This is a genomic window from Micromonospora tarensis (genome assembly GCF_016803395.1).
Classification (GTDB): Bacteria; Actinomycetota; Actinomycetes; order Mycobacteriales; family Micromonosporaceae; genus Micromonospora; species Micromonospora tarensis.
The window spans coordinates 1-57671 of sequence record NZ_JAEVHL010000001.1 but is presented as its reverse complement, the minus strand read 5'-3'; the positions used below and the strand labels follow the sequence as shown (position 1 = coordinate 57671).

Sequence of the window (57671 nt, the reverse complement as noted above, 5' to 3'; positions counted from 1 at the left end):
TCAGCCGGGACGTCGTTAAGGCGATAGCGTTCCAACGCTGCGGAACCAGGACGCCTACGCCCCGCGACCGGAGTTGATACTGCTCCACCTGGGCATGTCCCATGAAGCTTCGGAAGTTCTTCGCGACCATCGAGGCCGACTCATAGCTCCGGACGTCGTGTTCGCGCCTCCTCGCCAAACGGCCGGCGATTTGCCCACGAGTTGCGCCGCGCACGCCAGCGCCTACCTCACCAAGCGAACAACCCAGACGACTTCGAGCACGCCGGAGCACAAGACAACCCCACCCGAGACGTCGCCCCAATTCCGCAGGTTCACCCCGTAAGGCCACGAAGCTGCCGCCTCATCGAAAGGTGCCGGCGAATCTCCAGGGATTGCCCCTGCCTGGAGAGGTGGTGCTCGTCGTTTACGAGGAGGGGTATCGGCCACGAGCAGTCGCTTGTCCCGCCATCTCCAACTGGGTCCAACGAAAAAGGCCACGTCTCTTACTCATCGGGGCCGGCAAGGCGGCGAACCTACCCGAGGCATTTTGATCGGAACCGGCATAATGGGCCCGACAATGGGTGGGCGGGACGCGGTGATACCGGTCCAGCCCACCCATCATCGATGAGTACCTAAATAACACGACCGCAGGTCTACCCAACAGCAGGCGTACGCCGCGAATTGGCACGCGTACAGGCCCCAGTCGTCGGAGGCCCTGGCGCGGGCGCGGCCGTCGCCTGGTACCGCCGATCTACCGAGCTGGTCCGGGGTCAGCGCTTCCAGTGGCACTGTCCCCCGTCGGCACAGTGCCGTCGGTCGGAGTTGCGTCCTTCTCGGGCGGGTCGACTTCAAGGAACCCGAAGAGCCGTTCGATCACCTGCAGCGTCTGGGTGGAGTAGCGGTCGGCGAATCCTCGGCAAATAGCGGGTTTGACACCGGGGCGCCGATAGCCGGGCAGCGTCTCATGGCAGATGACGAAACCCTCGTCACGCCGAGCCTCGGCAACCAGATCACGTAAGCGGCCCTCGGAAAGGTGCATCAGGTTCCCGGGACGGAAGATGCACGTGTCGCACTTTCTGGACAGCAGCCGCGACTTCCGCAGCACCGGATCGCCGATGCTGAGGTCGCCGCCGTCATCCCCCACCTCGTCGCTCTCCTGCGGTGCAGTCGGGCCGGTTCTGGGCTCGTCTCGCGCGTAGGGCTCCTGCGCGTCGATGGCCAACCGACTGAGCCAGTTGAGGACCTGATCGATGTGACCTCGTTGTAGGCCCGTGACGCCGTCGACGGGCACTAGCAGAGTGGCTTTGCCACGCGCGGTGCGGTCAGCGGCCTCAGACCCATCCCGGCCGCCGAACGTGTCGTCGAGAACGGCCACCGGTCGTCCGCCGATCGCTCGGTAAAGACCGGCGAGCTTGAGCTGGCGACCGAACCGTACGCCACTTTGGCCGACGTCGATGACCTGCAGGTCAACCGGCAGGCCGAGTCGAGGTCCGATCCACGTCGCGGCGATCGCGCCCCAGCTCGTGCACCAGACCAGGTCGGCGTTGAGGGCGAGTTCTCTGAGCCAGGTGCCGTGGTCGGGGTGCAGCCACACCTCGCCGGAGACGTGCTGACCGCTGGGCGCGGGACCGTCGTAGCGGTGCGGGTGGTAGCCGAGCTGGCGGGCGGTCCTCGGATCGTCGGGGTTGAGTACCCCGTCGACGTCGATGGCGACCACCGGCCGTGCCCGGTTCGCGGCCAGAGCAGGAGCGGTACGTGGGGTGGTCATCGGACCTCGAATCCGCGGGCTCGGGTTGGGCTGGTTGAGCCTGCCGACTGCTGGGTCGCGCGGGTGAAGGCGACCCGGCCGTCACCAAACAGGCAGGCGACGATGTGCCCTTGACGAATTGCCTCGATCAGCGCGGCGTCGATGGCCAGGCTGCCGTCTCGACTTTCGGAATGGTTCCCCATCACCAGGAGACTTACCGCCTCATCGGCCGCCAGCAGCCGCCCGCCGGGCGGTATGGAGGGCAGGCCTGGCCTGTCGCGCCAATCGGCGTCGGCCTCGGGGCGATGGGCGTGACCAAGACCGTCGGCGTCGTCTGGCTCGTGCGGCGACCATTTCCACCGGTAGGCGCCGATCGCGTAGTGGTCGTCGGCGTCGGCTGGCACCCGGTCGTCCTCGATCCACAGGCTGCCCTCGTCGCTCGCGGTCTCCTCGTACTGCACGCTGACGAAGTCGCGGGCGGTATGCAGGACGGGGTGCTCGCCGGGCATGTCGCCGATCGACAGACTGTGCAGGTGCCTGCTCATGCGTTCGACCTCGTGGCGCGGGAACCGGCACAGCAGGCCACCGCGCAGAGCGGTATATCCGTCGGCGACGAGTGCCCGGTAGTAGCCTCCCCCTACGTTGTGGCAGGTGACGAGTGCCGGCACCCATAGCGCTTTGGCGGGTAGGACATCGCCCCGGCTGTGCGAGATCACGTACCGGTCGGTGCCCTCTTGGCTGGTTCGGACCGGGTTAACGCCGAACCACTGCAGGCCGTGGGCGCGGGCGAAGCGGAGCAATTCGAGCAGCGTTCGGCGCCCGTCGGAGTGTTCCAGGCGCAGAGGAAGGAACCCGTCACCGTCGTCGCCGGGATGGGGGTTACCGGTGGTGCCGGTCGCGGTGTGGGTCCAGGTCTCGGCCCGCACGCGGTACTCGGTCCCATCGGCGCTGTACCAGGTGGGGTCACCATTAGAGGACAACCAGTCGCCGTCGGCGTCGTGGGACCAGATCAGCGCGGGCACAGCAGGCCATCCGGCGCGGTTCTGCTGACGGGCCTGATGGTGATGGGGCGTGGCGGCGGCGTGCTCGGCCAAGGGCAGGATCTTGTCGGTCCGCCACCATAGTCTGCGTGTCATCGTTCGGTGTTCCTTCCGTTGGTCAGGCGAGTGGCCCGGTCCACGTGGCGGGAACCGGGCGAGATGAAGAGCGTGTGAATCGCGGGCGTCGCGGTTAGATGACCGCCCGGACGCGCCCCCGACGCGGGTACCGAAGGCGAGGGCGCGTTGCCGTAGCGGGGGCAACCGCGGGCGCTAGGCCGAGGGCCTACGGGCGGTAGGCCCGGCAGGGCCTGCATTGCTCAGCTAGCGCGGCGGCGACTGATCAGGGCTCACCGGCCGAGGACGGATACCAGTTCACCGTGCAGGAGCGGGGCTCCGTCCGGTCCCTTGATGTGGGTGTGGATCCAGATCCGGTACCGGGTGCCGTCCTTGGCGGTGAGGTGTCGCCAGTGGCCACGGACGAAAAACCGCACCCGGTAGTGCCACTTCGCGTCACCGTCAACGCCTGCCCCGACGGGGCTGGTTCGACGGAGCATGACCACGCGGGTGTTGTGCACGATCGATGACCGTGCCGCGCGGCGGCTCGTTGCGCGCGGCAGCGGTGACTCGCTGACGGTGGCGAGGGGTTGGGCTTGGATGCGCCAGAACGCGTACGTGATAGCGGCGCAGACTCTGGATGCTGTGCGATCGTCGATCACCGTGCGGCCGTCCGGCGCGCTCCGCCAGTCGATGGGCGGGGCATCGGTCTCAGGTAGTTCAAGCGCGGGCACTGGTCTGCCGACTGGCAGGGTCGTCAGGTCAGTGAGGATGTAGGGCCCGAAGGTGGCCCGGTTGCGCTGGTACTCCGCTGAGGCGAGCAGCGCCGCGATGTGAGGATCATCGGTGTCCTCGTGATCCGCCCAGCCGCAGATCAACCAGGACCTGCCGGCAGGCGTGATCATCGTGGTCCAGGTGATCGCGGCTATGCCTCGGATGGTGCCGGCGGCAGAGCGGATGAAGATTGGCTCGGGGAGGAACAGCACGCCGCTGTCAGTCGGCGCGGTGTCGGCGGTGAGTAGGTCATCGGTCAGGTCTAGGGCCTGCGCGGCGGCGGCGATGATCGCCGTCATCGCTGGGGCGACGACGAATGGCTCCCCGATGCGCCAGGCAGTTTCGAGTTGCCGTGTAAGGGTGCGGCCAGCGCTCTGCGCGGTCGCCGTCTGTGCCTGCCACTGGTGATTGTTGACTTTGACAGTCAGGGCATCCGCCATGATCACCGAGACAAGCTCGTCGGCGCCTTGTCGGGCGCAGTGCTCCGCCATGAGGGTCTTCGCGTTTACGGCGGCCCGGGCGTACCCGGCGTAGGTTGTTTCCCGTCTCAGGCCCACAGTAATTGATCCTTTCTTTGCGGTCTTCGGGAGCAGCAGGCGCAGGTATGCACCCACGAATTAGAGACGCGTGGCGGTAACGAGCTGAAGAAGGATTCGGTGGGTTGGCGTCTCCGCGTAAACTGAGCCATCGGCGTCGTACTCGTTCTCTGGAGCCGCGCCCCGCAGCCGTGCTATCCGATACAGGCCGCCATGCTCGTCCGCCGCATCAACGACCCGGGCTTCCTTGCCATCCGCAGATTGCTTGATGTAGACGAAGGCCCAGCCCACATTGCGGGTGTACGGATTGTCGTGGGAAGTAAGTACCGCCACCGCTTGGGAGGCAGGTGACCGGAACTGCGCGAGGAGCGCGTCTAGGACCTCGATCGGGCCGGCGTCGTGCCAGATCCGCCGCGGTACATCTACTGATCTCGCGGCAAGCCGCCACTCGTCGGCCGTTCCCGGCGCAGGTTCGTTCGTGATGGCGAGGAGTACCGGCGAATGATTCCAGCCGGAAGATTCGCCGAACGCCTCGATCCCAATCAGGTGCTTCAGGAGATGCTCTCGGTTTAGGTCGGGTATGCCGTTGCCAGGGCTGTTCATTGAAAGTCCGCCTTTCCTCATTGTGCTTACTTGCCGTCTCGGGCTGAGCAATAATTGTTTATTCCGGCTGGATCGCGTTCTCGGCTTGTCGTTGGTACCCCTCCAGCGTTAGTGACGGGTCGCGGGGCGGTTCGGGGATGGCGGCCAGCAGTCGCTGGACGCCCTCGTAGCACCTCTCGCACACAGGACGCCGCCGTCGAAGAAAACGGTGACTGTGCGAAGCAGTAAGGCGAGAGATAGATAGGCCCCCAGGAAAGCTCGGTGTAGGCAGGTCGCAGCGATCGACAAAGATCACATCTGACATCGACGGGATGACGGGCATAGCTATTACTTAGGCTGACCGTGAGCGCCTTACATCAGGCGGATTACTTGGCGAATCGCGTTAGAATTGACGCTCGCTTGAATAAAGACAGCAAGTCGTGTCCCGCTGAGACGTCGTCGTTTCGCTGTGATAGGACGCCCGAATGCGGGAACTGCCCCGACGCGGGTCGGGGCCGTTCCGGTTTTCTCGGAGGGGCGGGCCGGAGGCGAACGTGCGGTTCGGTCAGAGTGGACGTTGACAACTACCGGCGACGCTCACCTCGTAGGCGGTGCCGGTCACGGTGAGTTGCAGCCAGCGGTAACCCTCGGCGTGAGCCGCGCGTAGCTCTCTGATCAGTGGCGCGGCCGGGTCAGTGAGGTGTAAATGTTCGGCGAAGTCGTCGCCGCCGAGGTCAACGTCGCGGCGATAGCCGTCGGTGTTCGGGTTCCAGCCGTCGGCGTAGACCAGGAGGTTGGAGTCGGGACGGTCCGGGTCGTGGAGGCGCGGCAGGCCGCTGGACATGAGGTAGACGCCCTCGTCGTGGATCCAGACCAGCGCGCCAGGGCAGGCGATGCCGTCCTCGGTTTCTGTGTAGGACTGGGCCTGCTCGGTGCTGGAGACGGCGTGTTCAGCCAGCCGCAGCGTCTCGGTCAGGTTGAATTGAAGGTGCAGGGCCATCAGGGTGCTCATTTCTGGTCGGTTGATGGCGGGTTCTCGGCAGAGGTTGTCGGGGTGGCTTGGCTGTCAAGGGCGGCGGGTGGAATGCCGGCGCGCAGGGCGTGGTCGATCAGATGGGCGAGAGGGTCGTTGGGGTCGGCGTCCAATGCCCGGTCGATAGCGACGGAGGCGAGGGCGCCGAGTCCTGTCCGCCAGGCGATGACGGCGAGTAGGACGGCTGGTGGTGCGGCGAGGGCTGGGTCGACGCGGCGGGTGATGTCGGTCCATAAGGCGAGGTCCGATGAGTTGGCGTCGTTGGTTCGCCAGGCGGCGTCACGGACCTTGTAGTCGAGGAGGAGCACGGACAGCCAGGCCACCTCGTCGTCGGTGAGGACCCGGTCGTCGGCGTAGCGGGCGACCGCCGCTCGGAGCGCCTTCTTTCCGGCGCGGATGACTGCCGCCCGCCGGCCCGCAGCGAACAGGGTGTCGCGTCGCTCATGTGCCCGCTGGGTGGCTGTCGTGACGGCGTCGCGGGCGGCGCCGGTCGTGGGGGCGATGCTGGCCACGAGAGCAGCCCGGTCGGGCAGCGCCATCTGGCCCGCGACGATCGCGTTCACGGCGACGACGCTGCCGACGGCGTCGAACGGGACCCCGTCGACGGGGCAGCACGCTGGATCGTCGCAGAGGTAGGAGTAGTAGCGGCCGTCGGTGACCCGCAACGCGTCGCGAACGGTAATTCCGGCCTGGTCGAAGTGTGGGGTGAGGATGTCGACGATCGGGGTGACCGTGTCAGCGGGCCCGTAGCCGATGATGGTCGCGGCGGTGGCGCCGACGTTGCGCAGCATGGCGAGAGACTGTGATGTGGTGGCGTCGACCCATGAGGGGACTTCGTCACGCTTGGGCAGGTCAGCGCGGGTGGCCGCGGTGAGCATGGACTCGGTGTATCCGGCGATGACGACGCTGTGGTCAACATGAAAGCCGAACAGGTACGGCACGGCGGCAAGCAGGTCAGCAACGGAAGCCAGAGAAATATGGGGTCGGTGATCGTGGGCCATAGGAAACTCCTCGTGGGCGTGGGGAGGCACACCGGTAGGCCCCGCGGCGGAGATTGAGCCGAGGGGCCTACCGGTGTGCGGATGTGGACGCGCGCCATTCATGCGCTGGGCGCGGGTGCGGCCTCGCCGATGTGCTCGGTTGCCGTCCCCGCTGTGCCCCAGGGTTGACGCGGTTTGCGTGCAGTGGGCCACGACTCGGGCTCTGGCAGGCCCGTCAGTGGCTTGGAATTGGTGAGGGGCTGTCAGAGGTTGGAGCCATCGGGGTATGTGAGGGTCATCATCTGCCGCAGCAGGTCAATGACCGGGTTGTCGCCCGGGTCGTCGATGGTCGCGAGGAGACCCGTGTCGGTGTCCGGCATGCGGGTGAGCACATAGATCGTGCCGTCGGTGGCGACCGCGTCGATGCACCGCACTTCGGTGGGTGCGTCGCTCTCGTGCTCGACAATCCTCGGGTACATGAACAGGTAGGCCAGAACGCGTTGCTGGTAGTCGCGGGTGCCGGCCTGTAAGGCGATGGCTGCCTGGTGGTCGGGGTGGTGCGCCTCGGTGGCGACCTCGCGCAGGGCCGCGACCGGCCCGTCCGGTTCGTTGTGCCATCGCTGCGGGTCGACAAGCAGCGGGACGACATCGACGGCGCGGGCGCTCGGGTCGGGTCGGGGTGATCGGGCAGTGAGGTCTCTCGGAGCCAGCCGAACACGACTGGCCCGGGCCACGGGTGCGTTGTCGCTGCGAGCCTGTCTATGCCGTGCAAGCAGTGCACGACGGCTTCGTGTTGAATCGGTGACAGCATCGGGATCCGTTCTCTAGGTGTTGCCAGGGCGTTCCGCCGTTTGGCGCGCCGCCACGGTGACGAGTCAGGCGTGACGTCAGGTCTGACTGGCTGGTGTGCCGGGCCTGTGTGGCGATGGGTCGGCACCGCCCCGTGGTGAACAGGGGCGTGGCGGTGCCGACTCAGGTGGCTGTCATTTGGCGCAGCGAAGAGCACCGGCCTGAGGAGTCAGGCCGGTGCGGGGTTGAGCGGATGCGGCCAATCGTCGAGTTGCGGCCTTCTACGGTGAGTCCGTCTCTGACGCAGGTGGGTGCAGGCCGACGACGACGCGGTCCACAGGCGGCCATCCGTCGGTGGCGGGTTGCCATGCCTGCGCGTCCGCGGGGGTGGAGAAGGGGCCGACGACAACCATCTGGGCGCGGTCGCGATCGAGCAGCACCAAGCCGACGCTTGTGGTGTCGAGCGCTCCGGTGTGGGCGGCTGCCGCGATGTCGGGTGGGATGGTCAGCCACTCGCTCGTCCCGATTGTCATGCTGTCGGGGTGGTGCAGGGCGGCTGGCGTCGTGGCGGCGATGTCCGCGTTGTGCATGGCGAGGTGGGGGGCGTAGTCAGCCGCTGCCGTCCGTCCGGCGATGGGTCCGTGCAGGGACATCGCCGCGTCGGTGGTGACAGCGAGCAGCGCGTGCGCCTGGTGGTCGTCGGCGGTGTCGATCAGGGCGAGGCTGACCGCGTCGTGGCTGGCGACGTCGACCAGGGTGAGCATGGTGGGTCGGCCAGTGGCGTTCTCCCAGGTGACAACTTCGAAGTGTTCGCCGGCGAGGGTGAGCAACCGCTGGTAGGCGCGATTGTTGGTGTCGAAGGGGTAGTCGGTGTGCAACATGATGTCGCTCTCTCTGTTCTCGTAGCGGGCACGGCTGCAAGGCGAGGCGGCGTGGTCGCCGCACGGCGTGGCAGCGGTACGTCGATCAGTTCGAGTGGGGGTCAGCGGGCGAGGACGGCGACGGTTTCGCCGAGAAGCAGGGGCGCGCCGTCGGGGCCCTTGATGTGGGAGTGGATCCAGATGCGGTAGGGCTGGTCGTTGGCGTCGGTCAGGCGTCGCCAGTGCCCACGTACGATGAACCGGACGCGGTAGTGCCATTTGGCCTCGCCGGTGGCTTCGGCGGTGGCCTGGGTGCGTCGAAGCATGACCACGCGGGTGTCGTGGCGCAGGCTGGCGCGCAGAGCCCGCCTGCGGGCGGCCCGGTCCAGGGGTGGGTGGGCGACGGTGGCGATGGGTTGTTCCTGGATGCGCCAGAACGCGTACAGCACCGCCGCTACGGCCCGCATGCTCAGTGCGGACTCGTCGATGCAGAACCGGCCGTCGGGCGCGGTTTCCCAGTCCACGTCTGCGGCTTCGGGTTGTTCGCCGTGCGCGGGGATCGGGGTGCCGATGGGGATGTTGGCGAAGGTGTTGAGGACGTAGGGGCCGAACTGCGCGGCGAGTTCGGGGGCCGCCGCGACCTGTTTGCGGCGTCGGGTGGCGGAGGGGTCGAGGGGGTCGTCGCGGTCGGCCCAGCCGAAGATCGCCCAGAAGCTGCCTCCGCTGTCGCGAAGGCGGGCCTTGATCCAGGTGATCGCGCCAATGGAGGTGACCTCACCGTGGGGGCCGCGCTCGTAAATTGGTTCGGGCAGGAACAGCACACCGGCGTCGCTGGGCGCGGTGTCGCTGCTGATGATGTCGCCGGTCAGGTCGAGCGCTTGGGCGGCGGCGGCGATGATCGCGGTCATGGCCGGAGCGAGAACGTAGGGGTCGCCGTCGCGCCACGGTTGGTGAGCGATGCGGCTGAACGTCTCATGGAGGTCGAGGTCGTGGGCGATGTCGTCGTCGAAGCGGGACTCCAACCACGCCCGCATGTACCGCTGGGCGAATCGCCCACGGCAGTAATCGGTCATACGAAGGCGCAGGTCGACTGCCGCGCGGGCGTAGCCGGCGATCGTCTTCTCGGTGTGAAAGCTCAATTGTTCTCCTTTGATAAATGGGCACCCAGGGACGGGGCGTCGCCGGGTTTGGGCCGCGTGAGGTCCGCCAGGGTGCTTGGGTGCTCAGGCCGCCCGGGGGGACGGCATGGACCGTGGCGACGATGGCGGGATCGGTCGGGTGGGTCGGAACCAGCCGGTGAACCTCGTCGCCAGGGCGGCGACCGGTGCGGTGACTCGGGCCCGGCCGCGCGCGATCAGGGTGGGCCGAGTGGCGGCCTGGCGGGCGCGCTGTGCGTCACGCGCCGGTGGGCACGGATACACCTCGTCGACGCAACGCAGGTTGGCGCAGTGACCCGGCCGGTCGGGACGGGGTGGGTGGGCGTCGGCGACATCGGCGGCGAGCAGCCACAGCAGGACGTCACTGACGTTGCGGGGTAGGGCGCGGCGGTGCGGCATGGTCGAGTTGCCTCTTTCGCAGTCGTCTCGGCAGCGGGTCGCCGCCCCTGGCCAGCGGTTGTAGGGATGCCGCTGTCGGGTACGCCGGGGCGGCGACTAGGTGCAGTCACGCTCGACTTCACGAATTGATCAAGTCACCGCGGCGGCCGAGAAACGCCTCGCAACCGACAAGTGGGACTGGCACCCGTAGTTGGTGAATTGGGCAAGCGAGGTGGCGAGAGTGCGCTGATGGCCCGGCTGCGGAGCCATCCACAGGGCTACGCCGCGCGGGGCGTGCGGGACGGCGAAGGCGCTTGAGCGCCAGCATCTCGGTCTCGACCCCCGATCTGTTCGATCAGGGGGTCAAGGCGTCATCCAGTTCGGTGTAGCTGTGGGCCGATAGCCGCGCCGTCGGGTCGCCGTTTTCTCCGATATCGGGTCAGGGTGTCGGCAGGCCGAGCCGGCTACGTTCGGCGGCCAGGAGTGTGCGGGCGGGGGTGTGCCAACTCTCGTCGTCGAACGGCGCGGGGATCGTCCCGTCGGCGAGTGCCTGCAGCGCGGGGACCTGCTCGGCGTATGGGCCGCCGAGCTTGTCGAGGTCCGCGCACGCTCGTGTGATGTCGGCTCGGGTTTTGGCGGTCCACGGTCCAGGCCGACGCCAGGTCTCGCTGCGGCGCCCTCGGATGGGGCCTTCGCACAGGTGGTAGCCCAGCCATACCACTGGCGGGTGCAGGCCGGTCGCCTCGGCGAGCAGGGCAACCTTGTCGTAGTCGCCGGCATGGTCTCCGCGATACGAGCGGTAGCCGACCGGGCGAGGATTTGTCAGGAGGCGCCAGTAGCCGGGATACACCGCGGTGGAGGCCACCAGCTCTGTGGCGGTGCGGAAGCCGCCGGCGGTGAGCGCATTCGGGAGTTGGTCGAGGAGCAGGTGCGCCAGTTCGCGGCGTACGGCGGGCACGCCCGGGTCGTCGGCCCGCCAGTTGCGGCCCCGCCCGCCCGGACCGTCGGCCTTCGAGTTCCGGCCCTGGTCGTCGGGGACCGCGGCGGCGGTATCGATCTGCGGTAGCCCGCTGCCGTCGGCCAGTAGACCGAGCAGCCGGGCGGCGAAGTCTTCGAGCATGTGCTCGAATCCACGGCTGCGGTCATGGTAGTCAGGGATCGCCGGCCAGTGGCCGCCGCCGCGATGCCCGACCCGGTGCGCGGCCTCGTGCAGCAACACCCGCAGCGTCCGGTGCCGGTCGGTGAGCTGGTCGCGGTGGATGGCCACGTCTCCGGTCAGCGGTCGGTAGAAGCCCCGGGAGCACGGCGACTCATCGCTCTGGTCGTACACCTTCACCCGGTCGAGCGCGAACGGGCCAATCGCGCGCCGCACCAACTCGCAGCATTCGTTCAACAGGGTGCGTTCCGCGTCGGTCAGTGCCTTCCGCGCGACCCAGCTGGTCCTGTTGGCATTACGGACGACGTGGCGAGTCTGGCTGGCTCTGGCCGCCTCCACACCCAGCAGGCCCATGACGGCCAGCTGTTGGTGTCCACTGAGACCGGCGGCGAGCAGCTCGGTGTAGCCCTTGTCCTTGAGATAGAGAGCGGCTTCCTCACCGCCCGGTGAGGTGTAGTACGCCCGCTCCGGCAGGTGGGTGCGGCCCCAGGAACGCCACGCAGCGCGGGGGCGGGGCATCCTCACATCGCCGAAGAACTGTTCCTGTTCCCGGAGTTTCCCGCCATCGAGCACGTGGCGAGCGAACAACTCAATGATCTGCGGGTCTTCGCTGCCGGCGAGGATGTCGCGCACTGCGGTGCGCAACGCGCCGGCCTCCACCACGGTCCGGTCCCGGTTTTGCAGCGCCTTGTGGTCCAGGGACAGGTCGTAGGAGGCAAGGAAGCCGGACATGCGGGTGACCAGCACCCCGCCAATCCACACCCGTCCCGGATCTTCGTCGCGCACGCACACCCCGGGTGCCTGCGGCGGCCGGTAGCTAGGCTCGGCCAGGGCGCGGAAACGTCCGATGGCCTCCTCTGCCAGCTTTCGGGGGCACTCGACGGTGAAGACGGTGCCGCCGGTGCGGGTGTTGGGGTGGAATCGGTAGACGAGGACCTCGCTGCCCTGCTGAGAGCGGGAGGGGATCAGCCCGCCGAGCAGCTTGCGACGCTCGACGGCGGGAATGAAGCCGTAGCCGACGGTCTCGCAGCGCACGGCGCCGATCTCCGGAGAGCGGGCCAGTACGAGGCAGGCGAGTTTTTTCCCTTCGCCGAATTGGCCGATCTGCTCGTTGGTCTTGGTGGAGACACCCAGGATCAGCCCTTCTTCGGGGATGCCGGGGCCCTCGTCGGCGATGGTCAGGACCCCGTCGGTCCAGCTGACCTGGGCGTTCGGGTCTTCGTCGATCGCGTTGGCAATCAGTTCGGACACCGCCCGCACGGGCGTCCACGACTTCACGTACTCCGGTGAGATGGGGTAGGCCAAGCTGTCGGTATTAGCCGCGGCCCCGCTTGCGGACGGGTCTGCTCCGGCGCGTGAGACGCCGATGGCGCTGTTGATGTCGGACACGAATTTCCTCCGGAAATAGCGAAATCCGCGACCGGGTTCGGTCGCGGATCGGGAATGTCGGGATAGGTACTGGTGACTCGTTCGCCGCTAAAGCCCGGCAATCGCTGGGACCCGCAGGGAGACGTCGAAGAAGTGGCGTCGCTGGTGGCAGCCTGGCGCGGTTTGCTACCTCCCGCTCAGCGACGACTCGTCGACCAGCACCCCCAGCAGGACGTCGTCGACGTTGGCGGGTAACTCGTGGCGGTACGGAATAGTTGGGGCTGCCCTCTCAGGATCGGCGTCGACGCAGCGGTCGCCGTCCAGACCAGCGGCAGGGAAACCCGCCGTCGAGCCCGTCGGAGCGGCCACCCCACTACATGGACGAAGGCAGGCAGCTTTAGCCGAGTTTTTCCACAAGCTGCCAACGTCGCGGCCTTCCGTCAACTGACGTCACCAAACCCCGCCTTTCGAGGGCATGCATAGCCGCATGCACACTGCCCTCGGTGCGGCCGACAACCTTCCTAATCTCGGCGTTTGACATTCCAGGAAGGCCCTTCAACCCAGGGATTTTCAGAATTTCCCGTTGCACGGGCCCCAACCTCGGATTCGCACGCCGGGCCTTAGCCGCGAACAACTCGTCAAGCATTGCGTCCGTCAGCTCGGGGAGTTGCTCGATTGCGGCCTGCAGATCGCTGTGCGCCCCCCTTCGCAATTCGATGTCGTCTGCCGCTTTCTTAAGAGCCGCAGCCAGAGTGCGGTAGGCCAAGACCACGCCTGCCATTGGATCACCCATAAACTGCTCCAATCCGCTAATGTCGCAACTTGCTCTTAGTCGGCAAGCGATCAATTCCGCACGATCAAGCCCTGGAAATCATGGACAGTCAAGTCGCCGTTGGGCCCGGCGGCTGACTGGGCCGCGATTGCACGTCGAAGTCTCTTGAACGTTTCCTTGACCGGCGTATTGCGCTCTGGCGTTTTAAGGCGACCTAGGCGCGGTGGATGAGGAAGCAGTCGGGCGCGGCGGGGTCGTCGTGCCGGTAGTCGTCAAGGCGCGAGTCGTAGTGGGCGGGCCGACCGCAGTGCTGACAGTGCATGGGTTGTATCGCAGGAAGGTCGGCGCCGTCGGGGCTGTGCAAGGTGGTGTGGTCGTGATCGGCGAAGGTGCAGGCTCCGTAGGTGCAGAACGGTCGGCCGGGCGTTCGCAGGCGAGCCTCGACGAGGTCCTGCACGGCGACGGTGATCTCGCTGGCGGCTTCCGTGCCGTAGGGGACGCCTTCGGCGTAGAGGTAGTCGTTGGCGTCGAGGTAGGAGTGCAGGTCGGAGAAAGAGCCGACACCGAGGGGCAGGACGCCTTCACTGATGTCGTTGTCGATCAGGATGATGATTCCGGTGGCGAAGTCCTTGATGGTGCTGTCGGAGGGTGCGCCTTGATGCGATTGGTGGGCTAGCCAGATGCGGACCACGGCGCGTAGGTGAGTGATCTGAGAGGCCCATTGCGCGGTCAGTCCGTCGCAGCGGGGCCCGAGCTGCTGCAGGGCGACGAGGCGGTGGCGGGTGACATATGAGGTGCTCGGTCCTCCGGTGACGGCACGGCGTATCTGGCTGAGGTGCCCGCTGATCGCGTCGACGCTTGTGGCGAGGTCGGCTTCGGTGGCCATGAGGGCGTGGCAAGCGTCGGTGATCGCCGAGGCGGTCGCTGCGAGTGATCCGCCTCGGGTGCGGGCGGCGGCGAGCGTGTCGTCGGCGATGGTGTGGCCGGTGTGAGTGCGTATCAGTTCTGAGATCACAGCAGGGTTCCTTTGAACGTGAGAGCGGTGACGGACCTGTGGGGACGTCACGTCGGAAGTTCGGGCGCGTCCGCGGTGGCATCGACGTCTCCGGCGGTCGCGCCGTCGCGGATGACGGGTTCCCACTCGAGGCGGGTGTCGTTCTCGCCACCGTCAAGCGCGGCGTGTATGGCGTCCTCGGCGGCTTCGAAGGCGCCATCTCGGTCGACAGCGAGCACGTCCATCGTTAGCGGCAGGGTGAGGCCGACCTGCCAGCGTCGTGGTAGCCCGGGCAGGTCCAGGGAGTGCAGGATCGCCTCGGCCGCGTCCGGGGTGAGGCGGTTATTGACGGTCGCGTCGCGCAGGGTGTGCCAGACCCGTCGGAGCAGCCGCGCCAGCTGTTCGTCGATGGCGGTGGGCGGCGTGGGTGGGATCGGGGCGGGTTGCTGGGTCCGGAGGTATTCGTGGATGCGCGCGGTGGTGTGCGTGAGCCATCCCAATGGGGCAGCGCGCCCAGGGTGAAAGCTGTCCCACGCGTCGCGCAGGATGGATTCGACAGTGTCGGGGCTGTCGGACATGACGTTCTCCCGGTTGTTGGCAGCCCGCCTGTCCCGAGCCCCAAACAGGGTTCGGGACAGGCGGCTGGGGGTGTTCAGTCGTGCTGGCGGGTGCGGGTGACGCTCACGTCGTAGGTGTCGGCGTGGACGGTCAGGCGCAGCCACTCGTAGCCGGCGGCACGGGCTTCGCGCAGCTCGTCGATCAGCGGTGTGGGCACCTCGGTGAGGTGCAGGTGCTCGACGAAGTCGTCTCCGCCGAGGTCGGGGTCGTAGCGGTGGCCGTCGGTGTCGGGATTCCAGCCGTCCGCATAGACGGTCAAATTGGCGTCGGGCCGGTCGGGGTCTTTGAGTCGGGGCAGGCCGTTGGACATGAGGTAGACGCCGTGGTCGTGGACCCACTCCAGCGCGCCCGGGCAGGGGGTGCCGGCTTCGCGCTCGGTGAAGGACGGGACGTGTTCTGCGGCGGCGACCGCGTGTTCGGCCAGTAGCAGAGCGTCCCTGAGATCGAAGTACAGGTGCAGCGCCATCAGGCTTCCTTCCTGGCTGCTTGGGTGATCGAGTAGCCGGCCGGTCGGGGTTCGGCCGGATGTCACGGGTTGCTGAGTCCGAGGTGCGCGGCGAGGACGGGACCTTGCTGCACCGCGCTGATGGCGCCGGGGAGGTGCCGCCGCTGCCAGGCGTGCAGCGCCGCGGACAGGTCGGCGCGGTGGCGGTGATGGTGGGTCAGTGCGGCGCTCAGGCCGGCGGCTTGTTCGATGCCGTTGTTCGCGCCGCGGGCGGTATGCGGGCGGACGGGGGCGAGGGCGTCGCCGAGCAGCACCGCCCATCCGTGCCCGACGGGCCACGCCATGCGCGTGGGTGCGTCGATGTCCATCACGGGCACGGCCATGCGCTCGGTGGTGGCGTGCACGGTCGCCGCGTGGGGTGCCGGCAGCAGCCGGGCGGCGTGCTCGTCGACGTGGGTACGGGCTGCCGGTCCGACGTGCTGGGGTAGGGCGAAGACTCGTCGCTCGGGTGGCGCCCCGAAGTGGTGGGCGTAGGCGGTGGGACTGCAGGGGAGGTAGAACGTCCAGTCCAGGCCGCCGGGAATTGGGGCGACGTTGTACTGGCAGCGCGGTGGTTCCAGGCGAAGGAAGTCGCGCAGCGTTGTGTTCTCTGCGGTGGTCTGGCCGCGGTGGGCGGTGTAGCCGGCGTAGCGCAGCCGGCGGTGGGGGTCGAATAGGCGGCGGCCGACTGACGAGCGGCCGTCGGCGAAGACGACCAGATCCGCGGGCTCGTGGGATCCGTCGGCGAAGGTGAGCGTCGGTTGTCCGTGGCGCACGTCGAGGCGGGTGAAGCGGCGGCCGGTGTGCAGCAGCGCGTCGGGTAGGCGGCTGGTCAGCGCGTGGTGCAGCAGCGTCCAGGTGGTGTTGCGGCCCGGATAGACCTGCTGGGCGGTGTGGATGGGTTGGCGGGCGCGGACGGTGACCTGCCAGACGGTTTCGGAGGTGTAGGCGACGATCTCGTTCTGGCCGATGCCGAGGCGGTCGAGAATGTCCAGAGCGGGGTGCTCCAAGCCGATCAACCCGCCGCCGCGCGGGGCGCTGTGCGGGGCGGCTTCGTACACGGCGATCTGGTCGAAGCCAGCGTGCAGGAGGAGCAGCGCGGCGGTGCATCCGGTGAGGGATCCGCCGATTACCGCGATGCGTGGCTGCGTGCGATGGGTCAGCAGATTCGCTTCGCGAGGTGTCGATGCGCCTGTCGGGTGTGTGAGCGTCGGCAGTGCCATCAGATTCCCTTCCGAGCATGGGGGAACCCGGGCACGGCCGTACGGCCGTGCCCGGGGGTGCGCTGGTGCGCGGTTGGCCGGGCAACGGCCTGGTGCGTGCGAGGTGTGTCAGAGCGCAGCGGCGACGGTGCGTCGCCGCTGGAGGTGCCTTTCGTGGCGCGTCGCGCCGTCGGTGGCGCCGAGGTGACCTGTGATCAGGTGCCTCGGCACCGTCGAGACATGGACGGCGGTGGTGCGGGCCTCCATTGACTTCCTATGAGCGGTAGAGGTTCTGTGCCTCGGTCAGCTGCTCTGTCAGGCGTGTTCGAGGGCGAAGACGGCGGCGTCGGCGATGGCCTCAATTGCCTGGATCGGGTCGTCGACCAGGAGGGTGGTGGTGTCAGCGAAGGTGTGCCCGGACAGGTCTGCGGGGCGTAGCCACAGCACTGGACATCCCGCACGGTGCAGGGTGGTGATGAGGCGTTGGGCGGGGTCGATGTCAGGTAGCTCGCCGTCGGAGACGACGGCGAGCATGCGCAGCCGTCCGGGCTGGCGCAGATGGAGGAGTTGGTCGGCGAGTTTGACCGCGTCGGTGAACGCGGTGCTGCCGCCGCCGAGGCCCAGTTCGAGCACGTGGGTGGGGTGTCGGTGAGGCGGGACGAGCAGGGTGACGTCGCTGCCGAAGCCGATCATGGTGGTGACGGCCTGGTTGCTGCGCGCGGCGTGGGCGAGGATCCACCCCGCCGATGACATCGGGGCGGTGTAGGGGAGCATCGAGAAGGAGGCGTCGACGATGATGCCCAGGTTCAGGTTTGGCTTCGGTGGTGGGAGTTGGGCCCGTCGCTGCCAAGGTGAGGCGGTGGGCATGGCGCCAGCGGCGATCTGCGCCTGGGCGGTGATGGCGTGGCGGGTGAGCAGCCGTCCGGGTGGTGTCAGGCTGAGTCGCTTGTCGGGTTCGGCTTGGTGGGTACGGGCGCGGCGTAGCCGCGCGGCGAGGTGCCGAGCGGCAGCGCGCTCCATCTCGGTGGGCTCGCGGTGTATCCACCCCGCCTGAGCTGAGTACCGTTTCCTGCTCGCGTTGTACTCAGTTACGGTCTGACCGGTTGCGCGGGCGAGGTAGTCAGCGAGGGCTTGGGCGAGCTGGCCGGCGAACTCGCCGGGGTCAACCTCGGGTGGCGTCGGCCGCCGAAGGGGGTCGATGCCGAGGATGTGACACCACCGCCACGCCAGGCCGATCATCGAGGCGGCGTCGTCGTCGTCGACCCGATGGGCTTCGCGCCACACGTCACGCAACTGCCACAGCCGCTTGCGGCCCAGGACGGCGGTGACGGCAGCGCGTACGCCCTTGATGTCCTTGGCGGTGACGATGCGGGCATCCACGCGGGCCAGGAGTAAGGCGGCGAGGTTGCCGGCGTGCCAGGCGTCGTCGACAGGCGCGTCGCCGGGATCGAGCAGGGTGGTGATGGTGTGGCGCAGCCACTTGCGGTCCCCGCGGCGCCTGCCGCGTTGCCGATTCTCGACGCGAGACTCTTCGAGCATGTCGGCGACGGCGGCCACGACCGGCGGGGTGTTCGGGGGTGTCGTCCACAGGCTGTGGGTGGCGTGGGCGGCTTCGTGCACGAGCAGGCCGTAGGCGGTGGGTACGAGGCGTTTGTGTCCGGCGCGGTATGGGTCGGTGATGTCGGGGTCGCCGATGTGGGTGGCGTCGATCTCGATGCGGCGGGCGTCGGGGTAGAAGCAGGCCGCGGCGCCGCCTGCGGCGTCGGGGGCGACGGTGACGCTCAGGTCTTCGCGGCCGGTCAGGATCGGGACGTGCCGGGTCCAGGCGTCGCTCCAGGCACTCCAGCCCGAGGTGTTGGCCGGTGACGTGCCGGAGCCGGAGCGCCGGTGGGTGGACGGGTTGGGCATCGAGCTGGTCCTTTCGATTGAGGGGTCAGCGCTGTTTGCCGAGGGTCAGCGGTGTGATCTCGGCACCGAACTGCGCCTTGAGGGCGGCGAGGACCTGCTCGCGGTCGTCGATGGGGGCACGGCCGACGAGGTTGGAGACTGCGGCCGCGGACCCGAGGGTCTTGGTGACCCGGGTGAAGCCGAGCAGTTCGCGCAGTTGCGGCGCCCAGCCGACGCGGCCGGCGGCGAGGTCGGTGTTCAGGGTTATCGCGGCCTCGACGGCGGGTCGGGGAACGCCGAGGTGGCGGGCGAGGTCCCAGTCGGTGGTGACCTCGATATGCACGTCGAACCGGGACGCGAGCGCCTCGGTGAGGATCGCCCCGTGCACGCCGGGGTTGTGTCCGGCGATGACGTAGAACCCTTCGGTGGCCTCGACGCGTTCGTTGCGGTACCCGGGGATGCTGATGACGCGGCGGCCGTCCATGGCCGGGTAGAGCACGGCCAGAACCTTCGGCGCGATGAGGGTGGCGTCGTCAACCAGCAGCGCCCGGCCCTCGCGCATGGCGGCGACGAGGGGTCCATAGATGAACTCGAAGCCGCCGTCGGGTAGGGGGATGAAGTTGCCGAGGAAGTCCTCGACGACGGTGTCGCCCGTGCCGGCGACGGTGAGCAGGTCGGGGAAGGCGGCCTCGACGAGGGCGGTCTTGCCGGTGCCGGGCGGGCCGTAGAGCAGGACCGGGATGCGTTTGTCGCGCAGCCGGCGCAGCACGTCCACGTCGGTGGCCCCGGCGAGTTTGCGCGGGAAGTACAGGTCTCCGTTGGGGCGGGTGACCGGCTGTCGGCGGCTTGTCCCGCGGCCCTGGCGGGGGGTGTGCGGGGCGGGCGGTGGCATCGTGCCCGCAGCGTCGATGCCGGCTTGGGTGACCTGAAAGCGGTGCGGGTTCGTCTGGTGGGTGGCGTACCCGGCCTTGGCCATCTTCTTGAGCGCCTCGAAGACCGCGCCAGTTGACGGCACGGACAGAGCCTTGGTGATCTCCCCGACCGTAAAGACTTGGTCCGGGTGGGAGCTGAGGTACGCGGCGACCATGTGGTACAGATAGCCCGGTCGCTTGCCACCGCCCGTGGTGGGCGCGGTGGCGGCTGAAGCTGTGGGATCCATGCGGGTCCTCCTGGGTCAGGGGATGGGCCCGCGCACCCGTCTCCGGGTGCGCGGGCAGAAACAGTCCGCGCAGCGGAGACAGGAACAGCTCAAACGACGTCAGCAGCCAGACGGTGGGCTTTCGCCGCGAGCTGCTGACGGGTGGGACGCAACGTTGCCGACCAGAATCGGTCGGCGTACCAGGGTCTAGGGGTGTCCGACGACCCGGTCACAGCGCCGGGGGTCTACGGGCATCCAGGGCAGACCCCAGCCGATTCGGTAGCGCCCGTCGGTGGGCTTTGCGAGGTGGACGCCGCCGCCGAAGGACAGCGGTCGGGCGATGGTGAGCACGTCGCCGTCGAAGTCGACGGTGCGCCAGTCACCGCCGACGGTCTCGGCCATCTCGGCGAAACCCCGGGCGAGCGCCCGAGCGGCGTCGGCGTCGATGCTGAGCTCGCAGGCGCCGTTCCACCAGCCGATCAGCGTCGCCGCGTAGCCCTCTTGGTAGCGGTGCGACTGGCGACTCGTCTGGTAGCGCAGCCACGGCCCGGAGAACACCGCGGCGCTGCCGCGTGGCGGCCGGTAGTCAGGAGTGGGCATCGACGACCGCCACCGACCAATTCGCCGCCCGGAACGCAGAGCGTTCCCGTTGTATTCGCCCGGGGTGCCGCGCGGGCAGGGGCCAGCCGGCCACGGTGGGTCGGCGTACGGCGGGCAGCACCGTCGGGTCGGGGTTGCGACGTCCGTTGAGCAGATCCCGGAAGACCGTCCGCAGACGCGGCGGCACGTCACCGCTGTCGCTGCCGGCGAAGTTGGCTTGCTCGGTGTCGAGCCACACAACGCCGGCCAGGTCGACCCAGGCCACCGGGGTGCGGCCCGGCGGGAACCGCCAGCCCGGATGGAGCAGCCTCGGCAGCGCCACGATGTCGCCCGGGTACCGGGCCCAATCGGTGTAGCTCCAGGGCACCACGGTGCCGGGCCGGCGGCCGGCCTGCGCGGCGTCGGCGCACATGAGACACGTCGTCCCGTCAATCTGGGTGGTGCCATGGCAGGCGCCGCAGGTGTGCCAGTTGTTCGCATCGGCGGCGGGGTCGTAGCTGCGATCCCACGCTCCGGTGACCTGCCCACCGAGCCGGTAGCCATCGATGCGGTGCTCACGGCTCACGAGCCGCATCGGCTTGACCAGGTGCGCGTCGATGCTGGCGACGGTCGCCCCGGCGCGTACCAGGACGGCGAAGATCTGATGTGCCATCAGCGTGTCCCCTGACCGGTCGTGCGGGCGGCAGCGGCGCGGTAGGCGTCGTACACCGCCGGTGGGATCGGGCCGTGCCTGCGGTACGGGGGAAGCCGCAGCGGCTGTTCGTGGGTTTTCCAGAATGCGCGGACATCGGCCGGAAGGCCGGTGGGGGCGCCTCGGCCGTGTCGCTTGGGTAGCCGGCGGGCCGCTGCGAGGTACGTATCCCGAAGCCGCTGCAGGTTGTGCGAGGACAGGTCGATTTCGTACTCGACGCCGTCGAAGGCGAGGCGATGCGTGCTGACGTCCTCGGTGCTGTTGTCCAGGTCGTCGGTGAGCACGACAACCGTCCTGGTTGCCATCAGGGTGATTCCTTTCATGAAGTGACAGAGCTGCCTCCGACGCACGGCGACGCGCGCCAGGGGCAGCTCTGTCACGAAGGATGGGTAGGGCCGTACACCTCTGCGGTGTTGATGGCCCGTCAGTCAGCCCCCATTGCCTGGGGTGATGACCCGCGGAAATACCGCTGGCCGCGGGCGACGGCGCTCGCCGTCGGGCGGCGTTCCTTCGGAAATCACCTGCGGCGACCGGAGCTGGCGTGATCGTGGTCAGCCGGCGTTCAGCCCGCGGTGTACGCCGGCCTGCCGATCGTGCGAGTTGGGCGACGCGGGGCCCTGTGGGACCGCGGCAGCACTCAGGGGCGGTTGGCAGATGGTCACCCGGCCCTCTGTCTGGGCGGGACTCGCGGTTGATCTGTGCTGCTGACGGCGGTCAGGCTCGGAAGCACCGCTTGGTGCCATCTGGCGAGCGGTTGTGGCCGCTGGCAATGGAGGTGGCGGTGCCTAGTCCTGGCAGCCGTAGCGGCAGCCATTGGGGTCGCAGGGCTGACCGGCCGCCATGCGCGCGAAGCGTCGCCGGTTGGCGTCGCCGATGATTTCTAACGGCCAACCGAGCCCGTCGGCGAAGGCCGCGATCTTCGGCGCCCCGTGGATCGGGTATGGGGCCGCGTCCATGGCCGCGACAACGTCGTCGTGGCCGAACAACCAGGCCAGTTCGGTGAGCTGGTCGACCGACCGGCTCGCCCAGCGGCGGCGATGCGTCAGGATGTCGTGCACCGCCGACCAGAGGTAAGAGCGGGCGTACACCTCGGGGTCACGGCGCCACCCCCACCGTTGATGGTCGAACAGCCGCGCGTCTACCCAGTCGGGAAGAAGCAATCGGGCGTCTTCGTAGCTGAGCGCCTGCAGGAGGATCTCTCGGCGGAACCCGAACGGATCCCTGCCGGGGACGTCGCGCAGCGCTTCTAGCCGGTTGCCGATCTCGTACACACGGCGTCTGATCATGATTTGTTCCTTTCTCGGAAGTAGCTGTCATCGCCGAAGCGGACGATGGTGCGGCATCGACTGGAGGTCGACGGCGTACGGGAGTCGGCGCGTGTCCGCGACCGGCGTGGGCGAGACGGTGACGCTTTGTCCGGGTTGCGGCGTTCGCTGACGGTCGGGTGTCCGCTGGTCAGTCACCGGCCTCCTGGGTGCGGTGGGGGCCGTGCTCGGCGTGGCCGTGCCCTGGTGGGTCGGGGATGGCACCGGCGATGCGGTCGCAGTCGTAGGGATGCACAGGCAGCCAGGTCCACGAGCGGCCCATCACGTCGTACCGGCCGTCCGTGTCCGGGCTGACTCGCTCGATGGCGTCCGGGTCGTCCTCGAGGCGGGTGAAGTCCGCGACGATGGCGTCGCCGTCGAAGGACAGCCGCGCCATGGATTGGTCCACGACGCGGTCCAGGTCCGCCTCGGGCAAACCTCCCTGTGCCAGGGACTGGCGCAGGCTGTCGCGGGCGGCCTGTTGGTCAGCGACGATCGCCTCCGCGACCTCGCGGGTGCAGGTGAACACGGCCCAGCCGTTCCACAGGTCGACCAGGATGCCGACGAACCCGACCGGGACGCGCATCTGCCCGTCGGCGTTGGGCTGCCAGGCCCAGTCGCCGGCGAACACACCCGGCCCGCCCAGGCGCACGCGGTCGGGGTGGACATGGGTGAGGTCGCGGTCGTCGCCATCGGGGTGCAGCAGCATGCGGCACTGGCGTTCGGCCTCGGCGTGCGCGGCGTCGTCGTAGCCGTCGCACCACGCCCACCGCGCCTGGTCGCGCTGCTGCGCGCTCAGGTCCTGCCAGGCTGGCGCGTCGGGCGGGGCGTGCTCGGCGTAGCGCTCAGGGTCCTCGGCGAGGTGGTACCGATCGGCTGTCGGGAGCCCGTCGAGGATCATCGGGACGATGTCCTCAATGCCGGACAAGACCCGTCGCGCGATGTCGGTGACGTCGCCGCGCGCCTGGCCGCCCAGGGTGTGTTGCGTCCACCAGCCGGCGGCGTCGCGACCGGCAGCCGCCCCCGCGGCACGCAACGCATCACGCACCTGCTGCCACAGCTCGGCGGATGAAGGGGCGGGGAGCCGACGGACACGGTCGCCCTCGCCTAGCAGAAGTGACAGTTGGGAGCCGCTGTCCCAGGCCACGTCGAGGACCTGGCCTTGTGGGTCGTAGCGGCGCACCGTGCCCTGGGCTTCGGGGCGCAGCCCGGTGTCGGAGTCGCTGGTGTGCTCCAAGGCGACCCGGTCGCCGCGGCGGTAATGATCCGCTGCGGGCTGTTCTTCGGGGTCGCTGTTGCTGGTAGGGCTTGTCATCGCAGTTGCCCTCCTCAATGGTGTCGTGCGTGCGGCCGTTGGTGTTGGCGGTCTCGGTTGCGGCGGTGTGGCTGTCCTCGCCCGTGTGCCCGTGGTGGCGTCGCGGCGGGACGCCAGGCGTGATGGGACGGTCAGCTTTCGAGGCGGATCTGATGCGGCCAGACCGCGGTGGGGATGCCAGGTCGGGGGCCGCGGGTGCAGTACCCAGTCAGGGTGGGCGGGTTGATCGCGCCGTAGACGGGCCGGTTGTCGGGACGCACGAGCACGCGTTGCCCGGCGGGGAAGTCCACCGGCGCGGCGGGGTCGTTGCGCCAATGGATATCGGCCACGACGCGGCCGAACACCCAGTCGGCGAAGTAGGCGTTCGTGTACTGGGGATATCTGCCGTAGTCGGAGGCGATGTCGGTAACACGCTCCCGCGCCTGCTCCAGGCTCAGCCCTTCTAGGAGGTCGTCGGGCACCGGTGGATGCGCGGCGAGGCTGACGACCTCCACATCACGACCGGCGAGCGTGCGGGGCGTGTCGCTGTCGCTGGTGATGGTGATCTGGCCGGTCTGGTGGTCAACGGCGGTGACCCGCTGTCGAGTGGCTTCGCCGACTGGTTGGACGAGGTCGCCGACGGCGATGGCGCTGCCGCTCTCGCCGCGGCCGGCCAGGCGGTATTCGACGGCGGCGCGGTCGAGGACCGTGCTGCCCGGATCGTGGCTGTAGGCGCCGAGGTCTACGGGCGCTGCCGGCGGCAGGGGCGGCAGGCGCAGGATGTAGCCGGTGGGTTCGGGTGGGGGCGGCTGAGGGGTCACCTGGGGTGGTCCTTTCGGTAAGGGGGAAACGAGATCCGGCCGCGACCCGGGTTCGGGTCGCGGCCGGTGCTGAGCCACGTGCTGGGCGGGTCGTGCCGGGGCGGGGTTACTCCTCGCATCCCCAGACGCAGCCGTCGGGGCTGCAGGGCAGGCCGGCGGCCATGCGGATGAAGGCGTCACGCCAGCCGGGGCCCTGTGCGAGGCTGTGCAGGGGCCAGCCGAGCCCATCGGCGAACACGGTGATCTTCGGGGCCCCGTACATCGGGTAGGCGGCGCTGTTCATAGCGGTCACGACGTCGTCGCGGCCGAACAGCCAGGCCAGTTCGGTGAGCTTGTCGACCGCGCGTCCTGCGGATCCACTGCGGTGATCCAGGATCTTGTGCACGGCGAACCAGAGGTAGTTGCGGCCATATTCCTCGGGGCCGTCGTGACTATCCCAACGGTGGCGGTTCCACTGCGGCGCGGTGGTGTCGGGCTGCAGGAACGGGCGGGCGTGGTCGATATCGAGGGCGTTGATCAGCAGTTCGCGGCGGAAGCCGAACATGTCCTCACGAGCGGTGGCGTGCTGGTCGATGCGGTGCAGGATCTCCTCCTGCGTGGGCAGAATCATGAGCCCTTCCTTTCGGGTTGTCGGTCTTGTCGCGGGTGCGGTGATGGCACTAAGGCGCGCGTGCTCAGGAAGTTCGCCATCGGTGATGAGGACCCCGTACTGCCGCTGGTGGGCGGCGGAGTTGGGGGGACGTGCTCATCGGGTGCCGCCCGCGTCATCCGTCGTGGGGGCATGCGGCGGCCAGGGCTTGCGGGTGATGTGGGCGCCGAACATCGGGTCGGTGGCAACCGAGGAGCCGCAGCGGGTGCAGATGGTGGCGGTGTCGTGGCCGTAGCCGGCCATGGACGGCACCTCGACGTGGTCAATTTCGTCGACCGCCCCGCAGACGGTGCACACCGTCATCACCGAGCCGCCCTCGTCGAGGGCGGGTGCGGTGACGAACAGGTCCTCGACCGGGTCGAGGTGGTGCACGCTGTGCCGCAGCCAGCGGCCGTGGACCGTCGCCTCGTACACCACCAGCAACCGCTGGTCGAGGCGCAGCAGGTACAGCCACTCGTCGAACCCGTCGAGGTCCTCCCGCAGCGACCCCTGACGGATCGTGTTGTTCTCGGTGACGGCCGGGTAGCCCAGTCCCGCTACGGGCGGCTGCCGGTGCCATCGCCGGGGCTTGGGGTCGACGGCGAGGCTCCACCAGTTACGGGCCAGCAGCGCGCCGGCCATCGCGTCGGTGTCGCGGCCGAACGTGTCGGTCCAGATCCGGCGCAGCAGCGGCACCAGGATCTCCGGGTTCTCGCCGAGCTGGATGGAGCGGGTGGTGTACCTGCCGCGGAGTGCGGCGACACCGATCAGTACGGGTGCGCTCACGTGCCTTCCTCCTCCGTGGGGAACTGTGGGTGGGGGTACGGCGGGTCGCCCGTGGTCGGGCGCCGTCGAATCGGGTGATCGTGGGTCCGCCGGCTTCGCCGCTAGGGCCCGTGCTGGGAGACGGCGTTATTCGTGGTGCGGGGTATGGGCTGCGGGGGCCATCGATCGGCGCTTCGCGATCACGGCTTTTCTCGAGCTGCCTGCGGGTTGAGCGGGTAGCCCGCTTGAGGCCAGCGTCCACGGCGCCAGCGGGGATGCTCTGGGTTTCTCGGGTAGGCATGAGGAGCGGGTCCGTCCTTACTGGACGCTCATGTGGATGTGGTTGGTGTGCCATCCGGAGGGGTCGTTGCCACCCCATGGGTTGTTGTAGGGGTGCCAGCCTTCGGACTCGGTCCATATCTGGCGAAACCAGATGACGTACTGGATGCCGAGACGGTCGGCGTTGGCGACGGCCCAGGCGGCCATCGCGTCGCCGCGGGCTTTCTGGGTGCCGGACGCTTCGCCGCCGGCGGTCATCATCCAGTCGCAGGCGCGGCCTTTCGGGTGTTCGCCGTGGTCATCGACGCGGTAGCAGCCTGGCTTTGGAAAGCCGGCAGCGGTGGTTTGTTGGACGAGATGGAGTAGGCGGGGCGTCACGCAGCCGGTGCCGGTGGTCGGATCGGGACGGATAGCGCAGTTCTCCTCCGGCCAGGAGCCGTCGGAGTTGCGCGGGGCCGGTTCGGCGGTGCCGAGTGCCATGGAGGAGCAGTCGAGCTCGACGCCATCGCTTGATGTGACCTGCTCCTGTACAAGCGATGTCGCGTCGTCCTCCCACTTCGCGTAAGCGTCGGGGTAGGCGGAGCGTTGGACTGCTTGGGCGGCCTCGGTGAGCGGCATGGTCTGCCAGCCGGTGATGGCGGCTAGCTTGTCGTAGAACTTGCCGGCGGCGTAGGTGGGGTCGCCGAGTTGGGCCGGCGTTCCCCAGCCTTGGCTGGGGCGTTGCTGGAACAGGCCGACAGAGTCGCGGTCGCCGCCGGTGAGGTTGCGGAGCCCGGACTCCTGCATGGCGGTGGCGAGCGCGATGATCCAGCCGCGAGCTGGCACCTGCTGTTCGGCGCCGACGGTGATGATCGTGCGGGCGTTGGCGAGTTGTTCGCTGTTCCAGCTCCCAGCTCCGTCAGTTGGCGGGGACGCCGCGAGGGTGGGCAGCACCGGTTGTCCGTCTGGGCCGACAGCGGTGTAGCAGGCGGCTGACGCGCTGCCGCCTCCGCCGAACAGCGCGGCGATGCCGCCGGCGCACAGCACCAGCACAGCGACCACCCCGGCGGCGACCGCACCGAGTGCGCGGGCACTCATCGCGGTGCCGATGCTGGTGGTGGTTGCGATCCGCGCCGCCGCTCAGCCGCCCCGGCGCCGTCGGTGCTCAGGCAGGTGACCAGCGGGTAGACGGAGACGCGGGTCCCGTCGCCGGTGTGCACGACGATGGTGTCGGCGGCGGCATCGATGAGGTAAATCCACTCGACGTCGAGGTGCCCGGCGTGGCAGAGCGGGAAAACCGTGACCGGTTCCGGCGGGTCCACCGTCACGCCGTCGCTGGCGGAGGCCAGGGTGATGCCGACTCCGGGCACCGGCTTCTGGCCGGCGAAGTTCGAGCTGGTGCTGGCGGTGGTGTCCTCGTCGAGCTGCTCCCAGTCGTTGGCGAGGATCGTGGTGATCAGCGCGGCGGTGTCCTGATGGGCGTGGGCGGCCCAGATCGCGGCCAGGGTCGGCAGCACGTTGGACGGGTATCCGTCGTAGTGCACGATCCGTGCGCGCACGAGAGTTGAGTTGTCGGGGTCGATGGCGCCGATGCAGCAGGTGGTACTCACGGACAGGCTCCTTCGCACGCAGGTGTGGTAGCGCTTTCACGTGGGGCACGGTCTGGGGCAGGCGGGGTGCTGGGCCTGGCGCGCCAGCCGTACACCGGGTCGTTGGTCTCGCTCGACCCGCAGCGCAAGCAGCGCGCAGTGGTGTTCTCGCCGCAGGCGGCCATCGCCGCCGGAAGTTCCGTGACGACGACCTCGTCGACGGCCAAGCAGACCCGGCACCGGATGGACCCGCCGTCGGGTCCGCACCGGCTGAAGATCGGCTCGTCTGCGCTGGCGTCGGCTGCGGTGGCCGGGATCATGCCTTCGCCCCGGCGGACGCGGGTTGGGCGTAGCGGGCGGTGGCGGCCAGCAACGCGACCAGGCCGGGGTAGGTGGCGGGCAGGTCGCGGGGGTCGGGGGTGTCGTCGACGAGCACCAGGGGGTGCTCCTCGCCGGTAAGGTGGGTGAGCTGGTAGAGCCTTCCGTCGATGTCGACAGCATCGACGCGGCGGATCTGACGGGGTTCGCCGTCGAGCGTGTCGAGGTCCCCGTAGCAGGCGGCCCAGGCCAGAAGGCGCGTGTCCGGGGCGGCATCACGGATCCGGGTCATGATCGTGTCGAGGGTGCGGTTGTAGGGCGTGCCCCTCGGAGTGCTGTGCAGGGTGGCCGCGAGGCGGTGCAGGAGAGCGGGTAGTCCGGCCGGGTTGTCGAGCATGTCGTCGGGGTGCGCCGGGAACTCCAGACTCCGCATCGCCGGGCCCCGCGGTGTAGCGGCGGTGATCAGCGGCCAGTCGTGGACGAGCAACAGCGTTGGCGGCTGGTTCCATGCGAATCGGGTTGAGTCGGTGGAAGCCTCGATGAGGCAGGTGCAGAGGTTGTGGACGGCGGTGAAGGACAGCACGGGGTCTCCCATCTCAGGGGTGCACGACGGCAAGGACCCCGCGGCCGGATTGGCTGCGGGGTCCTTGGCGCGTGAGGTTCGGGCGGGGCGAGGTTCAGTGGCGCTGGCGGTCGCGGCTGCGCACCGTCGCGGTGCGGTGGGGCAGGTACTCGCGGACCCGACCGTCGGCGGTCTTGGCCTCGTACATCGCGCTGTCGGCTTCGGTCAGCAGCTGCCGTGGGCTGACGTTGGGGTGGTGGGTGTGGGTGTAGCCGACCGACGCTGTCACGGGCAGGTCGCCGTTGACCACGAGGATCGTGCCGGCGGCGATCGCTTGCCAGGCGGCGTGGGCCGCGGCGGCGGTGTCCTCGCGAGTACCACGGACGAGCAACGCGAATTCGTCGCCGGAGAGCCTCGCGGCGATCCCCACGCTCCCGGGGAGGCTGGTCAGGCGGCGGCCGACCTGGTCGAGCAGGTCGTTGCCGACTTCGTGACCGAGGGCGTCGTTGACGCTTTTGAAGTTGTTGAGGTCCAGCAGCACCACCCCGACCGGTGTGTTGTCGGCCAGGGCGGCGCGCAGGTGGGTGAGGAACAGCCGCCGGTTGGGCAGGCTGGTGATGTCGTCGTGGTTCGCCGCCCAGCGGGCCCTGATCAGGGCCCGCTGCTGCCACGACAGCAGGGGCGCGGCGACGGCGAGACCGGCGAGAATTCCGCCGGCGCAGGTGAGCATCTGTTGCACGGTTTGCGACACTGGCATGGCTCCTTGTCTGAGAAGGAGCACCAGGGGCGGGCGAGCAGCGGCCAAACTTCACGCCCGCCCCTGGGCTACCTGACGAATGGGTGCAGCCGCTACTGGGCGGCGGGGGCGAGTTGGAAGGTCGCGGGCTTCTCGACGGTCTGCACGACCTTGCCCGCGGCGACCAACTTGACCGCCGCGTTCACGACCGCGCCCGGGCGGGCCTTCAGCACGCCGGTGCCGGCTTCGGCGGCGTCGATGAGCTTGCACAACTCGCCGGTCTTGTAGGCCCGGTCGGGGTGCGCTTCGAGGATGTCCAGCACCGCCGCGCGCAGCGAGCCCTTCGCCCGGTGGCTGCGCCCAGGTGCCGTGCTCGCCGCGTCCGGGGTGGCGACAGCCTCCGCTTCGCTGTCGTCGAGCGTGCCGGCCTGCGGTGGGTCGTCGTCGACCGTCGGTGTGGGGTTGTCGTCGCCTGCGGTCGGCTCGTCAGCGCGAGCGTGCGGGTCGGCGGCGGGAGGTTCGCCGTCGGCGGCATTGTCGGGCGTCGGCGTGGTGGGCTGTTCGCCGGACTGCTCGGTGTCGCTGGTTGCGCCGGGATCGTCGTCAACGGCATCGCCGGTGCTTGGCGAGTCGTCGGGCGGCGACTCGGGCCCGGAGGACGAGTCCGTTGGTGAGGAGGTGCGGCCGGCGCCGACGGTGGCGTGGCCGGAGTCGGTCAGCCGCCACACGGCGCGCTTGTCGTCGCCTTGAACGCGTTCGGTTTGTCCGGTCCCTTCCCAGACGCGCAGCTTGGCCGTGGCGGTGGAGTCGCCGAGGTCGGCGTGCTCGGCCACGGCGGCGGCGGTGGCGTCGCCGAGATCAGCGAGGGCGGCGAGCACCTTGAATAGGGCGTGCGGTGGCACGGTCTCCGGTTGGTCGGGCATGGCATCTCCCTTGTCATGTGAGGTCAGCACTGATCCACGCTTCAATCGCGGGACGAATCAAGTGCGATGGCCGGACCTGCGGGCGAGCGAGATCCGGCCGGGCAGGGGGGCGGGGCGCCGCCGGTTAGAACGGCGGATCGGTGACCGCGGCGGGTTCCTGCCGAGGCGGCAGGTGGGTGGCGGTTCTGGTGCGCAGCCGACCGGCCAGAGCGGTCAGGTGCAGGCGCATCCGGGCGCGCGGCGGCATGGGGGTCCAGGTGTCGGCGGTCCAGAACCAGCGGTGGGCGCCGATGCTGTAGTAGCCGTCCCGATCGGGGTGGCAGCGCTCGTCGAGATCGAGGACGATGTCGCCGCCGCCGGTGTCGCGTTCCTCCAGTAGCGCCGCGATGTCGCCGTCGAAGCGCAGCAGCGGGTATTCCCCGGGCATGCTGCCCATCCGCCATCGGCCGGTCAGGTCGTCGGCGATCCGTCGGGCGGTGATCGGGTCGAAACGGCAGATGAGACCGCGGGCGTCCGTGCTGCAGTCGTCGGCTACCAGGGCGGGATAGCTGTGATTGCGCACTTGCCGCGAGGAGACCATCACGGGCCGCCAGCGCGCGTCGGGTGGCGCGATGTCGCCGCGGTAGTCGAAGGACTGCAGGTGGATCGCGTCGAGAGCCGCGCCGGGCCACACCGGGGTGTTGATTGCCAGCCAGTTGTGCTCGAGGTGGCGCGCGCCGCGCAGGACATCGATCAGCCGCCGCTCGGCGGCGGTGGACGAGCCCAGCGGCAGGTACAGGTGTTGTACCCGCTCGCGTCCGAGGCTCGCGGTGGTGGTGCGGCGCCAGGAGGCGCTGAAGGCGATGTGCTCGTCGCCGTCGCGGGTGTACCAGACGGGGACGCCGTTGGACCGGATGTGTGCGCGCTCGCCGTAGCGGGTGAGGCTCAGCGCCGGGCCGTTGAGCTCGCCGGCGGCGATCTGCCCTGCGGTGAGGCGGTGGGTGGGGCTGGCGAGGGCATGTTCCGCCAGGGGCAGGACGTCCTCGATGCGGAACCACAGTCGGGACATGGTGAAGAAACCTCCGTGAGGGTGTGTTGGGCGGGAAGAGGAACAGGGCGGCCTGTCTTAGGCCGGTGCTGCGAAAGCCCCATGCCCGGGGCGCCTGGCGCAGCGGGGCGTGAGCGTCGGCGCTACTGGTGCGAGAAGCACGGCCCGGGCCTGCCGGTGGCGGCGCGCTGAGGCGTGGGATAAAGGCCCGCCGGTCGGTGAGCGATACCGGGCGCGGGGCCACGTGGCGCGTTCGCGTTGACTGCGATTGCCTCGGCCTGCGGTGCGAGGGTCTGGCGTGGTTCTCTGCCGAACGCGGCCGGGGTGCGGGCCCGAACGGCTGGCGTGCGTTGGTAGTGGAGCGGTCGAGGGTCCGCGCTGGGGTGGTTGGCCGCGCAGGTTAGGCGCGGATGGTGCTGAGTACACGGCGCACATCGGCCGAGATCCCGCGGTCTCGGATCTCAGCTGGTGGGTCGTCCAGCACGACGCTGGTGATGGTGGCCGCGCCGCGGTAGCGCAGGAACTGGTAGTGGCGCCCGTCGACGTCGCAGGCGGTCAGTGCCCGTACCGGGATGCCGTCGTCGGGGCTCGGTAGTCCGAGGGCGGAGGCGTCGCGACCGGACTCGCTGGTGTCGAGTCCTTCACCAAGGAATGCCAGGGCGAGAACGGGCCCGATCTGGGCGCGGGTCCACGCCCGCAGTTCGGGGGCCTTGGCGGTGGTCAACACTGCGGTGATGGCGCGAAGGCCGATCCAGTAGGGTGCCGTCGCGCGGGCGCCGGGCATCGCGTGCATCCGCCAAATCGATGAGTCGATGGGCAGTTCGTCGACGTAGAGGCTTCCCACGCGGGTGTGAGAGGTGGATTCGAACACGCCGAGCAGCGCGGGGACAGCGTCCCAGCCTCGCGCGTCGGCGAGGGCTTCGACACCGGTCAGCGCGGCCGTGATAGCGGCGGCGCGACGTTCTGGGTTCATGGTGTGCCTCCTTGGCATAGGTGGGTGGGGCAAGAACCGGCCCTTGCGAGGAAACCGGCACCGCCGGGCGGCGCGCCTGGAATCCCCTGGGTGCGGGGATCAGGGCGCGCGTCCGGACGGGTGTCATGCGGTGGTGTCGAGGGCTACCGCGAGGAGCCGTTGGCCGGGCTCGAGGGTGTCGAGGTGGCGCAGGGCTTGCTCGAGGTAGGTCACCCGGTGGGTGAGTGAGTCGCTGACCGGGGCCAGTTTGTGGCCGTCGATGGTGAGCATCGCGTCGCCGACGACGGCGCTGGCTGCTCGGTGGTGCTGGTAGGCCATCTGGCCTGCCTGGTACATCTCCAGTTCTCCGACGCCGGGTTGGCCGGGGCCGGGGGTGACGGCCGCGTGCAGACGCATGGCGTTGACACGGGGTTGGGCGTGAAAGTCCGCCACCGCGGTGTCGTACGGGTACTTCTGCGGGTCGGTGAGGTGGCGGGTTTCGAAGGTCGGCCACGGGGTGGCCGCCCGGGTGCCATGCACCGCCTGCTCCCAGATCTGGTAGCGAATGGCGGCGCCGATGGCGGCGGCGTGACGCATGCCGTGCAGGTCGAGCAGCCGCACCGGTCCTCCCGCGCAGGGGATGGGACGGCCCTTACGCAGGCCGATCATCTGGTGGCGCTGCCACAGCCGCAGCTGCGGTACCGCCCAGAACAGCGGGGTGAGGGTGCCGGTGACACCGAAGTGGGTGCGCAGCTGGTGCGCGGTGAGCGCTTCGGCGGGCAACTCGTCGGGCAGGCAGATGACCATCGTGGCGATGGTCGGCGCCGGCGTGACCGTCGCGGGCACGATGGTGATGGTGGCCTTCGCGGGGGCCTGTGGGCGCGGCTGCGCCTGGGCGGCCTTCGTGGGGGCCTGTCGGATGGGGGTGGCGGGCACACGGCTGCCGTGAGCGGTCAGTGGGGTGCCATTGGCAGCGGACATGGTGAGGTCCTCCTTTGAGTGGGGTGATGAGGTGTCGGGGCGCGCGGATCTGACCGGCTCACCGGGATCGTGGGTCGGAGTCAGGTCGGCGGGCAGGTCGCGCGTGGGCGCGGAGGTGACCAGGCCACTGGGTTCGTGGGTGAGGTCGGTGGTGCGGGGCGCGTGGTGCGCTGGTGCGGGTGGTTGGGTGCGACCGTGGGGGTCGCCGCGGGCGCGCGTGCCGACCGGCGTAGGCGGGTGGGCGTGGCGTACCGGATGTGCGGCGGGGATCCCTGCGGTGGGACCGAACCGGGTGGAGATATGTGGGGTTGTGTAGTGCCGTGAACGGTAGCCCGGGGCACTCACAGCGGCGGCGGGCCGCCGCAGCCATCGGCAGGCGGGTTGACCTGCACTGTGAGAGATCAACAGCCGCTGCGGGTGTTTCTGGTGTGAGTGGCTGTGAGTCGCTGTGAGTGGCGGGCCCGCTCACAGACGCCGCGCTGAGACCAGAGCGCCCCAGCCGCCGATGGAGGTGCGGGTGGGGCGGTGACCTGCGCTGTGAGCGGCTGTGAGCGAGCCGGCGAGCTGTCAGACGTCGTCGGGGCGGTGGGTTGTCAGCGGGTGAGTGGGGGTGGGGATCCGGGTCGGCCAGGCGAGGTCGACGATCTGGTCGACGTCGGGTGCGGGTTCGCCGAGGTCGGCCAGGTCCAGCAGCCGGCGCGGCGCGTCGTCCGCACCGACGACCAGCCAGACGGCATCGGCCGCGCAGGCCCCGTTAGGCACGCTGTCGCGGGCAGCGGTGGCCACCGGCACCGAGGTGCGCAAACCCGTCAGCAGGTCGTGCAGAGCGCGTTCTTGGGCGGTGTTGGGCAGCCAGAACAGCACCGGCCAGGCGGGGCCGCCCATGGCGGCGTGGACGGTGTAGCTGCTCACCTTGTTCAGCAGCACGCGGGGCCGCTCGAGGCCACTGTCGAACTCGGCGAAGAACGCCACTCGGCGATCTCCTTCGCTGAACACGCCGTGTCCGTCCGGACGAACCGGAGAGAGCAGTGTGGTGTCGAACGCGCCTGGCTCTGCGCACCGTTGCTCCGACCACCACCGCTCTAGCTGCGCCTGCGGGGCAGTACGTGCCCGCCCGGCGAGGTCGGTGAAGAACTGGTTGACCCCCAGCAGGTGATCCAGTGTCCGGCTGGCGGCCAGTCGGCGCTTGCGCACCACCGTTTGCCCGGGTCGAGGCGGTGTGTGGTCTCGGGTGGCGGCGACGCATTCCGCGCCGATCTGGTCGAGGACGTAGTGCCAGGGATACGAGCCGCCGCCGGCTCGCAGCGGCCGGAACCGGTCCACGAGGCCGAGTTGGTGCAGCTTCAGCAGCCGCCGCTGGGCGAAGTCGAGCGACCCGAACAGGGCATGGCTGATCTGGAACGTGGTGAGGACCTTGTGATCGGATAGCCAGTCGAGAAGCAGGCGATCACGATCGGTGAGTTGAGCTTGGACACGCAGAACACGGTCTTGGCTTTTACGCATGGCGATTACCCCCACAGGAGAGACCCCTGAGGGTCTTTTGCAGCAGAGCGGATTGGTCGGCACACCGGCGGTGCGCTGCGGATGTGGCCCGTCGGGACGGTCGGTGTCGGTATCCGCCTCTACACGCACACCCACACCGCCCCCAAGCCGTGGCGCGGCACCGACGCCAACACGGAGGCCGCAGGCGGCCCACTGACAGCGACGGGCCGAGGTCGTCGCGGTCCTGGGTGGTGGCGGGGTGCCGAGGTCTGGGGTGCGGACCTGCGGTCGGTGACGTGGCGGGTGTGGTTCTGCCCGTCGCGGCGGCGGCGTCGTGCTGGCCGCTGTCGACGCCGGCGACGGTGGTGAAAGCCCCTCGTGCGGTGGGTCGTTGTGGGGCGAGGTGTTGCCTCGCTGCGCCCTCCGCCGGGTGCGGCAGGTGGGTTGTCCTCGGCCGGTGAGGGTGCCGGGACAGTCGGTGGACGGTGAGCGGTCGGCCGGCCCTGTACAGGTGGGTCGGCGGTGTCCAGTGTGGCTCGGATGGCTGGCATTCGGGAGTCGATGATCGCGCTGACATGTGAGTGTCCTCGGGAGAGAGTCGATGAGGCCCCTCGGGTGAGGGACCTGTAATTGCGTAGTAGTGCTGTCTGGGCCAGGGACGTGTGTCCTCCTTTCGCGAAGCTGGGTGCGCTGGGCGTCGGCGACGAGGAACCGAGATCCGTCATCGGCCCGCTGGGTGCCCGTGGTCGCGTCTGCGGGGCAGGGGTGCGCCCGTCAGGGGCGGCGCGAGGGGTGGCCGGCTGTTTTGTCGTTGCGGGTGTCGCCGCCGCGTCGCCGGCTGTCGTCCTTGGTCGGCTGCGACAGCTGCTCGACGAGGTCGTCGATGGCGCTGGTGTCCTGTGGCTCGACCTTCTTCGCAGCGGTCTGCCGGATGGCGGTGGCGGCGCCGACGATGGGTTTCGGGGGGCGGGTGCGCATGGTGAACGCCGGGGCCTGGCGCCCATCGGTGATCAGGCGGGCCACGGCGGTGTAGGCGTCGAGGTGGGTCAGGTCGTGCTCGTCGAGTTCGGGCAGGGTGTGCCTGGCCAGCACGGCGGCGTCCTCTGGCGCGCAGGAGAAGTAGATCTTGTTTCGGGCGTTCGCTGACGCGGCGGCGAGGAGGTCCTTGGGGAACTGGGCGAGGTCCTGGTGGGACAGGACCAGCGACAGCCGGTACTTGCGGGCCTCGGCGAGCATCGTGTCCAGGCTGTTGGCGAGGGTGAGGAAGTTCTGCGCCTCGTCGATGATCAGGGTGGCGTCGCGGCGTTGGTCGGGTGCGATGCGGGCGCGGGCGGTGGCGGCCTGCCACACCTGCGCCAGGATCAGCGATCCCAGCAGTTTGCTGGTGTCCTCTCCTAGTTGGCCCTTGGGGATGCGCACCAGCAGCGCCCCGCCGTCGAGGATCTGGCCGATGTCGAAGCTCGATTGGGGGAATCCCATGGTGCGTTTGACGAAGTCCCGGAGCAGGAAGGCGCGCAGGCGGGCGAGGACGGGGCCGATGACCTGGGCGCGTAGGGCGGGGTTGAGTTCGTCGTACCACTGCCAGAAGCCCCTGAGCCCGGCTGGGTCGTCGAGCTGGACGGTCATGGCGGAGCGGAACTGCGGCGAGTTGAGCAGCGGTGGGATGTGCTGCAGGGTGACGTTGGCGTGCCGCAGCAGAGTGAGGCAGGCCACTCGCATGACGTCGTCCATGCGTGGTCCCCACGCCTTGGAGAAGATGCTCCCGAAGATCGACACGAGGTTGTCGACGACCAGGTCGGGATCGTCGCCCGATAGGGGGTTGATCGTCGGCGGGTTGGGCTGGTCGGGGTCGAAGAGCACCACCCGGTCCGCGACCTCGGCGGGTAGCCGATCGAGGATGTCCAGGACCAGGTCGCCGTGCGGGTCGATGACGACGGTGCCGCGACCGGCGATGATGTCGTCGACGGCCATGTTGACCAGCAGCGTTGTTTTGCCGCTGCCCGTCGATCCGATCACATGTGTGTGGTACCGGGCGTCCGGCACGGCGAGGGCCACGGCGTGGCCGTCGATCTCCGCGTCGCCGAGGACCTTCTCACCGCGACCGCCGGAAGACACCGCGACCGGTGCCGGCATCGACTTGGCCCGTGCGCGGTCCAAGCCTGGCACCGCCAGGTCGCGGGGAAGAGCGGCGAGCGTGGCCAGCTCCGGGGTGCAGGTGAGAAAGCCTGCCCCGAGGCGCCGTTGGGCGATAACCGCAGCTGGCGACGACATGCGCACGCGGTGGGTGACCCGGTTGCGGCCGGAGTACACGGCGAACGCCGCCGCGATCGTGTCCGCTGTGCCCCGCAGTCGCGGACGCTGGTCGGTGTTGGCGCGGTGGGTGTCCTTACCGACGGCGTACCGCACGGCGGTCTCCCACAGCGGGTGGGCGATCTTGTCGAGGATGGCGCGCACATCGCGTTCCACGCTCGGATCCCGGCGGGCCGTCGGCGTGGCGCGGGTGGTGCTGGCGGAGCGCCCGGGTAGGAACGCCTCGATGAGCCAGAGCAGCGGGGCGGCCGGGTTGATGGTGGGCAGGGCGGTCGTGCCGTCGCGCAGCCGGCTCGCGGCGCGGCGGGCCCGTTGAACGCGGCGGGCGGTGGCAGGGCGGGTGAGGATCTGCACGCAGGCGTGCTCGTCGGCGCGCAGGCTGGAGCCGGCGGACATCAGGGCGCGCAGCGGGTCGTTGTCGTGGTCGGTGCGCAGCGGCAGCCACTCGGCGGCGACGGGCAGCAGGTGCCCGCCCACCGCCGTCGTGTCGGCCGGGATCGGCGGGCCGGGGTTGTCATCGGTGGTGCAGGCGGCGCCGGGCCACGCGGCGCGCACGGCGGCTTCAACGGCGCCGGGTGGGACGGTGCCGGGCACCCACACGCCGATCAGCAGCCGCCGCCCAGTCCAGGTGTACTGCCACACGACGTGCGGGCTGCCGTAGAGCAGCCGGCGCCGCCGCGAGGGGGTGAGGGTGCCGGCCAGGTTGGACCACAGCGCGGCGCTGCTGTGCGGGTCCACCTCGGGTGGCGGGGCGATGGTCACCAGGCGCGCGCCGTCGGCGTGATGGCGGTGTCGCCAGATGGCGAGGAGGTTGCGGGCCGCCACGAAGGCGACCAGCGCGCTCGCGGCGACCGCGAGGAGCCACGGTCGCTGCGCCGCCCACTCGGCGGCGTCGAGCAGCCATCGAGTCGCGCCCGTGGGGGGCGCGATGCTTGTGGGCGGGGCGATACCTGTGGGGGGTGCGCTGGGTGCGGGAACGGTGGCGAGGTGGGCGGTGGGGTTCACAGGTCCTCCTCGTCGTCGAGGCCGGCCAGGTCGCCGGGGCGGGTGGTGGCGAGTTGGTGTTCGGTGTTGGAGGCGATCGCCTCGAAGCTGGTGCGGTTGGTGCCGGAGATCAGCAGGCCGGTGCCGACGCGGGCGGCGAGCAGCAGCCGGCGTTCGCCGGCGGTGAGGCCAAACGCGTCGCCGATGGCGTCGATGGCCTGCGGGGCCTGCTTGAGCAGCACCTGTGTGGCGGCGTTGGCGACGACGGCTTGCCCGAGGTCGGTGCCGAGGACGTCGGCGACGTCTTGGGTGATCACGGCCAGGCCGGCGTGACGTTTCCGCGCGGCTTTCGACATTCGGAACAGAAAGCGGGCGCCTTCGCCGTCGCGCATGAGCAGCCACGCCTCGTCGACCACGACCAGGCGCCGGGTCGCTGACCGGCCGGGGGCGTCGACCTGCCGCCAGATCGCGTCGAGGGCCAGGAGGGTGCCGACGGTGCGCAGTTCGTCGGGCAGCTGCCGCAGCGACCACACGACCAGGTGCCCGTCGAGGCGGGTGGTGGACGGGCCGTCGAACAGCTGGGAGAACGATCCCTGCACCCACGGTGCGAGGCGGGCGGCGAGCTGCCCGGCGGCCGGATCGCTGTCGTCGTCCAGGCGGGCGGCGAGGTCGCGCAGCAGCGGCGCGGGCCGGTGGTGGGTCGCCGGGTCGGCGGTGATGCCGGCGTGGCGGTAGACGGCGAGGATCGCCCGGTCGAGCGCCGCGCGTTCGGCCGGTGGCGGTTGGTGGCCGAGGAGCACGGCGATCAGGGTGTGCAGGAACAGCCCGCGGCGGGTCAGCACGTCGGGTCGGGTGTCCCCGGCGGGCAGGTCGAGGGGGTTGATCTTCACGCCGGTGGCGCCGAGGCGTACCACGGTGCCGCCGACGGCGTCGGCGAGCCTGAGGTATTCGTCTTCGGGGTCGATGACGGCGATCTGCACCTGCTGGTAGAGGTTGCGCAGGATCTCCAGCTTGACGAAGTAGCTCTTGCCGGCGCCGGAGCGCGCGAGGACGACGGAGTTGTGGTTTTCCTGCGCCCAGCGGTCCCACCACACGATGCCCTGCGAGTCGGGGTTGACCCCGTAGAGCACGCCGCCTTCGGCGGGTGGGTCGCCGGGTAGCGGTGCGGGCAGGTCGGCCGAGGCGAGGGGGAACGCGGCGGCGAGGGCTTGGGTGTCCATGGTGCGGCGCATCTGCAGCGAGTCCGTGCACAGGGGCAGGGTGGTGGTCCAGCCGGCGAGGTGGCGCCAGGTCGCGGGCTGCACCTCGATGAGCGTGGACGCGGCGGCGGCCTTCACCTGCGCGCAGGCCTGCAGAAGTTCGTCCTCGGTGCGGGCGTGCACGGTCAGGTACAGCCCGACGCGGAACAGTTTCGCCGCACCACGGGCCAGGCGCTGGGCCAGGTCGGCGGCGTCCTCGGCCGCCGCCTCGACGTAGGGGTCGGGCAGCTTTCCACTCTCGGCGCCAGCGCGGCGGCTGGACTCGAAGCGGGCGCGCTGGTTGCGCAGCCGAGACGCCGCGATCGGTGCGGGCAGCGGGTCGATGTGCAGGGCCAGGTCGAGGCGGCCCGGCCACGACAGGAGCGGCTCCAGCCAGGCGTGGCCGACCTCGGCGGGGTAGCCGGTGACGACGAGGGTCGCGGCGTACCCGTCGCCGACGCGCAGCATCCGCGGGGTCACCTCGACTGAGGCGGGCGTGACGGCGCCCGCCAGCGACGACGGCGGGCGGAGGCCGCCAGTAGCCGTGCGGGAGCGTTTACGGGGTTTCATCAGCGTGCCTTCTTCCTGGTGTCGGAGTGGGTGTGTGGGCCGGTGATGACGGCGTCGGGGGCGGCGAGCCCGCCAGGGCGTGAGGGCCGGTACGGGTCGGCCGCTGCGGCGATCGCCGCGGTGACCGCCGCCCCGTCCAGGGCGCGGGTGGTGACCCCCAGACCAGACAGAGACCGGACGGTGTCGTCGGCGCGTCGGCGCGCCGCGTGGTCTCCGCGTTCGCCCGCGCTGCTGCGGGTGACGATGAGAACCTGTCGGCGCAGCGGATCCCGCCGGGTGGCGAGGTCGTCGAGGAAGCGGGCGTGGTCAGCTGCCGCGTCCACCAGCGCCGGGTGAGGCAGCGACTCCACGGCCTGCGACAGCGTGGTGGCGGCGGAGTGCAGATCGACCGGCTGCGCCGACACGACGATCTGCGTCGGCGTGGACAGGCTGTTGAGCCACCGGCCGAACGTGTCGACCAGGGCGGCCTGTTCGTCGGCGGTGCGCAGCGCCAGGTTGACGCTGGTCGCGGCGACCATCGCCGCCCGCGCCCCGCCCAGGCGGATTTCTCCCTCGTCGTCGATCGCGTCGGCGGGCAGCTTCAGCGGCGCCGGCACCATGACCCTGCTCTTCGGTGCCTGGACCCAGTCCGGCGTCGTCGACGTCGTGTCCGTCGTCGACAGCGCACGCGGCGCCCGGGCGTGCCGGACGGCGGCGAGCAGCCACACGTCCAGCGGCAGGCCGTCGCGGCGGCCGACGGCGACACCGAACACGAGGCCGCCGAGGACCACGGCGGCGCCGACGAGAACCAGCGCCGGCACGAGGTGGTGCAGGGCACGCCACGCGCCGTAGAAGGCCAGGGCGGCGACGGCGAGGATCGCCAGCTGACGGAAGGTCAGCCCATAGAGCACCTTGTCCGGGGCGTCCACGTCTGACGGCATCCGCGCACGGCCTGCCTCGGTGCGGTCGATGGCGGTCATCGGCTCACCGCCCGCAGTCCGCGGCCGAGGCCGGGAATCGAGCGGGTGGCCTGCTGCACCACGACCACCCGCACCGCGGCGCCGATCATGTTCGCGCCGCGGCCGTTGCCGGTGGAGACGAAGCTTTTCATCATCGCGGGCACCCGCAGGGTGGTCCACAGCATGACCATCACGACGAACAGGTTGATCACCCCGCCCGGGTCCACCGGCAGCCCGAGCACGGGCAGCAGGTTGTCGGGGTCGGTGAGCATCCACTGCCCGGCGTACAGGGTGAAGCCCTGCACGATCGGCACCGCGAGGGTCCCGGCGTAGGCCTTCCACCACATCCGGGCGATCGGATCGGTTTGCGGAAGGGCGTGACACGCCAGCGCCAACGGCGCGAACGCCGTCAGGACCAGCACTGTCGCGAAGCGAACGATCACACTGAACGCGGTCGAGGCGAGTAGCACCGCGATGATCGCCACGCAGACCACGAACAACAGCACCGCGGTCTTGTCCTGCCCCGCACTGATGTGTGTTTTGATCGCCCGCAACGCGCCGTCGCTGTCCCCGTCGGGGGTGGTCAGGGCTGCGGTGAGGGCGTTGGCGAGGTCGATGAGCATGCGGCACCACAGCTGCGAGAAGTGCGCGGCGACGAACCCGACGATCAGCCGCGGCATGAGGTCCTTGACGGTGTACTGGGAGGCTTCGCCGCCGCCGGCGGTCATGGTGAGCACGCCGGCGGCGACGAACGCGAGGACGAAGGCGGTGTCGACGACCCAGATCGAGCGGCCGGTCAGGGCCTGCACCTGCGGCAGGACCGTGACGTCCGGGGTGATCAGCAGCGCGCTGCTGATCACCCCGATCAGCGCGTCGAGGGTCGCGAGGATCGCCGCCGCCATCCAGTCGAGGATTTGGCCCAGCAGATAACTCATTCCCATAGCGGCGTCAGCCTCCGACGATGCCCTGGACGATCCCGAGCAGGATCGGAGCCAGCACGGCGAGGCCGTAGCCGATCAGGGCGTTCTTCAGCGCGCTCTTGGCCTTGTCAACCTGCGCTGGGTCTCCTCCGGCGGTGGCCCAGTAGACGCCGGCCAGGACGAGGAACAGGGTGGCGACGGCCGCGAGGATGCCGATCAACCACATCTGCAGGTTGAGGATGACGACCGGGAGGGAGTTCGCCGCCAGCACGGGCACGCCGGTGTCGGCGTACGCGGCGGCGGGCACGGACAGAAACAGCAGCACCTCGCCGGTCACGGCGGCGACGCGGCCGACCTGACGGGCGGTGCGGGAGCGGGTGAGGGCACGAAGACGTGCCGGAATGCGGGACATTGAGCGTTCACCTCCGGCCCCGGCCGGGTAAGGGCGGGGCGGTTGTCGGCGGTCCGGGTGGGTGGACCGCCGCCAGAGGGGCGCGGGCGCGGACAGCGCCTCGAAGCACGACCGTCCCCGGGAGGAGCACGTCCTCCCTTGTCGGGTAGCGATCTGTTCGGTGTGGTGTCAGCGCACCAAATTGCGCGGCACCCGGAGACGTCCGGTGCGTGGGGCGGCCCGGTGTGGGCCCGGCCCTCTGGCGGCGGGCGGGACCGTCACGCCCGCTCGATGGCGGGTGAAGTGGTCTCGCACTTGTAAACCGCCGCCTGTGTGCTCTGGTGAACGCCTGTCGTTCTCACAGCGACTCACAAGGACTCACAGCCGCTCACACACAGCCCGTCTTCTCGCGCCTGACCTGCACTTTGTCGGTTTCGGCTCCGAGGGGTTCTCTCTGAGCCGAGATGATCTTGTCGCCGGTGCTTCGTCCTCGGCGCTACGTTTGGTGGCAGCGTTCCCGCGACAGGTTCGTCAGCCCTCCCCGGGGGATGCCGTCGGCGAGCGGCGTGGACAAGGCCGCGGCGCCCGAACCGGAATTCCGGTGCGGCGCCGCGGGATCGCGTGCGGGTCGGGTCTCAGGCGGCGGCTGCCGCCTGGCTCGTGTCCTGACGGGCAGGGCGGCGGGCGGCGCGCAGTTTGCTGCGTCGTTCAGCCTGTAGAGCGAGGGCCTCGGCGGCCTGCGGGGATGCCGTCCCTGTGAGCAGGCCCGAGGCGAGGGCTTCGGCGATGCGGGTGTCGATGCGCCCCAGGCGCATCCGTAGGGCATCGGTGCTCAGGCCCCGCCGGGCGGCGATCGGTTCGATCGCCCGACGACCGAGTCGCACGTCGATGTAGGACTGCTCGTCGTCGGCGTCGAGGATGCCGAGCCGCACGGCGCGGTTGACCAGCACGTCGGGATGCCCGTAGGGAATCTGCGGGGTGCGGGGCCCGATGACGTGCTCGACGTCCTCCACCGGCGTGACCTCCGCCGCCTGCTGGCGCAGCTTGAACCCGGCGCGCCAGCCGGCGCGGCACAGCCCGGCGTAGGGGGCGGGCCGGGCGAGATCCACGTGATCGCGCAGCGCTACCAAGAACCCGGAGAGGACCTCCGCCTCGATGTCGTCGGGGTCGCCGGGGTAGCCGTTGCACAGCTGACGGGTGTAGCGGCGCAGCGCTGGCAGGGCCATGCCGACCGCGCCGATGACCCACTGCGGCCCGTCCAGGCGGGCACGGCGGATCATCTCGACCCACACCGCGTCGCGTGCCTCGAAGGACGTGCGATGCGCCAGCAGCCAGTCGCGCACCGCCAGCACCGTCATGACACCCGCCGGTAGGCCGACGTCTGGGCCGAGCTGGTCGAGGTCGATTGACAAGGGCGCGGGGTCGCAGGTCAACGCCGCGAACGCCACCTCGGCGGCGTCCAGCGGGGACTGCGGCCACTGCGTTGAAGTCGTGCTCATGATTGCCACTCCTCGGAGTCGATCTCGGTGTCGCCGCCGACCTGGGCGACGTCTGAGCAACCGATTAGGACAGGCGTGGCTCACAGACGCTCACAGCGCAGGTCAGCGCGCCTCTGCCGCTGTCAGAGGTGCTCCTCACTCCGGTGGGGGTGGCTGCGCGTCGGTGCCACCTTCGGTGGTGGCGCTCGTTGCCGCGCGACCCGCTGACCAGGACTGTGAGCGACAATCCAACCCACACGGCCCCGGTTTCGCCGCGCTTCTCACAACGGCCTGTCGTGCCGCTCACAGCCGCTCACAGCGGCCCGTCGTGCCGCTCACAACGGCTCACAGCGGCTCACAGCGGCTCACAGCGGCCTGTCCGTGCCGCTCACAGACGCTCACAGCGGCCCGTCGTGCCGCTCGCAGCGGCTCACAGCCGCGCGCAGCGGCTCACAGCCGCGCGCAGCGGCTCACAGCCGCGCGCAGCGGCTCACAGCCGCGCGCAGCGGCCTGCCGAGACGTGTGTATGACGACGGAGTCCTCGACCCGTCGTCGCGCCGCGTCCGGGCGCCGGCCGAACGGCTTCGCGGCGGTTCCCGCAATCCTGTCCGGCGAGGACGTCGGCGTGGCCGAAGTGACATGACGACCGCGCGCTGGGCGCGCCATCGTGGCCGTCTTCCGGGTGCCGCCGACGTGTCCGGCACCCCCTGCCACAATGACAATGTCAACGGTCTGCTTCGATGCCTTGGACAGATTGGCAACGCTCGCGGCTAACAGGTTGCCGCAGCGGCGCCGCCACCGTCGGCGATGACACCGCCCCGTGGCAAGCGGTCATCCTGGCATTGAACCTTGTCGTTGACATCATGTCCGCAGGTGCTCGTGAGCAGGACGTTGACATCGGTCACGAATGCGCGCGGCAGGCATCGGCGTGGTACCTGACGCGGTCGCGGCCACGCCGCCGCCGGCCGGCGATGACGCCGCCTGTGACGCTGCGGCGCGTCGGCCCGGCCACTTTGTCGGACAGGACAAGGACGGCTTTAGGGCTGTCACCACGAGTCGCATCAGCGCGCTGCGGACAGTTTGTCATCGGCTCGCGTCATCGCCGGCTGTCGATGACCAGGCGCCCCGCGGTGCGGCTGTGCTGTCCTGTGCCTCGCTGCCGACGTCCACGGGGCTTCTCTTCGGTGAGCGGGGAGGTATCCACCGACTGCGCACAGCACGGTCGCCGCCATGTTGTGAGCGGCTGTGAGTTTGACAGGCGTTCGCCAGAGCACACAGGCGCGGGTTTACAAGTGTCAGCGCACTGCATGCGCGGCGTGGAGCCGACACCACATGAGCGAGCACACGCCGCAGCACCACCAGCACCCCATCCACCCCGTCGACCCGCGCGCGGTCGACCCGACCCTGATCGACGTGATCGCCGGCGACCCGCCGGTGCCCGTGACCGTGTGGCGCACCGCCCACGGCCCGGCTGACGCCGGGCGTAGCCTTGGCGCCCGCCTGGCCTACCGGCTCGTCGCCGCCTATACCCGCCCCGGCGAGGTCGTGGTCGACCTCACCGCCGATCACGCCCTGAGCGCCGTGTGCGCCGCGGGCGCCGGCGACACCACCCGGGCTGGTTCACCGACGCGTCCAGCCTGATCATCGGACCAGCCACCCCGCCGGCGCGACCCGATCCCGCCGCCCTCGACGACAGCGACGACGGCGACGAGGGCGAGGGCGACGGCCTTCCGGACATGACCGCATGGTTCGGCGACGACCTCACCGACGGGCAACCGCCCACCGATCGCACCACCGCAGCAGACGGTCCCACGTCCCTCGGCGAGGCGACGAGCCTGGTCGTGGCCTGCTGGCCGCTTGACCCCGACGGCACCACCAACCGGGTCCGGCTGGCGTGGCTGCTGAGCGAGTGCGCGCGGCTGCTGCGCCTCGGCGGCTGCCTCGTCCTGGTCGTCACCGTTCCCACCGCAGCTGGCGGCCTGGAGGACTTCACCCCGGTGGCCACCGCCGCCGCGCAGGTGGGTTTGGGCTACCTGCAGCACATCGTCGCCGTCGGCGCCGACACCGACGGCGACGCGTTCGTCTACCACGTCACCGACGAGGAACTGCTCACCCTGACCCATCCGCACTGGGTGGCGCACGTTCGGGTCCACGCGGACCTGCTCGTGTTCTCGCCCGCGAACAAGGCGCGCGCGCAGCGCCACATCGGCGGTGAGAGCCGTGGCTGAGCACACCGCTTCTCCCGCCGAGTCTCAGGAGCCGACCCAGGACTCCACCCTGGGCGACAGCGCTCGGCGCCACTCCGCGCAGCCGGAAGGTCTGTCGGTGTGGGCGACCGCCCAGCGCACCGGGCCAGTGCAGCGCCGCGGCCGGTACGTGCCTGAGTCGGTCAAGCACCCGGCCCGGATGCTCCCGGCCATCGCCGCGCACGCGGTGCACGCCTACACCCATCCTGGGGACCTGGTCCTCGACCCGATGTGCGGGATCGGCACCACCCTCGTCGAGGCCATCCATGCCGGCCGCGACGCCATCGGCGTGGAGTACGAGCCGCGCTGGTCCAACATCGCCGACGCCAACATCACCCACGCCCACCACCACGGCGCGACCGGCAGGGCGTCGGTGGTCCGCGGCGACGCCACCCGCCTGTCCACCCTCCTGCCCGCCGCTCTGGCGGGACAGGTCGCTCTCGTGGTCACCTCGCCGCCGTACGGGCCGACCGTGCACGGTCTGGTCCGACCCGGCGAGGACGGGGTGGCGAAGTTCGACAACGCCTACAACGACGGCGCCGACCGCGGGAACCTCGCCTACCGTGACCTCACCGGACTCGCCGACGGGTTCGAGCGGATCCTGCGCGGCTGCGCGGGCCTGCTGCGGCCCGGCGGCACCGTCGTGGTTACTGCCCGGCCGTGGCGCAAGCACGGGCAACTGGTCGACCTGCCCAGCGCCGTGATCGCCGCCGGCGTCCGCGCCGGCCTGGTGCCCACCGAACGGTGCGTGGCGCTACTCGCGGCGGTACGCGACGGGCAGCTCGTCGCCCGGCCGTCGTTCTTCCAACTCCAAGCCGTGCGCAAGGCCCGCGCCGGCGGCATCCCGCTGCACCTGATCACCCATGAGGACGTGCTGATCTTCCGCCAGCCGGGCGGCGACCCGGGTTCACCGATCCTGAACACCCCCGAGGGCGGGGTGATCGCGTGAAGATACCCACCCACCGATACCTGAGCCTCGGCGCCGGCGTGCAGAGCTCCACTCTGCTGCTGCTCGCGGCGCATGGCAAGGTCCCTACGTTCGACGCGGCGATCTTCGCGAACACCGGCTGGGAACCGGCCGCGGTCTACGCCCATCTGCGCCGACTGGAGCAGCTGGCCGCCGTATCGGGGATTCCGGTCGTGCGGGTCGCGGCGGGTGACATCCGCCGCGACGCCCTCGATCCGGACCACCGCTTCGCCTCAATGCCCCTGTTCACCCTGGGACCCAACGGCGAGCGGGGCATGGCACGCCGCCAGTGCACGGGCGAGTACAAGATCAAACCGATCAAGGTGGAGGTGCGGCGCCGCCTCGGCTACCCGCACCCCGCCCGGGTCCCCGCTGGTGTGATCGCCGAGATGGCAATCGGAATCAGCCTGGACGAGATCGGCCGGGCCCGTGACGCCGACGTCGCCTACATGCGCAACGTCTTCCCGCTGCTCGATCTCGGCTGGCGGCGCAAGGACTGCCTCGCCTACCTCGCCGCGCACGGGTGGGCGGACACCCCGCGCAGCGCGTGCGTGGGATGCCCGTTCCGCACCGACGCGGAGTGGGTGCGGTTGCGCCATGACGACCCAACCGGATGGGTCGACGCAGTGGCGTTCGACGCGGCGATCCGCCACGGGTCGGCGCGGGCCAACGCCGCCGGGCAGCCTTTGCGGGGGCAGTTCTTTTTGCACCGCCAGCGCGTCCCCCTCGACCAGGTCACCCTCCGCCCCAGGACTGAGGCGCAGACGGATGTGCCGGGGTGCGGGCCGTGGACCTGTCCCCACCCAGACACGGCCACCGAGCCAACGCCCGACTCATCGGTCGCGCCGGGGCGGGAGGTGCGCGATTGACCGGCACCTCCCACCCCGCATCGGATCGCTGTGCACCGGCTACGGCGGCCTCGACATGGCCGTCGAGCTGGTGCTCGGCGGCCAGCTCACCTGGTACGCCGAGACCGACCGACACGCCGCCACCGTCTGCGCCCACCACTGGCCCGACGTCCCGAACCTCGGCGACATCCGTGCCGTCGACTGGAGCACCGTCGCACCCGTCGACATCCTCACCGCCGGCTTCCCCTGCCAGGACATCTCCAACGCCGGCAAACGAGCCGGCATCACCGGTGCGCACTCCAGCCTGTGGAGCGCTGTCGCCGACGCCGTTCGCCACCTTCGACCGCCGCTCGTTTTCGTGGAAAACGTCGCCGCGCTCCTCCGCCGCGGCTTCGACGTCGTCGAAGCGACCTGGCCACGCTCGGGTACGACACGAGCTGGACGTGCCTACGCGCATCCGACATCGGCGCCGCGCACCGCCGCGACCGACTGTTCCTGCTGGCCACACCCGCAGAACCTCACCGAGGGGGTGCGGACGTTGCCGACACCGTGCGCCCGTGACGGAAAGGGCCCCGGGCACCAGTACGGGCTACCCGACCTGATCGAACCGTCCGGCTCCACCCACGGCCTGCTGCCCACCCCCACCGCGGTGGCATACGGGTCGAACAAGTCCCCGTCCGCCGGGGCGACCCGCCGGCCGAGCCTGGCTGGCGTCGCCGGGCAGCTCATGCCAACGCCGACGGTGGCGGACAGCCGATCCTCGGCCAACGTCACCGCCGGCCGCGTCACGCCGATCGATCACCAGGGCCGGACGCTGACCGACGCCACCCGGCTGCTGCCCACCCCGAGGGCCAGCGACACCGGCACCCCCGGACGTAAGGCGGGGGCCGGGTTCCGGCCCCCGCTGTCGCAGGTGCTGCTGCCCACCCCCAGGGCCACCGACGGAGCGAAAGGTTGCCCGGGGCAGCGCGGCTCGCATGGCGATCTCACCCTGCCGTCGGCGGCGGTGCGGGTACCCACCCGCACCCTGCCCACACCCCGCGCGTCCGACGGGCGCGGCCCGGGACGCCACGGCGACGGCGGGGCGGACTTGCGCACCACCGTCGCCGGCCTCGGCGACCTCGACGAGCACCGGTGGGGCGGTTACGCCGCCGCCATCGCCCGGTGGGAGCTGCTACTCGGCCGAGGCGCACCGGAACCGACCCAGGCCGGGCAGCACGGCAAGCCCGTGCTCGCCCCACCGTTCGTGGAATGGCTGATGGGCCTCAACCAGGGCCACGTCACCGACCCCACGCTGGGCTTGCCGCGCACCCTCGCGCTGCGGGTCTTGGGTAACGGCGTCGTCCCCCAGCAGGCAGCAGCCGCGCTGCGGCTGCTGCTGTGCCCGCACCGCTGGCAGGCACCGTCATGACCGAAGATCACCGCCCGGTGGGTCTGGCTGAATACCAGTACCACCAGGAAGGGCCAATCACCCTCTACCTCGGCGACACCCGGCAGGTGCTGACCGCCATGTCCGAGGCGTCCGTCGACTGCGTCGTCACCTCACCCCCGTTCTGGGGGCTGCGCGACTACGGCACCGGCCGCTGGAGCGGCGGCAACTCCTACTGCCCGCACGACGCAAGCCGTCGGGTCGACGGCGCCACCTGCCGGCGATGCCCCGCCCGATGGTCCGATCCGCAGTACGGACTCGAACCCACCCTCGACAAATACATAGACCGGCTGGTCGACGTATTCCGCCAAGTGCGCAGGGTGCTCACACCCACCGGCACCTGCTGGCTCAACCTCGGCGACAGCTACAGCAGCGCCTCCGGCGGCGCACCCCAAGCAGGCCGGCCACAGCCAGGAGGCCGACGACCGGCGAACCCCCGCGCGCAGGACACCCTTGCGGCGAAAAACCTCATCGGCGTGCCCTGGCGGGTCGCGTTCGCGCTGCAAGCCGACGGCTGGTGGCTGCGCAACGCGATCATCTGGTCCAAGACCAACCCGATGCCCGAGTCTGTCCGCGACCGCCTATCCACCACCTACGAACTGCTGTTCCTGCTCACCCCATCACCCACCTACTTTTTCGACCTCGACCCCATCCGGATACCGCTGGCGCACCCAGCGGCGGCCGACGGCAGCCGAGTCATCGGCGCGCCCGCAAGGGCGCCACCGGCGGGATCGGAGCGACCGCCCGCCGCCGAGGCGCCACCGCCTACGGCAGCAAGTACGCCGCCACCAACACCGCCGAGCCACGCGCCTCGGCGGGCAACCTCAAACCGCTCGGGCACGCCCACACCGCCGCACACGTCCGGGGCCGCAACCCCGGTGACGTGTGGCGCATCGCCACCCGCCCCTACCGCGGCTCCCACATCGCGCCGTTCCCCATCGACCTGCCACTACGGGCGATCGCCGCCGGCTGCCCAGCCAGCGGCGTGGTCCTCGACCCGTTCTCCGGCGCCAGCACCACCGGCCTTGCCGCGATGCACCTCGGCCGGCGCTACCTCGGCATCGACATCGCCGAGCAGTTCCACCACGAGGCCATCACCCGGCTACGTCCACACCTGGCGCAGGACACGACATGAGCCTGCGCCTCGTTCCAGTCACCTTCGCTCAGGCCGGCGAATTCATCACCGACTGGCATCGCCACCACCGCCCGCCCCGAGGACACAAGTTCTCCCTCGGCATCGCCCAGGACGACGTTCTCGTCGGGGTGGCGGTGGTCGGCCGGCCCGTCGCGCGGATGCTCGACGACGGCCACACCCTCGAAGTCACCCGCGTCGCCGTCGCCGACACCGCTCGGAACGGCTGCAGCATGCTCTACGGCGCCGCCTGGCGAGCCGCGAAAGCGCTCGGCTACCGACGGTTGGTCACCTACACCCAACAGGGCGAGTCCGGGGCCAGCCTGCGGGCGGCCGGGTGGCGCGTCGTCGCCACCCGGCCGCCTACACCCGGCTGGTCCCGCGCTGCCCGACCCCGCAGCGACCACGGCGTCGACCACATCGCCCGCCTCCGCTGGCAACCGCCGCGCTGACGCCCGCCCCTCGTCACCTCGACACCGAAGCCAGCCCTCAGGGTGGGCGCCCATCAAGTTACGTCGTGCGCCCACCCGCTGCTGCCGACACAACCCACCCCACTACCGAAGGAATGTCCGTTGTCACCCTTGATCTCTGCCGGTTGCACTCGTCGGCGGCTAGCGCGGCGTGTTCTCACCGCGCGGCCTGTGGGTGCAAAGCACTTACGCGGCTTGCAGCAGCTACAGCACCGGACACGCACAGAGCCCGACCTCGAAGCCGCCAACAGGGGCGCCTACGTAACGACCGACTTCGCGTCGACATCGGCTGTGGAGCTGGACCCGACACCACGATGCTCACGAAGGACGAGAAATGTCTAAGACCGACCGCCCCGACGACCTGCCGCCCACGACCGGATCATCGGCGCGTCACGCGTCGCGCAACCCGCGCCAACGGGACAACCTCAGCTGGCCGGTCGTCACCGTACGACCGGCGACGATCAACCTCCCCACCCTCACGGTCACCCAACGACACCGACGGCGGGTAGCGGACCAACTCGCCACCGGGCTGACCGTTGCCGCCCGGACCGGCCGGCCGAGCCTTTTCCCAGTTCTGGCCCTGACCGCACCGGTCGACGAAATCCCCCGGATAACCACGATCATCGACGAGGCCTTACAACTCGTCGCCGCACCGACGCCCGCTGCTATACGTGTAGGCCGGAACCTGCGCGGCGAACGCGCTGCGGTCGTACTCCACGGCGACCGGTGGAGCCTCGTCATAGAGACCCATCAAGCGGCGGCGCGCCAACCAACGGTCACCTACGCCTTCATCGACGGCTCTGGCGGACATTGTCTCGCGCTCTGCTTCGACGACCATCCCAACGCGCTCGGCGTCGCTTGGACCGAGATGACCCACCACGTCCTGGCGATGACAACCTAACCGCCCCACCGGCCGCACTAACCCGGCTACGCCGCCCGCCACCAGCTTCACAGCGCGCCCACAGACAGGCGCTTGAAGCCGGTCACGCGGCCAGCGCGGGCTGCCGCAGAGGCGCTCGTCACCGCTCTCATTGATCTACACATCGGATTTCTGCAAGCCCCGCAGCCCCTACCGCGGGCGGCCGACCGTCCGGTCGTTAAGGCGAATCACCACGCCGCGGATCGTCGGCGACCTGCCGCATCCCCGGATCAGCGGGAAGCGCATCTACGCGTCGCCCCAATCGTCCTGATCGGCGTCGCCCTCACCGCGCCGGACCGCGACCGCGCTCGCACCACCGCCCAGCGGCGGCTACGCGCAGAGCTGCTTTCGCGGCAGCCTAAGGACGGTCACCTGCACACAGCACCTCACCGTCAACTGGGTGCGGAAGCGGAGCTATCTCTCCATACGCGAGCCTGCCTTAAGGCTGACCGCCGACGGCCCGCACTTTCGAGTGATCGCACCTCACCAAGTCCGGCACCCCCACGGAGGGCAACCGGCTCCACCCCCACCGGCAACTGATCGCCTCATGAAAGGCACACCACGATGACTTCCCAGCCCTCACCAGCCAGCCCGTCGACCCCCGATCACCTCAACTGGACCATCGATCAAATCCGAGCGCTCGGCACCGTCACCGACATCGCCACCGTCGGGCAGATCTTCGGACTGCCCCGCTCCACCGCCTATGCCATGGCGCAAGCCGACACTCTGCCGGTGCCGGTCATCAAAATCGGCTCCCGCTACCGGGTATCCGTGACCGCGATCATCGCCGTCCTCACCGCCACCCACCCAAACCGCCGACCGCCGGCGACTTGACCGTTGCGCCGTGACGAGCGTCGATCAACCACGCGCGACGCCCGATAATCAGATGCTGCCACCGGCGGCATCCCCGTTCGAGGGAGGCACCTTCCATGGCCGACGGCTCGATCACCAAGCAGTGCGGCTGCCGCAAGGACGGCAAGCGGCTCGGAGCGAAGTGCCCCAAGCTGCGCCGCGGCGACGGCTGGAACCCCCACCACGGCAATTGGGCATACCAACTCGAACTGCCCACCGACGCCGGCAACAAGCGCCGGCAAATACGCCGCTCCGGCTTCACCAACCGCGAGCATGCAGCCAGCGAACGCGACAACGCCCGCGCGCTGCTCGACCTCGCCGGCACCAACGCGCTGATGCGCCAACACATCGCCGACCTCCTGCACAGCCTCAAAGCCGGCGAGGCACTCCCCGAGCGCGACACCATCACCCACCGAATCCACACCGGCGAAACCGCTGCCGGCAAGGCCATCACCCTCGGCGTGTACCTCGACACCTGGATCGCCAACCGCACGGGGCTCGCACCGGCCACCCTGCGCAGCTACCGCGACCACATCACCAACTACTGGAAACCGAAGATCGGCCACGTACCGCTGAACACGCTCACCCCCGGACACATCCAAACCGTCTTCGTCGCTATCGAAGAGCGCAACGCCGAAATCCTCGCGCTAAAGGCCAGCACCGACAAGGCGGTCCGAGACACGGTCAAGGGTGTACGCACCGTCGGCCCGGCCAGCATGCATCGCATCCTGGCAACCCTGCGCAAGGCACTCAACGACGCCCGGCGCCTCTACCGCCACCAACTCGTCGAGAACAACCCCGCCGAGTCGGTTCACCTCAAGTCCGGCGCCGCGCCCAAGCCACGGCTGTGGACCGCCTCTGCCGTCAACCGCTGGCGGCAAACCGGGCGCCGCCCCAGCGCCGTCATGGTCTGGACGCCCGCCCAGGCCGGCGAGTTCTTGGACTACGTCGAGAGCGCCGATCCCGAACTGTCCGCACTGTTCGACCTCGCCGTTCACCGGGGCCCCGCCGAGGCGAACTCGCAGGCCTGCACAACTACGACGTCGACCTTGGCAACGGTGAGATCACCATCACCGAACAACGCACCAGCGTCGGCTACAAGATCATTACGAAGGAAGTGAAGTCCGCCGCCGGCGACCGTGCCGTACCGCTCGCCGACGACACCGTCAACGTACTGCGGGCCTACCTTGCTCGACGCGCTACATGGAAACTCACCGCCGGGGCGAAGTGGCACAATAGTGATATTTTTTTCGTCCGCCGCGACGGCCGACCTTGGCATCCCGAGCTGATCACTGACCGCTTCGATCGTCACCTCGCCGCAAGCGGTCTGCCGCCCGTCAGGTTCCACGACCTTCGGCACACCGCCGCGACTCTCATGCTCGCCGCCGGCGCCAGCATCAAGGAAATCCAAGACACCCTCGGCCACGCCAACTACAAACTCACCGCCGACACCTACACGTCCGTCCTGCAGGAACTCAAGCGCTCCACCGCCGAGGCCGCCACCAAACTCGTTCCCCGCAAGCACCGAAAAGCGGCATAGTTCACGTCCCCCTCAGCAACACGGCAGTCCCACGATGGCGATACAGGCCCCTCCGACAATGGGAGGAGCCTGTATCGCTCGTCAGGGAGACAGGGGCTGGCGCGATGACTTCGGCTTCCTGGGCCAGCGCCGCAGTGCACCCGAATATTGCTGATAGCCCGCCACCGCACCCCTGGATAGCCTCGAGCCCGGAGAGCCGCTGCCCGAGCGTGAGGTCATCGCCCACAGCCCCCGATCCTCCCCACCAGGAGGGCGGTCCTTCCCTTGCAGGACGGACCGGCCTCGCAGTCGTTGCAAAGTGGCGGCCGGGCGTGGGGGTCCGTGCCGGCCGCTGCAGCGCTGAACGCTACACCCGACGGTTCGGATAGGGGCGCTGGCCAACGCCGTTGTCGGCCCCTAGAAGGAGCGGTATCCCTGGTCTGCCACCTCCTGCGGCGACGAGGGATAAAGCTAGTACAAGCTCGGCGTCGTATCGCCTGGCGCCAATTCCGAGGCAACACCAGGCGACACCCCCGGGCCTGAGGTCCGAAGGCTCCGGGAGGTGAAAGGGTAGGGCTGCCCCCGGCTAGCGGAGTCCGTGCACTGCGGCCGGCCCGTCTACCCCAACCCGTGGCGCAGCGGAGGCCCGGCGCCGCGTCTGCTGGGGGCGTTAGACGAGGCGGTCGCTCTCGCAGGGTCGGCTGCTAGCCCTGAGCGGTGAGAGAGAGGACAGCGACATGCGGCGACGGACGTTGGTGACCGGGACGCTCGGCGGTGTCGTGCTGGGCGCGTCCGCGCCGGCAATCGGATCGGCAGCCGTAGTTGGTCATGACCGGCTGCTGTTTGAGCCCGCCGCCCCAGGCGCGGCACCCGTCACCATCGACGCCCTGCGAACAACGATGTCGCAAGCGTCAGCCAACTTCCACGCGGTCCGCTATCAGCAGCTCGCACGACAACTGCCGGAGTTGCTGCGCGCCGCCGAGGCGACCCGTGACGCGGCACCGACCGACCGGGCAGGCTCAGTGCAGACAGTGCTCGCTGAGGTTTATGGCCTGGCGACGCGCCTCAGCGTGAAATTGCACGATCCTGGCGTGGCGTGGTCGATGGCGGACCGGGCGGTGCAGGCGGCGCGAGCGTGCGACGACCTCCACACGCTCGCGGAGACATACCGGACGGCCGCCGTGGTGTTGCGCCGATCAGGCCGCCACGATGAGGCGCAGCGAATGGTCATTCAAGCTGCGGCTCACCTCCGGGAGCACACCCGTTTGAAAGCCGGCAGGGATGTGTCCCTGTACGCGTCGATGCTGGCGACGGCCGCCTACACCGCTGCTCGCGCAGACCGACGCGACGATGCGTGGACACTGGCTGCGGAGGCAGGAGATGCGTTGACTTCCGGCACGGCGTCCGGATTTGGACCAAACGATCTTGAGCTGTACCGGTCGGGAATCGCACGGGCGCTCGGCGACTTCGGCGCAGCCGTCGATCATGCTTCCCGAGTGCGGATCGAACTGTTCACGACGCCGGAGCGTCGGGCCCGCTACTGGGAAGACGTCGCGCTGGCATGGATGGGTCGCGGCCGGGCCGCGGAGGCGTGGGTGGCGTTGCAGGAGGCCGAGGCGACGGCCCCCCAAGAGGTGCGGTATCGGCCTTGGGCGCAGGATCTGACCGCTGACCTCCTTGCCCGCGATCGAGGGGTAATGCTGCCCGGGATCCGTCCGTTCGCCGCCCGCATCCAGGCGGCTGGACCAGCCTAGCGCTGGCCATGTCGTCGGAAGGCTATGCCTGATGTCCAACGCGTGGCGTGCCGCCTCGGTGCAGGAGTCTCTCTTCGGGGAGGGTGACCCTTTAGCCGGCCCTGAGCCCGTCCTGATGGCCCTGAATCCGGATTACTATGAACTCTTTTGGCGGCATGCGAAGGTTCACGAATTCCGTCGTAGGTTCATCCAAGGTCAAGCGACACGTTGGTTCGTTTACCTCACCGCGCCCGTGAGTCGGTTAGGTGTCTGTCATCGACCTTGCGCCAGCGATCGTGGATTCTCCCGAGCGCATCGCCGAGATCGCTGAGCGGGTTCGCCAGGGCAACGGTTCAACCGTCCTCGAGTACGTCGAAGGCCTTGATCAGGCTTTCGCCATGCCGGTTCGGCGGATCCGTGAGTATCCGGGCCTCTCCGTGGCGGAAGTGCGCGCCGAACTCGGCCGCTTCCATCCGCCACAGGGGTATGTGCGCCTGCGTCAGCATCCTGGTCTGCTGCGGCTTTGCGAGAGGATCGCGGCTGGTGAGCCGGTTCGGGAGATGGCGATCGATGGCGAACATAGGCGTTGTGCTTAAACAGCGGTGCGTCCCGCCCCTCGTAGCGGCGGGGGCAGCACGGCGGAGCGACGGGTGGCGGGCCTCGTCCTTGGGGCGGGTCCGAGCTGCACCCCGCGGTCCAGGCCTAGAGACCGGCGGTCATCACTCATAGCCAGAATCCAGGAAGCCGTCGCCGCCGCGCTCGTCGCTCGCGCGGGTGGACTCGGACGAGTTCGATCGGAGAAGGCTCAGCAGCCTGCACCCGTGGTCGGTGTACGGAAGATGTGGTGCCTCGCCACTGGTCCATCTCTATGTCAGACGTGGTACTGCCAGCTACAGCGAGACCAGCAACGAGCTGTTGGCCCGGCAAGACACCTAGCTTGGCAGGTCCGCGGTCGGTTTGCTTGCCCGGCCGTCGACCTGCACGGGGCGATGAGGAGCGGAAGCCCTCACGCGTCAGGGCGCAGTGGCGGGTGCCCGCCACGGTGGAACTCGAACCGCTCCTGCACCAACCCGTACTGCTCGAACGTGCCGGCGAATACCGCGCCCGCCCGCGACAGCAACCGCTTGGATCGATCGTTCGCTCGTTGAGTCGTGGCTATCAGCAGGTTCTCGTCGAGGTTCTCGAAGAACCAGACGCGGATCAGCTCGACCGCTTCGCCGGCCAGCCCGTGCCCCCAGTACGCGCGCCGGAGCTGGTAGGACACCTCCCACGGGCCACGCTTCCGCGCGAGGCTTCCGCTTCCAACGACCTCGCCGCTCACGCGCCCGACGATCACGAACTGGCCCCACGCCTGGGCGCTGATTTTTTGCATCGCGTTGGCTGCCGCGACCGTCGGATCGATCGGACCGCCGATGTATGAACGAACGTGCGGGTCGGTTGCCATCTCGATCAAAGCTGGCTCATCGCCGTAACCCGGTGGCCTCAGCCTCACCCGTTCTCCTTCAGGCGAGAACGACAGCCATTCGGTCATCGGACAAGCGTGACAGACGCACCGCTTGAGCACGATGCCGACAGGCCAGAACCGACATCATCGATGCGGCGGTTCGTTTGGGAATCACGGTGTCAGCACCGCGTGCAGGTGTTGCCGGTCCTCGACGGGCAACCCGAGTGCGTGATCAATGTTGGCCAGCAGTCGGCTGCTACGCGCGGGTCGCGTCGGGTCCAATCGACGCGCATTTCACGCCGTTGGCCCGCCGCGAGCCGCAGCGCTTGACTGGATCTACGGACGGCACCGGGCCTCGGTCGTCAGGCCGCACCCGGCGGTCCGGTAGAGCAGAGCCTGAAACAGGCCGATTTCGGACAACGGTCTCTTCAAGTATCGGTTGCTGTTCGGGGTGGGCAGGGACCCGTCATTAGCCGGGCTACCTCAGGGTTGCGTGGAAGGTGTTCCGGTGTCGTTGGTGGCGTGGCCACGCTCGAGGATCAGCACGCAGGAGAACAGGCCCGGCCGGGTGCCGGACACTTGTTCGCGCGCGGAGAGGAGTTCACCGGTGCCGGGGTTGATGATGAGCTGCGTCGTGGAGCCGTCGGCGGTCACCGTGAAGCCGAGGCCGGCCCGTCCGGCGAGGTCTGTTTGCTCGCCTTGATAGGCGATGTTCGGTACGGCGGCTAGTAGTGCTTTGTTAGGTTCTGTGGCGTTTGTTGCGGTGTAAGGGTTTCACGGGTCGGTGGCAGGTGAGGCAGGCGCCGGTCCAGGTCGCGAGGAGC

Annotated in this window: 51 protein-coding genes and 4 pseudogenes; 13 read left to right on the top strand and 42 right to left on the bottom strand. The window is 69.6% G+C overall.

Annotated elements, in window-relative coordinates; translation table 11 throughout:
- Positions 1-730: 730 nt before the first annotated feature.
- The 40 genes from JM949_RS00275 to JM949_RS00080 all read right to left on the bottom strand — a co-directional run bounded on the left by JM949_RS00275 (position 731) and on the right by JM949_RS00080 (position 43309).
- On the bottom strand, positions 731-1696 hold the full coding sequence (locus tag JM949_RS00275; protein ID WP_309231936.1) for an HAD domain-containing protein: 966 nt from the start codon (positions 1694-1696) through the stop codon (positions 731-733).
- A gap of 47 nt (positions 1697-1743) precedes the next feature.
- Complete coding sequence (locus JM949_RS00270) at positions 1744-2862, bottom strand: hypothetical protein (RefSeq protein WP_203146433.1); 1119 nt, start codon at positions 2860-2862, stop codon at positions 1744-1746.
- 251 nt (positions 2863-3113) lie between these two features.
- Positions 3114-4208, bottom strand: a complete 1095-nt coding sequence (locus JM949_RS00265; RefSeq protein WP_309231935.1) for a hypothetical protein — start codon at positions 4206-4208, stop codon at positions 3114-3116.
- Positions 4209-4211: 3 nt separating this feature from the next.
- Complete coding sequence (locus JM949_RS00260) at positions 4212-4733, bottom strand: hypothetical protein (protein ID WP_203146432.1); 522 nt, start codon at positions 4731-4733, stop codon at positions 4212-4214.
- Between the two features lie 544 nt (positions 4734-5277).
- Positions 5278-5724: a DUF3085 domain-containing protein gene (locus JM949_RS00255; RefSeq protein ID WP_203146431.1), complete on the bottom strand. Its 447-nt coding sequence runs from the start codon at positions 5722-5724 to the stop codon at positions 5278-5280.
- Entirely contained in the window at positions 5721-6746 is a 1026-nt protein-coding gene (locus JM949_RS00250; protein WP_255545466.1) for a DUF4192 domain-containing protein, read from the bottom strand. Before JM949_RS00250 ends, JM949_RS00255 begins: the two co-directional genes overlap by 4 nt.
- 242 nt (positions 6747-6988) lie before the next feature.
- Positions 6989-7459, bottom strand: a complete 471-nt coding sequence (locus tag JM949_RS00245; RefSeq protein WP_203146429.1) for a hypothetical protein — start codon at positions 7457-7459, stop codon at positions 6989-6991.
- Positions 7460-7795: 336 nt separating this feature from the next.
- Positions 7796-8395 carry a hypothetical protein gene (locus JM949_RS00240; protein WP_238432322.1) on the bottom strand — a complete coding sequence of 200 codons (600 nt, stop codon included), beginning with the start codon at positions 8393-8395 and terminating at the stop codon, positions 7796-7798.
- Between the two features lie 101 nt (positions 8396-8496).
- Complete coding sequence (locus JM949_RS00235) at positions 8497-9513, bottom strand: hypothetical protein (RefSeq protein ID WP_203146428.1); 1017 nt, start codon at positions 9511-9513, stop codon at positions 8497-8499.
- Positions 9514-9597: 84 nt separating this feature from the next.
- Complete coding sequence (locus JM949_RS00230) at positions 9598-9930, bottom strand: hypothetical protein (protein ID WP_203146427.1); 333 nt, start codon at positions 9928-9930, stop codon at positions 9598-9600.
- Positions 9931-10348: 418 nt separating this feature from the next.
- Positions 10349-12454, bottom strand: coding sequence for an ATP-binding protein (locus JM949_RS00225; protein WP_203146426.1), 2106 nt, complete (start codon positions 12452-12454; stop codon positions 10349-10351).
- A gap of 965 nt (positions 12455-13419) precedes the next feature.
- Positions 13420-14091: a hypothetical protein gene (locus tag JM949_RS00220; protein ID WP_238432321.1), complete on the bottom strand. Its 672-nt coding sequence runs from the start codon at positions 14089-14091 to the stop codon at positions 13420-13422.
- A gap of 176 nt (positions 14092-14267) precedes the next feature.
- Entirely contained in the window at positions 14268-14777 is a 510-nt protein-coding gene (locus JM949_RS00215; protein WP_203146424.1) for a hypothetical protein, read from the bottom strand.
- Positions 14778-14851: 74 nt separating this feature from the next.
- The gene (locus tag JM949_RS00210; RefSeq protein ID WP_203146423.1) at positions 14852-15283 is read right to left on the bottom strand and encodes a DUF3085 domain-containing protein; all 432 of its coding nucleotides are present in this window, start codon (positions 15281-15283) and stop codon (positions 14852-14854) included.
- A gap of 62 nt (positions 15284-15345) precedes the next feature.
- A complete protein-coding gene (locus tag JM949_RS00205) occupies positions 15346-16524 on the bottom strand; it encodes an FAD-dependent monooxygenase (RefSeq protein WP_203146422.1) in 1179 nt (392 codons plus the stop codon).
- A 294-nt stretch (positions 16525-16818) separates the two neighbouring features.
- Positions 16819-18411 (bottom strand): VWA domain-containing protein, encoded by a 1593-nt coding sequence (locus JM949_RS00200; protein ID WP_203146421.1) that lies wholly within the window; start codon positions 18409-18411, stop codon positions 16819-16821.
- A gap of 25 nt (positions 18412-18436) precedes the next feature.
- Entirely contained in the window at positions 18437-19549 is a 1113-nt protein-coding gene (locus tag JM949_RS00195; protein WP_203146420.1) for an AAA family ATPase, read from the bottom strand.
- Positions 19550-19735: 186 nt separating this feature from the next.
- The gene (locus JM949_RS00190; protein ID WP_203146419.1) at positions 19736-20128 is read right to left on the bottom strand and encodes a hypothetical protein; all 393 of its coding nucleotides are present in this window, start codon (positions 20126-20128) and stop codon (positions 19736-19738) included.
- Positions 20115-20780 (bottom strand): hypothetical protein, encoded by a 666-nt coding sequence (locus JM949_RS00185; RefSeq protein WP_203146418.1) that lies wholly within the window; start codon positions 20778-20780, stop codon positions 20115-20117. Before JM949_RS00185 ends, JM949_RS00190 begins: the two co-directional genes overlap by 14 nt.
- Positions 20780-21199, bottom strand: coding sequence for a histone-like nucleoid-structuring protein Lsr2 (locus JM949_RS00180; protein ID WP_309231934.1), 420 nt, complete (start codon positions 21197-21199; stop codon positions 20780-20782). The genes JM949_RS00185 and JM949_RS00180 overlap by 1 nt, the downstream gene beginning before the upstream one ends.
- Positions 21200-21604: 405 nt before the next feature.
- Positions 21605-22090, bottom strand: coding sequence for a hypothetical protein (locus JM949_RS00175; RefSeq protein ID WP_203146495.1), 486 nt, complete (start codon positions 22088-22090; stop codon positions 21605-21607).
- A 184-nt stretch (positions 22091-22274) separates the two neighbouring features.
- Entirely contained in the window at positions 22275-23438 is a 1164-nt protein-coding gene (locus JM949_RS00170; protein ID WP_203146417.1) for a DUF4314 domain-containing protein, read from the bottom strand.
- A 131-nt stretch (positions 23439-23569) separates the two neighbouring features.
- Complete coding sequence (locus tag JM949_RS00165) at positions 23570-24238, bottom strand: hypothetical protein (protein WP_203146416.1); 669 nt, start codon at positions 24236-24238, stop codon at positions 23570-23572.
- Positions 24239-24344: 106 nt separating this feature from the next.
- Positions 24345-24848 carry a hypothetical protein gene (locus JM949_RS36170; protein WP_238432320.1) on the bottom strand — a complete coding sequence of 168 codons (504 nt, stop codon included), beginning with the start codon at positions 24846-24848 and terminating at the stop codon, positions 24345-24347.
- 135 nt (positions 24849-24983) lie between these two features.
- Entirely contained in the window at positions 24984-25652 is a 669-nt protein-coding gene (locus JM949_RS00155) for a hypothetical protein (RefSeq protein WP_203146415.1), read from the bottom strand.
- A 297-nt stretch (positions 25653-25949) separates the two neighbouring features.
- A complete protein-coding gene (locus tag JM949_RS00150) occupies positions 25950-26987 on the bottom strand; it encodes a hypothetical protein (RefSeq protein ID WP_203146414.1) in 1038 nt (345 codons plus the stop codon).
- Positions 26984-27499, bottom strand: coding sequence for a hypothetical protein (locus tag JM949_RS00145; RefSeq protein ID WP_203146413.1), 516 nt, complete (start codon positions 27497-27499; stop codon positions 26984-26986). Before JM949_RS00145 ends, JM949_RS00150 begins: the two co-directional genes overlap by 4 nt.
- A 295-nt stretch (positions 27500-27794) precedes the next feature.
- Positions 27795-28391 carry a hypothetical protein gene (locus tag JM949_RS00140; protein ID WP_238432319.1) on the bottom strand — a complete coding sequence of 199 codons (597 nt, stop codon included), beginning with the start codon at positions 28389-28391 and terminating at the stop codon, positions 27795-27797.
- Between the two features lie 82 nt (positions 28392-28473).
- On the bottom strand, positions 28474-29109 hold the full coding sequence (locus JM949_RS00135) for a GGDEF domain-containing protein (protein WP_203146412.1): 636 nt from the start codon (positions 29107-29109) through the stop codon (positions 28474-28476).
- A 98-nt stretch (positions 29110-29207) separates the two neighbouring features.
- Positions 29208-30017 (bottom strand): MarR family transcriptional regulator, encoded by an 810-nt coding sequence (locus JM949_RS00130; RefSeq protein WP_203146411.1) that lies wholly within the window; start codon positions 30015-30017, stop codon positions 29208-29210.
- 124 nt (positions 30018-30141) lie between these two features.
- Positions 30142-31065: a hypothetical protein gene (locus JM949_RS00125; RefSeq protein WP_203146410.1), complete on the bottom strand. Its 924-nt coding sequence runs from the start codon at positions 31063-31065 to the stop codon at positions 30142-30144.
- A gap of 379 nt (positions 31066-31444) precedes the next feature.
- Positions 31445-32017: a hypothetical protein gene (locus JM949_RS00120; RefSeq protein ID WP_203146409.1), complete on the bottom strand. Its 573-nt coding sequence runs from the start codon at positions 32015-32017 to the stop codon at positions 31445-31447.
- A gap of 123 nt (positions 32018-32140) precedes the next feature.
- The gene (locus JM949_RS00115) at positions 32141-32977 is read right to left on the bottom strand and encodes a hypothetical protein (protein WP_238432318.1); all 837 of its coding nucleotides are present in this window, start codon (positions 32975-32977) and stop codon (positions 32141-32143) included.
- 567 nt (positions 32978-33544) lie between these two features.
- A complete protein-coding gene (locus JM949_RS00110; protein ID WP_203146408.1) occupies positions 33545-34480 on the bottom strand; it encodes a replication-relaxation family protein in 936 nt (311 codons plus the stop codon).
- A 753-nt stretch (positions 34481-35233) separates the two neighbouring features.
- Positions 35234-37774 carry a helicase HerA domain-containing protein gene (locus JM949_RS00105; protein ID WP_309231933.1) on the bottom strand — a complete coding sequence of 847 codons (2541 nt, stop codon included), beginning with the start codon at positions 37772-37774 and terminating at the stop codon, positions 35234-35236.
- A complete protein-coding gene (locus JM949_RS00100; protein WP_203146407.1) occupies positions 37771-39561 on the bottom strand; it encodes a VirB4 family type IV secretion system protein in 1791 nt (596 codons plus the stop codon). Before JM949_RS00100 ends, JM949_RS00105 begins: the two co-directional genes overlap by 4 nt.
- Positions 39561-40481, bottom strand: coding sequence for a PrgI family protein (locus tag JM949_RS00095; RefSeq protein WP_203146480.1), 921 nt, complete (start codon positions 40479-40481; stop codon positions 39561-39563). Before JM949_RS00095 ends, JM949_RS00100 begins: the two co-directional genes overlap by 1 nt.
- 35 nt (positions 40482-40516) lie before the next feature.
- The gene (locus tag JM949_RS00090) at positions 40517-41434 is read right to left on the bottom strand and encodes a type IV secretion system protein (protein ID WP_203146406.1); all 918 of its coding nucleotides are present in this window, start codon (positions 41432-41434) and stop codon (positions 40517-40519) included.
- A gap of 13 nt (positions 41435-41447) precedes the next feature.
- Complete coding sequence (locus JM949_RS00085) at positions 41448-41831, bottom strand: pilin (RefSeq protein ID WP_203146405.1); 384 nt, start codon at positions 41829-41831, stop codon at positions 41448-41450.
- Positions 41832-42445: 614 nt separating this feature from the next.
- Entirely contained in the window at positions 42446-43309 is an 864-nt protein-coding gene (locus JM949_RS00080; RefSeq protein WP_203146404.1) for a hypothetical protein, read from the bottom strand.
- A gap of 1311 nt (positions 43310-44620) precedes the next feature.
- Here JM949_RS00080 and JM949_RS00075 point away from each other — a divergent pair.
- From JM949_RS00075 to JM949_RS00015, 13 genes and pseudogenes are all read left to right on the top strand, one after another.
- Positions 44621-45516 (top strand): annotated as a pseudogene (locus tag JM949_RS00075) (hypothetical protein).
- A 49-nt stretch (positions 45517-45565) separates the two neighbouring features.
- Complete coding sequence (locus JM949_RS00070) at positions 45566-46483, top strand: TRM11 family SAM-dependent methyltransferase (RefSeq protein ID WP_203146479.1); 918 nt, start codon at positions 45566-45568, stop codon at positions 46481-46483.
- A complete protein-coding gene (locus JM949_RS00065) occupies positions 46480-47370 on the top strand; it encodes an adenine nucleotide alpha hydrolase family protein (protein WP_203146403.1) in 891 nt (296 codons plus the stop codon). Before JM949_RS00070 ends, JM949_RS00065 begins: the two co-directional genes overlap by 4 nt.
- Positions 47270-47674, top strand: a pseudogene (locus tag JM949_RS38890) (DNA cytosine methyltransferase); the annotation flags it as partial. The gene JM949_RS00065 and the pseudogene JM949_RS38890, both read left to right, overlap by 101 nt.
- Entirely contained in the window at positions 47656-47910 is a 255-nt protein-coding gene (locus JM949_RS38885; protein ID WP_309231943.1) for a DNA cytosine methyltransferase, read from the top strand. The pseudogene JM949_RS38890 and the gene JM949_RS38885, both read left to right, overlap by 19 nt.
- Before the next feature lie 846 nt (positions 47911-48756).
- Positions 48757-49431, top strand: a pseudogene (locus JM949_RS39495) (DNA-methyltransferase); the annotation flags it as partial.
- The gene (locus JM949_RS36165; protein WP_407664672.1) at positions 49317-49913 is read left to right on the top strand and encodes a DNA methyltransferase; all 597 of its coding nucleotides are present in this window, start codon (positions 49317-49319) and stop codon (positions 49911-49913) included. The pseudogene JM949_RS39495 and the gene JM949_RS36165, both read left to right, overlap by 115 nt.
- The gene (locus JM949_RS00040; protein ID WP_203146401.1) at positions 49910-50362 is read left to right on the top strand and encodes an XF1762 family protein; all 453 of its coding nucleotides are present in this window, start codon (positions 49910-49912) and stop codon (positions 50360-50362) included. The genes JM949_RS36165 and JM949_RS00040 overlap by 4 nt, the downstream gene beginning before the upstream one ends.
- A 352-nt stretch (positions 50363-50714) precedes the next feature.
- Complete coding sequence (locus JM949_RS00035; RefSeq protein WP_203146400.1) at positions 50715-51281, top strand: hypothetical protein; 567 nt, start codon at positions 50715-50717, stop codon at positions 51279-51281.
- A 582-nt stretch (positions 51282-51863) separates the two neighbouring features.
- Positions 51864-52133: a helix-turn-helix domain-containing protein gene (locus JM949_RS00030; RefSeq protein WP_203146399.1), complete on the top strand. Its 270-nt coding sequence runs from the start codon at positions 51864-51866 to the stop codon at positions 52131-52133.
- 95 nt (positions 52134-52228) lie between these two features.
- Positions 52229-53691 (top strand): annotated as a pseudogene (locus JM949_RS00025) (tyrosine-type recombinase/integrase).
- A gap of 716 nt (positions 53692-54407) precedes the next feature.
- Complete coding sequence (locus JM949_RS00020; RefSeq protein ID WP_203146398.1) at positions 54408-55424, top strand: hypothetical protein; 1017 nt, start codon at positions 54408-54410, stop codon at positions 55422-55424.
- 245 nt (positions 55425-55669) lie between these two features.
- Positions 55670-55999, top strand: a complete 330-nt coding sequence (locus JM949_RS00015) for a hypothetical protein (protein WP_238432314.1) — start codon at positions 55670-55672, stop codon at positions 55997-55999.
- A gap of 410 nt (positions 56000-56409) precedes the next feature.
- On the opposite strand, the gene JM949_RS00010 is transcribed toward JM949_RS00015, so the two are convergent.
- Both JM949_RS00010 and JM949_RS00005 read right to left on the bottom strand, forming a co-directional pair.
- Positions 56410-56934, bottom strand: a complete 525-nt coding sequence (locus JM949_RS00010; RefSeq protein WP_203146397.1) for a GNAT family N-acetyltransferase — start codon at positions 56932-56934, stop codon at positions 56410-56412.
- Between the two features lie 396 nt (positions 56935-57330).
- A complete protein-coding gene (locus JM949_RS00005; RefSeq protein WP_203146396.1) occupies positions 57331-57501 on the bottom strand; it encodes a hypothetical protein in 171 nt (56 codons plus the stop codon).
- Between the last annotated feature and the right edge of the window lie 170 nt (positions 57502-57671).

Coding starts and splice junctions, on each gene's coding strand:
- JM949_RS00210 (WP_203146423.1), bottom strand. CDS start 15,283: ATGGCGCTGCACCTGTACTTCGATCTCAGGGACGCTCTGCTACTGGCC.
- JM949_RS00250 (WP_255545466.1), bottom strand. CDS start 6,746: ATGGCCCACGATCACCGACCCCATATTTCTCTGGCTTCCGTTGCTGAC.
- JM949_RS00190 (WP_203146419.1), bottom strand. CDS start 20,128: ATGCCCACTCCTGACTACCGGCCGCCACGCGGCAGCGCCGCGGTGTTC.
- JM949_RS00260 (WP_203146432.1), bottom strand. CDS start 4,733: ATGAACAGCCCTGGCAACGGCATACCCGACCTAAACCGAGAGCATCTC.
- JM949_RS36170 (WP_238432320.1), bottom strand. CDS start 24,848: ATGATTCTGCCCACGCAGGAGGAGATCCTGCACCGCATCGACCAGCAC.
- JM949_RS00125 (WP_203146410.1), bottom strand. CDS start 31,065: ATGTCCCGACTGTGGTTCCGCATCGAGGACGTCCTGCCCCTGGCGGAA.
- JM949_RS00035 (WP_203146400.1), top strand. CDS start 50,715: ATGTCTAAGACCGACCGCCCCGACGACCTGCCGCCCACGACCGGATCA.
- JM949_RS00170 (WP_203146417.1), bottom strand. CDS start 23,438: ATGACAAGCCCTACCAGCAACAGCGACCCCGAAGAACAGCCCGCAGCG.
- JM949_RS00255 (WP_203146431.1), bottom strand. CDS start 5,724: ATGAGCACCCTGATGGCCCTGCACCTTCAATTCAACCTGACCGAGACG.
- JM949_RS00200 (WP_203146421.1), bottom strand. CDS start 18,411: ATGCCCAACCCGTCCACCCACCGGCGCTCCGGCTCCGGCACGTCACCG.
- JM949_RS00185 (WP_203146418.1), bottom strand. CDS start 20,780: ATGGCACATCAGATCTTCGCCGTCCTGGTACGCGCCGGGGCGACCGTC.
- JM949_RS00020 (WP_203146398.1), top strand. CDS start 54,408: ATGCGGCGACGGACGTTGGTGACCGGGACGCTCGGCGGTGTCGTGCTG.
- JM949_RS00095 (WP_203146480.1), bottom strand. CDS start 40,481: ATGCCGTCAGACGTGGACGCCCCGGACAAGGTGCTCTATGGGCTGACC.
- JM949_RS00030 (WP_203146399.1), top strand. CDS start 51,864: ATGACTTCCCAGCCCTCACCAGCCAGCCCGTCGACCCCCGATCACCTC.
- JM949_RS00220 (WP_238432321.1), bottom strand. CDS start 14,091: ATGGCCACCGAAGCCGACCTCGCCACAAGCGTCGACGCGATCAGCGGG.
- JM949_RS00195 (WP_203146420.1), bottom strand. CDS start 19,549: ATGGATCCCACAGCTTCAGCCGCCACCGCGCCCACCACGGGCGGTGGC.
- JM949_RS00205 (WP_203146422.1), bottom strand. CDS start 16,524: ATGGCACTGCCGACGCTCACACACCCGACAGGCGCATCGACACCTCGC.
- JM949_RS00120 (WP_203146409.1), bottom strand. CDS start 32,017: ATGAACCCAGAACGTCGCGCCGCCGCTATCACGGCCGCGCTGACCGGT.
- JM949_RS00085 (WP_203146405.1), bottom strand. CDS start 41,831: ATGTCCCGCATTCCGGCACGTCTTCGTGCCCTCACCCGCTCCCGCACC.
- JM949_RS00270 (WP_203146433.1), bottom strand. CDS start 2,862: ATGACACGCAGACTATGGTGGCGGACCGACAAGATCCTGCCCTTGGCC.
- JM949_RS00040 (WP_203146401.1), top strand. CDS start 49,910: ATGAGCCTGCGCCTCGTTCCAGTCACCTTCGCTCAGGCCGGCGAATTC.
- JM949_RS00090 (WP_203146406.1), bottom strand. CDS start 41,434: ATGAGTTATCTGCTGGGCCAAATCCTCGACTGGATGGCGGCGGCGATC.
- JM949_RS00150 (WP_203146414.1), bottom strand. CDS start 26,987: ATGAGTGCCCGCGCACTCGGTGCGGTCGCCGCCGGGGTGGTCGCTGTG.
- JM949_RS00080 (WP_203146404.1), bottom strand. CDS start 43,309: ATGAGCACGACTTCAACGCAGTGGCCGCAGTCCCCGCTGGACGCCGCC.
- JM949_RS00100 (WP_203146407.1), bottom strand. CDS start 39,561: ATGAAACCCCGTAAACGCTCCCGCACGGCTACTGGCGGCCTCCGCCCG.
- JM949_RS00215 (WP_203146424.1), bottom strand. CDS start 14,777: ATGTCCGACAGCCCCGACACTGTCGAATCCATCCTGCGCGACGCGTGG.
- JM949_RS00140 (WP_238432319.1), bottom strand. CDS start 28,391: ATGGGAGACCCCGTGCTGTCCTTCACCGCCGTCCACAACCTCTGCACC.
- JM949_RS00110 (WP_203146408.1), bottom strand. CDS start 34,480: ATGCGTAAAAGCCAAGACCGTGTTCTGCGTGTCCAAGCTCAACTCACC.
- JM949_RS00115 (WP_238432318.1), bottom strand. CDS start 32,977: ATGTCCGCTGCCAATGGCACCCCACTGACCGCTCACGGCAGCCGTGTG.
- JM949_RS00230 (WP_203146427.1), bottom strand. CDS start 9,930: ATGCCGCACCGCCGCGCCCTACCCCGCAACGTCAGTGACGTCCTGCTG.
- JM949_RS00010 (WP_203146397.1), bottom strand. CDS start 56,934: ATGACCGAATGGCTGTCGTTCTCGCCTGAAGGAGAACGGGTGAGGCTG.
- JM949_RS00240 (WP_238432322.1), bottom strand. CDS start 8,395: ATGTTGCACACCGACTACCCCTTCGACACCAACAATCGCGCCTACCAG.
- JM949_RS00130 (WP_203146411.1), bottom strand. CDS start 30,017: ATGCCCGACCAACCGGAGACCGTGCCACCGCACGCCCTATTCAAGGTG.